Origin of the sequence: Cytobacillus massiliigabonensis, assembly GCF_900199725.1 — a bacterium.
GTDB classification, from domain to species: Bacteria; Bacillota; Bacilli; order Bacillales; family Cytobacillaceae; genus Cytobacillus; species Cytobacillus massiliigabonensis.
The window spans coordinates 1086552-1144222 of the sequence record NZ_LT904904.1 but is presented as its reverse complement, the minus strand read 5'-3'; the positions used below and the strand labels follow the sequence as shown (position 1 = coordinate 1144222).

Genomic DNA, 57671 nt, shown 5'->3' with positions numbered 1-57671 from the left:
AACATGAACACCAATCACTGTATCGCGCTCTACTTCTAGAAAATCACAGTAATTTTTATTTATATAAATGATCTTGCCCTCTTTATCTACAACAACAAGCCAGCCAAAAGCATTTTCCACAATGGTCTCGACAATATCAATTGGTATATCTAATAGTGCACTCCTCATTTAGATCTCCTATCCGAAATAATTTCCTATTATCTTATCACACTTTTCAGAAAATTCATCATTGAGATGTATGTACAATCACATTTTTGCCTATACCGATAGTGAACAATACAGTAGGGAGTGGATGGAAATGAAGGGAATTTATATAATAAACGAGCTATGGCAAGCGGAAAGCCTTACTAAAGAGCAGAGTATGGAGGTACAGAAACACGCTTTGCAAACTTATTTAAATGAACACCAAATTACTGCGATAAAGCTTAACCCTTTGCAATTAAACGACTACTATACCATTCCGCATGCACTATTGTATGATTTAAAACAGCAATCTGAGATTTCTTTAGACTGTCTAGTCCTTTTTTCAGAAAGTGCAATCGCAGATTTTATTTATTCCTATCCAGCAAGATGGATCCTATTAAAAAGTTTTTTCGACAAAGTCGTCTTCGTTGAACAACATTATAAAGATATTGCCATATGACCTTTTGATTATCATAACGGCTCCCTTTTGTATGCTAAACATCTAATAAACACACCATGATGTGGCATGCAATTTTTTATAACTGTGAACTCTGATAATCAAATGAAACTATTTTCCCTTTGATAGCTTGTATTCAGGTATTCATACACTTGATGAAGGACTTACTTCGCATGGTCGAACCGATTTCGGGCTTTCATCCCTTGGATGATGGACCTACTTCGCATGGTCGAACCGATTTTGGGCTTTCATCCCTTGGATGATGGACCTACTTCGCATGGTCGAACCGATTTCGGGCTTTCATCCCTTGGATGAAGGACCTACTTCGCATGGTCGAACCGATTTCGGGCTTTCATCCAAGGGATGAAGGACTTACTTCGCATGGTCGAACCGATTTCGGCTTTCATCCCTTGGATGAAGGACCTTTTTCTCGTTTGCCGACCTAAATGGAGCCTTCATAGACTTATTCTTTGTTATTTTCATGTTGGCATCTCAATAGTAGCCCCTTATAATTATCGCTAATTCAGCTTTTGTTCCTATCCACCTAAAAAGTACAAAAAGCAGTGGTTTTCCCACTGCTTTTCCTGTCGTATTTAAGACACGTGTGCCAATTGCTTCTTTTCTTTAATTTTCCGATCATAAATCAAAGTAGTAAAAATTGAAATGACAAGCAGAATTATGAGAACTGTAAATAGCATGGAAGTTCCGTAAACATCGACTAGAACCCCTCCTAATAATGGTCCGATCATTCTGCCGCCAGTTGCTGTACTGTTGACGATCCCTTGATAAAAGCCTTCCCTTCCCTTAGGTGCTAAATCATTTGCAACTGTCGGGACGGCTGGCCAAATAAACATTTCTCCAATTGTTAAAATAATCATTGCTGTAAGAAAGATTGGGAACTCTTTTGCACCTGCTGTCAAAGCAAATGAACCTATAAAAATAATAATTCCTATATTAATTTGTGTTTTGAGTGATTTAATGCGCTTCACAAAGATATTGACTAGGGGCTGACCAAGTACGATCAATGCACCATTAACTGTCCAAAGGAAGCTATATTGCTTTAATGTAATATTTAACTCCTGTGTAAAGGCTGCAATTGTCGTCTGCCATTGAACATATCCGACCCAGCACAATAAATATCCGAGGCAAAGAATTAATAAAGCATATAGCTTTGTATGGTTTTTTACACCGGTGTTTTCTTTTAAAATTGAACTCTGTGAAACTGAAATAGTATTAATCTTTCTATACCCTGAAACAGCAATGATAAGAAAAATGACATACATTAGTGTATTTGCTAAGAAAATCAATTGAAAGGAATAAGAAGCAACAAACCCACCAAGTGCAGCACCTACTGCAACCCCTAAATTTTGTGCGACATACATCGCATTAAAGGCTTTTCTTCCTCCTTCTTTCCAAACAGAGCCTGCCATCGCAAACATCGATGGAAAAACAATGCCTGCTCCAAAACCAGCAATCGTTAAAAAGATGACATACATTGGCCAGCCATGCCAAAAGGTTAAACCAATTAATGAAAATAACGAGATTCCAATTCCAAGCAAGACTGATTTATAACCGCCAATTTTATCAAAAAGTGCTCCTCCAAATAAATTTCCGATCACCGTTGCCCCAGAGTTCAACATGAGCACGATTCCCGCAACTGACAATGATTTCCCAAGATGGTCATGAATGTAAATCGTGTTTAAAGGCCATAAAAAAGAAGAGCCCGTAACATTCACTGCCATCCCAATAACTAATAGCCATAAGACACGTGGCATGAAAAAGAACGCTCCTTTCATAAAAAGACTAAAAAGCGCCTTAATTAGGTCGCTTTCACCAAGATCATTCTATCTTAAAATTTGTTCATATTCTTCTATATGTGAAATTAAGATTCTCTTTATTTCGTATTCCAAAGTAAATTTTATTGCTTTTTTATTGTCCTTGCAATAAGTATTTCGCCTGCTAATTAAATATAAAAATTCAGAAAAATCAAATTGTGAATTATTTAGAAAATGGAGTGAGTTAATTGACACCTATTCAACATTTTGACACAATAAAGAAAACACCGTACAAACTAAGTTTGTACAGTGTTTTCATAGCTTACTTTATTCTCTATTTTGGAGGAGGCTGCTGTGCTGGAAAGTAGCTGTTGGTCGCATGCTCTTTCTTTTTTGCGTTATCTTTTTCTTCTGAAACAGCCTTCTTCACTTTTTCAATTTCTTCTTTTAATTCATCGATATTGACACCTTTTTTAACAAGCTCTTCTGTGGCAATTTGTATCGCTTTATTGGATTCATCGCTTGAAACTCTTAAAGCCTTCATTCCACCTTGCGGGTTATGGAAACCTGCTCCGCTTTCAGCAGCGACAATATCCCAGAACCATTGACCTTTACGGATATGTTCTTGAGCTTCTTTTATTTTATCTTCACTTACCCCAGAAGTAATCATTTTATTTACATAGTAATGCGCACTAATAGAGATGTCCTCCGCTTTATGCAAACCTTCCATGTGTGTATCTTGTATTTCAGCTACTCGCTTTTCCAGATCTTCAAGTTCACGATCACTATGGCATGTTGCACATGACTGATCCATTGTTTTAAGTGGTGATTGCCACCAATGAGAACTAATTTTCTTCTTGCCGTCTACCCGTTCATATGGCATATGGCAGTCAGAACATGTGACGCCAGCCTGTCCATGAGGCCCTTCCATATGCGTCTCAAAATCTGGATGCTGCGCTTTAACTATTGGCGTACCTGAAACATTATGAATAAAATCTTGTTGAAAGCCATTTTCTTTTGCTGTTGTTTCATAGTATTCATACATTTCTTCTGGTTTGAAACCATTATTCCATGGGAATGTTACTTCACTATTTTCTGCTGCAAAGTGGTATTCCACGTGGCATTGTGCACAGACATAGTTTCTCATATCATTTTTCGTTGCATTAGAAACATCAATGCCTTGCGCCTCCATCCCTTTAATAAAGCTTGGGCGAGTAATACGCAAATCCATTGTTTCAGGATCATGACAGTCAGAACAGCCAATTGGAGAATGACCCATAGATTCTGCCTTTGGCCAAATAACATCGTTAAAGTTGCCTCCCCAATAGTCATCGCCCATTTCTTCAATCATATGCGGAACTGCTGTTGATTTACATGTTAAACAAGATCCGATTGATTTATCAGTTATCCGTGCAGTTGCACGCACATCTTCATTTGCATAAATATGTCCGCGGTCTTCATTATAGTCTGTTGCAAATCCATAACCATTAAAAAGAACTGGCAAATATGGCTCTTTATCCTGGTCGAACTTACTTCGTTTGACTGAACCGCTATATTTAGTATCCTTAGTATCCTCTGCGTTTTTCTGATAACTGTCATATTGAAGCGGGAATAAATCTTTAAACGCCTCATTGCTGATTTCATCTTTTGACAATCCAGTCTTCGCATCTTCTGCAGCAGTGGTAGCATCAGAGCTTGAACAGCCTGTAATAATCAGTATGACAGCAGCCAGGGAGAGTAATAACCATCTATAAGTCCTAGCCATTGTTCATCGTACCTCCTTTGTTTTCTAAAAGCTCACCTGGTTTAGGCGGTTTAAAATAATCCTCTGTTTTAAAGCCATTGCCATGCGGGATTGCCTGATGACAGCTGGAACAGCTATCCTTCGCATCGTGTGAGACATTATCCAATGTACTCTCGTGGCAATCAATACAGTTCTGATTAATTGCATCTGTTGAACCTTCCGTTGCTATTAACACATTAGGAATCTTTTCTGCCCCTAGCGTATTGTAATATACATGACCAAGACCAGATTTCGCTTTAAATACGAGCTTATTTGCTAACGTATCATGCGGCAAATGGCAGTCACTGCAAGCAAGCGTCGCATGAGTAGAGTCCGCAAAGGTATCATGAGCACTTGTCATAATGTGACAGCTTTGACAGAATTCAGGGGAATCTGTATAAGCAAAGGTTTTCACCGTCACAACAGATAGAACAATTCCTGCAAATAATCCAATAAATATTAATAATCTTTTATCAATGGCTAATAGCTTTTTAAGCATTCTTCTCATCTTTTTCACCTCCTCTAAAAATAATGAAAAAGCATATATTAAAATGCTGATTTAGCATTTTAAACCAAGAATTAGTGAATACTTTCAATTATTTCTATCAAGCTTTTCTTCGTTGTCGGCCCAGAAAATCTTTCGAAAATAACGCCATTTTCATCGATTATGATTGTTTCAGGCTGACCAATAACATTGTATTTCTTCGAGATTTCCTCTTTCGTATCGAGTAAATAGAGTAATTTAGAATTCGATTCCTTTTTATATTTCTCTATTCTCTTTTTTGTTTCGCCTTTTGCAATGATATATAGCTCGGCACCTTCATATTCAGCTCCAAAAGCCTCAAGCTCGGGTGCTTCATCTATACAAGGCTGGCACCAAGTGGCAAAAAAGTTCAAAACTACAATCTTCCCTTTGCTGTCAGATAATCGATATTCCTTTCCTTCCGTATCCTTTAATTGAAAATCTATTGCCTCATCACCAGGAATTGCAGATGCCTTGCCGCTCATCCCATTGATGAGGATTCCAAGGACACCTGCAACAATAACTAATACGATGATTGGAATAACTTTTTTTCTCATTTCCTTCACCTGCTTTTATTGTTCTGATTTCCAATCCTCGAGAACTTTAAGCTCTTTTTTCAAATCCGTTTGGCGTTTGCCTAAAATGAATATATACCCTGCAAGTAAAGCCCAAATAACTGTGTATGCCATAAATAAATAACCCATACTATTCTCCTCCTATTTAACTTGCTAATTTTTCAATCACTTTTGCTTTCGCTTTTCTTACAGTTAGACGCATTTTTTCAATCTCAATGCCTTTACGCATCATGAATAAATAAAGCAAGGTAATCGTGCCAATACAGAATAATAAAGTAACAAGCATATCAGGCTCAACGCCTCCGCCACTTTGGTTCTTCCCTTCGCCGAAAACGACCGGGTGAAGTTTTGTATTCCACCAGCGAATGGCCATAAATACAATCGGTACATTGATACACCCTATAATTCCAAAAACAGCAGATAGCTTCGCAATTTTTTCCCAAGTGCCCTCCATTTTTCGAACAAATAAATAGGCAATATAGATGAATAGCAGAATAAGAACCGTTACGAGCCGGGGCTCCCATGTCCACCATGTATTCCAGGCTGACTTCCCCCAAATCATCCCCGTTAATAAAGTAATTGTTGTAAAAACCACACCTATTTCTGCAGAAATTCCAGCCTTGATAAAACGGGATTCAGTCGGTTTTTTTAAAGTAAGGACACAATAATATCCAACAACAAAGAATGCGAGGAATGCAACCCACGCTGTACTGACATGGAAATAAAATATTTTTTGGGAGGCACCCATTTGTTTTTCAATAGGCGACCAAATAAAAATTAAATATAAAGAAACGAACATAGCTGGTACGAGCAATATATACAGCATTCGATCGAAAAACGCAGACGGTTGTTTCATCTATGATCCCTCCATTAAATATTCAAATAAGAAAAAGCAAGCTGCAAAAAACAATAGATTATATCCAGCCATAAGCTGTAGCCATGAAACGGCATCCTTAATGCCTTCCTGTCCTAGCACAATTTTTGTTGCCTGAACGGCGCCAATCATTAATGGACTTAACAGCGGCAATAATAAAACTGGCAGCAGCATCTCGCTATTTTTCGCATTTGCAGCAAGTGCCGCAAGAAATGTTCCGATTACAATGAATCCTATAGTAGCTGTAAGGACTATTAAAAGAAACCAAATCATATCACCATGAAATCGGTAATCAAAAAGCAGAAATAATATGGGAATACTAATCAGCTGAACTATGATAACGAGAACTAGGTTAGCAGCTACCTTGCCAAGAAAGATACTAGATGGGTCAATTGGTGCCACTCTCAATCCTGTTAAGCTATCATTCTCCTGTTCCGATATGAATGAGCGATTCAGCCCAAGCAGACCAGAAAATATCGTAATCACCCAAATCAGGCCAGGAATAATCGCTTTTACGGTATTATTCGTTGGATCAAATGCAAAGCTGAAAATCAAGATGACCAAACTTGAAAAGATAATCATCATTCCTATGGTTTGTTTCGACTTCAATTCATTCCGCAAGTCTTTTGCGGCAACCGTTAAGGCATCTGCAAGAATTATCTTCATTTCCCGCTCACCGCCGCTTCGTACCATTTCTTAAAGGATATCAATTCTAATTGCGAATCAATATTCTTATCACTGACAACTCTTCCTTTATTCAAAATAAGCACCCGATCACAGACATTTATCACCTGTTCGAAATCATGTGAGATTAATAGGATCGAAATTCCTTGTTTCTGTCTCTCTTTAATCAATTGATTTAGCAGCGAGACCGCTTCTTGATCTAATCCAGTATGCGGTTCATCGAGAAGAAGGTATTCAGGTTCTGCAAGAAGAACTCGGGCAATGGCCAATCGCTGGATCATTCCCCTGGAGAAGGAACGGATAGGTATATCTTTAAAATAGTGAAGTCCAACTGATTTAAGGAGCTCCAATCCTTTTTCCTCAACATTTTTTACCTTGTATAACTTACCGTAGAATTGTAAATTCTCTAACGGTGTCAAAGCATTGTATAAAAATGACTCATGTCCGAGGTAACCGATTCTTTTTTTCAAAAGATGAGTTTTCTTCTTTATCTGCTCTCCGTTTAGAAAAATTTCTCCACTTGTAGGCTGCATCAGACCTGCAGCGAGCTTAAAAAAGGTACTCTTCCCGGCCCCATTTGGTCCGATAACAGCAACACTCTCCCCAGGAACTAAGGTCAGAGAGAAATTTCTTAAAATCAGCTTGTCACCAATTACTTTTGTAATATCTTTTAGCTCAAGCATATACTTCAACTCTTTCTGATTATGAGAATAGACTGTATCTCATTAAGTAAATTGAATCAGCTCACTTTTTACATATTTAAGATGAACCTCATATTCTTTCATTCTTGTAATATAAAGTTCATCAGTAATCTTTCCCTGCTGTTTTTGCTGATCAAGCTGGGCCATTTGTTTTTCTATTACCTCCTTCTTCTTTAAGAGCAGCTGAAATTGGCTTTCATCATGATCAAACTCTTGTCTAAAAGCGAGGGTTCTTCTTTGAATAATGACAATCATGACAGTTACGACTACTAGAAATATTAATACAGCATGAGGGTCAAACATATTAAGGAAAGGTGTCCCCAGCCAAAAGTTAACAAGCCAATCTGGATGATATGGAGGCATTTCAATCACCCCTTATCCTTTTTTGTTTTTCGTATTTTATTCAATTCCTTTAGAATTTCTCGATCTACAATATCCAAATCTCGGTTTCCCTTAGGCTGGCTTCTATTTTGTTTTGTTTCTGATTTTAAATAACTAGCCGCAAGTGTGTGATATTGCTTTTTCATCCTTTCAAAATCATCTTGAATCAACTTCTTCATAAGAAAGTCCATTTCCAATTCATTTACTGCTGCATAGATCATTTCTAAGGGCATTTCTGCTTCAGTTTCTCCTGAATTGCTATAGCTTTCTCCACCTCTATTAAAAAAGGGAGAAACGATAAAGTAAAAACAAGTAATAATGATTACTGATCCTAGGAGTAAAAAAATGTAATCCATAATGATTGCTCCTTTTGTTCAAAAGTGCTTTCTCCGCTCTTCTTCAAAGGTAATTTCAACAATTTCCTTTTCCATCTCAGTCATTTCGTCACAGTCCAAGGATATTGTTTCCTTGCCGCCATTTTTATTCGTTAATTTCTTAATGCCAAAGCCTACTATGATTGCTCCTAATAAAAACCCGAGTGCTGGAGTGATCCAGGCGATGATCCCGCTCCCTTCTGCTCCTGGGGTGCGTAATGCTGCCTGGCCATACTCATCAATATAGGATTGAAGGATCTCTTTTTCAGACTGTCCCTGATTTAATGCCTCAATCACTTCCTCATAATAGACTTTTTTAATGGAACAAGTAGAAATATCATGATCAGCGTGTCCTTGCATATCTAATTGATTAATAATCGATTGAAATTCCTTGGAATTGTAATCGAATTTTGTATTTGCTTTTACCCTTTTATCATCAAAACCCAGGTCAATCAGAATGATCGAAGCGATCATAGCGAGTGAGCATTTTATCATTTGCCTTCTTGTTATTTCTTTCATGCCCGAACACCCGCCTGCCGACCATTCACTCTAAAGAATGCAGATGGCTTTCCGCCAATAAGTGCGATGGCTGTTCCGATTATCATCAAAATTCCTCCTGCCCAAATCCAGCTGACAAAGGGATTAATTTTCACGACAAAAGTCACTTTCTCTTTGCTTTCCCAGGAACTGAGCACGACATATAAGTCCTCTTTCCAATTAGTTTTTATTGCTACTTCTGAAGAAGGCTCTGGCCATGTTCCATAAAATATTTTCTCTGGATGGATAGTACCGCTGCTTTTTCCTTTATATTTGACATAAATATCGGCAGCCACAATTCCATTTCCCTTTTCTTCCGTTTCTGTCAGTTCGTTAAAGGTAAGCTCATAATTCCCGACATTAAAGCTTTCACCCTGATTAACTGTTTTCATCATTTCTTCAGAATAAGCATTAGAAGAAATAACTCCAACTGCAATAACCGCAATCCCAATATGAACGATATAGCCTCCGTATCTTCGCTGATTTTTCTTAGTTAATTGGAATGCTGCCTTTATAAATCCTTCTTTCGTTGCTTTTCTCCTTGCTTTTATCCCACGCCAAAACTCAGCAAGATGTACATTAAACATGAACACAGTAACTGTTAACCCAATAATGGCATAGATCCCTCGCACCCCCATCACCACAAGCAATCCTGCGAATAAAAGGGCGGCGACTATTGGAGCAAGAGTATTTTTGATAAACCGCTCGAAAACCGCCTTCTGCCACGAAATAAGCGGACAAATAGCCATTAAGAACAGAAGAGCGAGCATAATTGGTGCCATTACTTTATTAAAGTAAGGGGCACCCACGTTTACTTTCGTCCCCGTCAATGTTTCAGAAATCAGCGGATACATCGTTCCAAAGAAAACAGCAAATGCGGCGGCAACTAAAATGAAATTATTTAGTAAGAAGCTGCTTTCCTTTGAAAAATAAGCCTCAATTGGTCTGCTTTCCTTTTTAATCAGCTGATAACGAGTAATAACGACATAAATAGCAAAGATCATCATAAATGCCATGAAGATTAAGAAATAGGTTCCTAGATTGCTATCACCGAAGGCATGAACACTTGTTAAAATACCGCTTCGGACAAGGAAAGTGCCAAAAAGAGAGAGAATATAAGACAAGATAATCAGACTTACATTCCAAGTTCTGAGCATATTTTTCCGTTCCTGAATCATAACTGAATGAAGAAAGGCAGATACTGTCAACCAAGGTAGGAAGGAGGCATTTTCTACTGGATCCCATGCCCAATAACCGCCCCAGCCAAGTTCAAGATAAGCCCACCATCCGCCGACAATATTGCCGATTGTTAAAAAGAGCCAGGCAGTTAATGTCCATCTTCTCGTTAATTTAATCCACCCTGCATCCATATTCTTCATTAGCAATGCTGCAATCGCATAAGCAAATGGCACCGCAAGTCCGACATACCCCATATATAAAGTGACAGGATGAATGACCATTCCAGGATTTTGGAGCATTGGATTCAGTCCTTTTCCATCCGCTGGAATTGTCTCTGTCATCTCGAAAGGATTTGCGTTAAAAACCATCACAATGTAGAAAAATAGCAGATTTAACAATAAAATGTTTGAAACATACGGAATCATATTGTTTTGTTTTTTCTTGCTTAGCACAATTACAGCAGCATAAATACTTAATAAGAATGCCCATAGCAGCAAGGATCCTGCATTTCCTGCCCAAAAAGCAGCAAGCTTATAAACGAGCGGAAGCTGATTATTTGTGTAGGCTGCCACATATTTGAATTGAAATTGACTCGTGCCAAGAATATAAAAAAGCAGGAAAGCAGATATGCTCGTCACAAAAGCAAGTGATAAGATTCCTCCTCTAGCACTTTCCAACCATTTTCTATCATTTTTTTTGATGCCGATGATGTTGGCTGCTAAAGAGTAAACTGAAATGACGATGCCTAGTATAAGTGCGATATTGCCGATTAGATACATGTTGTCACCCGCCTGTCTTATTCATCCTGCTTATTTTCGTTCATGTTTTTATGCATTTTCGCGTCATAGTTTTCCGTATCTTCTCCTTCATACTTTGAAGGGCATTTTGTCTGTACCTTCTCTGCTTCAAACACTCCATCATCCTTTATAAACCCTTCAACAATTACAATGACATCCTCAGAAAAATTATCAGGCTTTACGCCATTATAAATAATAGGAAGGGACGAACTGCTTTCTTCATCAGCAATTTCGAATGTCAATTCAATCTTATCTGCATCCCATTTCACTGAATCTTCTTTTAGAAGTCCTTGTGTCAGAACGTACTCGTCCTTATAGTTCCCGGTAAGCAATTCATCGATTGAAATCTCCTTGCTCCCTGCACTCGGCATAGTAGAAAAAAACATGATCATAATCGCAACTGCAACAAGTGACAAACCAAAGATAATTTTTTTGTTTTTAGACATTTTTTATCCCCCTAGTTTTTTTAGCAATTCATCATATTCTTGCTGAGAAATACTCCCTTCTAAAAGCATTGCTCGTAAACGAGACTTTTTCACTTTTTCATCTTTCATAATTTCTCCTGATTGTTTATTGTGAATCTGCTGTGATTTTTTCTTTCTCTTCATGAAGTAAATAAGCAGGATGGCCGAAACTGCACTTACTCCCCCAACTACTGTAAGAAAGAGCCAAATTGGCAAAGTTTCATTTTTCTGCATTGCCTTTTCAGCATGCTCCGGATTTCCGGTCATTTCTTCCATTATTTCCATTGTTGTTTTTGTTTCTGAACGCTTGTACTCAAGCTGAATTTCTTTGGTCCCATCTGGCTTCATTCCTTGAATCTGATATAAGAACATATTCATCCCGTATCCATTTTCCTGGTGAGAATCTGCGGAGGGAGTTAATTGAAAGCTTTCGGACTTCAATGGCTCTAAAAAAACAACACTCACGAGACCGATATCTGCAAAACTTTTGAATTTGTAGGATAATTTCTTTGTTTCTTTATTAACAATCAATTGATTCGTATAATATTCAACAACAAATTTGTATGGCTCATTTGGCTGTATGTCTTCACTTGTTTTCCACGAGATCGTACGATTTTTTTTATCCATTTCATATTCGATTTCATTCAGCTCAGATAAATCACGATTATAATCAGCGACAAACCCAATTCGGAAATCCTCCTCATCCATTGGAAGCGGGATCTCGATTTGTCCTTTTACTGGTTGATCTGTAGGATTAATTAATGTGCCATGATACCCAATTAATAAAGAAGGATGACTTTTTTCTTTATCTTTTGGATGATTGGCATACTCTGGCATGACTTGAACCTTTAACTCTTCCATTTTAAGGATAGCTGCTTGATTATCAGCTCTTGTATAGCCTGGTAAACTGAGGAGCAGAATCATCATCCCTATCCACGTTAAGATTCTTTTTTTCATCATTTGACACCCTTCCCTCTTAGAAACTCTATATTATGAACGTTTTGTGAATGTTTTCACATGTATACTTTAAAAAAATAAGCAACCAAACTGATAAGAATTGAAAAAGCTATATTCTAAAACATTTGAAATCCTCTTTAATTGCTTACCTTATTTAAACCATTTTACAAGGCTGTACATCTGTGACTTTAAGCACGTTATTTCTGTAAGTTCTTTACCACTTTGTGAACGAGGGAAAATTTTCAAGTGGAAATGAGGTCGACAAAAGTTCGACTTCCTGTCGCATTGCCGGCACTAGTACGTCCTGTCAGTCGGGGGTTAGCCGCTGAAGCTAGACACAAAAAAATTAGCCTTGATGCGTAAGATGCATCAAGGCACTTATTATTCTTATTCAGGATGGAATTTGGATTTAACCGGTTGTCCCTTTTTTGCATACATTTTCTTGGCTTGCTTAACTAAATCAAAGTCACTGCCTAACTCTAAATCATTGCTATTCACGCCATTTTTTGTTTTTTGTTCAGGGTTATTTTGCTTTGAACGTTTTTTTACCATGCCATTCCCTCCTAATTATGCGGAAGAATAATCATCTGGTTCTGAAGCTGCTGCAATTGGAGCCTCATTCGATGAAGCTGCTCACGCTGCTGTGCATTTGCGCTAAGTGCCATCTTAGCTAAATCATTGTATGCATTCTCAAGAGATTGGAGCGCATTTGTATATCCTTCATCATTATAATGCGCCTGCATTCTCCCCTCTTCATACTGGTCTTGAGCAAAACGAATTGCATCCTCACATTGCTGAATAAGATTATCCATCGATTCACGAGTTGCCATCATTTCCCCTCCTACATCAGAATGGGTTTTTAAAAGGATGTTCAAAAAGTCCGGGAAAAATAGCTGTCGAATTTCTGCGTCAGCTTGCTCCTCCGCTCCTCACATATAAAGGCATACGTTCCGGTGCTCGGTGGCTGCGCTTCCTTGAACTTCTCGGCTCTTTTTGTCCTCCTTTTTAAACACTCACTATAAGAAGCATAGGCTTCATCCATTAGTTTGTTCATATTTTTATCTTCCTACTATATAAATTGCTGGCAATTTAACTTGAAACAATTTACTTTGGCTATCAGGATTACTTCGTGTTATGATTATTTTTATGCAGTATTTTCGAAATGACATATTTATAGGAGGTTTTACGAATGTCTCAGACAAATCCTTTTCCGTTTGCCGCTGATGACAAACGTTACCATACATGGAATTACCATTTACGGAATGAATTTGGCCATAAAGTATTTAAAGTTGCACTTGACGGCGGCTTTGACTGTCCGAATCGGGACGGTACAGTTGCACATGGCGGCTGTACATTCTGCAGTGCTGCTGGATCAGGGGACTATGCTGGCAACCGTGCGGATGATCTAGAAACACAATTTAATGAGATTAAAGAAAAAATGCATCATAAATGGAAAGATGGCAAGTACATGGCTTATTTCCAGGCATTCACAAATACACATGCTCCTGTTGAAGTGCTGAGAGATATGTATGAAAGAGTATTGCAGCAGGAAGGCGTAGTCGGTTTGTCCATTGCAACAAGACCTGATTGTCTTCCAGATGATGTTGTTGAATATTTAGCAGAGCTCAATAAGCGAACGTATTTATGGGTTGAGCTTGGGCTGCAAACTGTTCATGAAAGGACCGCTCTTCTAATTAATCGGGCACATGATTACAAATGCTATGTTGAAGGAGTAGAAAAGCTTCGCAAGCACGGCATTCGGGTTTGTACACATATCATTAATGGACTCCCGCTAGAAGCGCCAGAAATGATGATGGAAACAGCCAAAGAAGTAGCAAAGCTTGATGTACAAGGAATTAAAATTCATCTTCTTCATCTTTTAAAAGGAACACCAATGGTGAAACAATACGAAAAAGGAATGCTAGAGTTCTTATCATTTGAAAACTATGTAAGCTTAGTTTGTGACCAATTAGAAATTTTACCACCGGAAATGATTATTCACCGTATCACAGGCGACGGTCCGATTGAATTAATGGTCGGTCCAATGTGGAGTGTTAATAAATGGGAAGTTCTTAACGCGATTGATGCGGAGTTAAAACACAGAAACAGCTGGCAGGGTAAATTTTATAAGCCAAGTCAAGTAGGGATTCAAGCATGAAGCTTGATGGAATTCTCCCTTTTGCACGCAAATTAATTGAAAAAGCAGTGTCTAACGGCGACTATGTTGTTGATGCCACGCTTGGCAATGGACACGATACTTTATTTTTGGCCCATTTGATCGGTGAATCAGGAATGGTTTATGGATTTGATATTCAGGAAGAAGCTGTTATCAACACACGGAAACGAGTGTTGGCTGAACAGCTCTCAGATAGAGTTACTTTGTTCCATAAAGGACATGAACATATTTTTACCAGTATTCCAGAATCGCACCATGGAAAAATAAAAGCAGCTATATTTAATTTAGGCTACCTGCCTGGCGGCGACAAAACGATTGTAACTACACCCGCAACAACGATTTCCGCTATAAAACAGCTGCTTGAAATTATGGCTCCTGAGGGCATCATTGTGCTTGTCGTCTATCATGGACATCAAGAAGGGACCGTTGAAAGAGATGCGCTCCTTCCGTTTGTGAAGCAATTGGATCAAAAGGATGCTCATGTCTTGCAATACCAATTTATCAATCAGCAGAACAATCCGCCGTTCATCATTGCAATTGAAAAAAGATAAAAAACCTGCAAAATTTTATTTTGCAGGTTTTTTATCTTAATAATGCTTTCTTAAAATAAGCAGGAATCCAATTTTGCATCGCACGATAAGCCCTTCCGTTCCAATAGAAGAAGTAGCTGATTCCTCCACCCGTTTTTATCATACTCCTAGCTAGCTTTTTGATATTCTTTTGCTTTCTTACCTTTTTATCAGATAAATAAATACCGAGCAGACCACGATTGATTAACTGATGAAACCGTTTATGCGGAAGCTGCTCTGTATGCTTGTCCGCTTCAATCACAAAATGTTTTAAACGTTCAAATAGCTTTTCTTCGTTCTCATAATAAAAACAAAAGTTTAAATCCCCGCCTTCAAGATCTTCTTCTTGGTCAATGAAGTAATCCAAAAGAATATGCAGACCCTGTATGTAAGGAAAATAGCCACTGCGGATATTTTCAGCATAGCCTATTTCAAAGTCATCTCTCATTGCATATGAAATAAGGCAGAAGATACCTAAAGTAGATCCTGAACATGCAGAAAACTCATACCATTCCATTTCAGGTATTCTCTCTTTATATTGTTGAAACCAATCCTGCAAGCGTGGGACCCGCTCCTCGACTTTCACATGCTTGTGGATTTGCAAATCACAATAATAGCTACATAGTTCAAGCAGATAACTCTTTATTTTTTCATAGTCCTGAACTTCTGAAAGAACCTCTCTGCAAGTGGCAGCAAGGTCAGCTAAGTAGTTGCCATCATCCTTTTCCCTGCGAAAGCGATAGTAATTCTTCGGTTCTGCATCTAAAGATAACGCATCCATCATTGCTTCGTGAAGGGCTGAAAAATCTTCCGGATTGAGAGAAGTGCTGCGGTCGCATAAATTATCTAAATAGTCGCTAATTGTTTGATATGCAACAATAAACTTAATGGCTTTTGGAAAATCTTCTTTTGCCATTAACGCCATAATCGAACCGCCTTCACAATGAAAGGTTTTATGTTTTATACTCGCCAGTGCCTGCTTCCTTAACTCCTGATCCGGAATCCTCTCAGCTCTTTCTTTCCAAAAATTTAATTCCTTATGAACTAATGGCAAAACCCTTCGATATACTTTAGACATTAAACTAATTGGCATGGAAGGAACGCTCATAAATTCACTCCTTAAAGAAATGCCCAAGCGTCTTCGGAACAATTATTGCCAAATGTTCCTGCGATGCGATAAACCATTTCTTCTTACTTCTCAATATAGCCAATTGCCTTTAATTGACTGGAAACAAAATCTTTCGCATATTCAAATACATCTTCCCGGTCAGGCTCATTGAATATTTCATGATAATATTTTGGCCATTCTTTAAACCGTTTTTCGGAAAAAGGGGCAAGATTGAACCATTCGTTTACAGTTTTCTTATTGACAATCAAATCATCTCCCCCCTGCATAACAAGCAGCGGGACATCTTGTATTTTATCAAGCTTTTCAAATGCAAGCTTAATCGCAGTCATTAGTTCTCGATACCATCTAACAGATACTTTCTTAACGTACAAAGTATCATTGGCATCGGCGTCTCGAACATCCTGATTACTCGTTGCCATTTCTACAGTAAGTCCTGAATCCATTCTTAAGCTTGGAATAATCAGATTGAGTCCGATAGAAAGAATGTCAATCAGCTTAGATGGCTTTTTAATTAATCCTAAACATGGAGAAGACAGGATCACTCCTGCTAGATCCATTTTTTCCTCTTGAAGCAGGCGAATAGAAATTAATCCGCCCATACTATGTCCAAAAAGGAAAACAGGTAAATCAAATTGATAGGCAGCCTGAATCCAATCCTTTACTTCTGAGAGATACTCTTCAAAAGATTCGATATGGCCCCTGCTTGATCTTGTTGTCATCCCTTGGCCTGGAAGATCTCCCATAATGACATGAAAACCTGATAATCGCCATTTTTCTATAAGCCACCCATAGCGGCGATGATGCTCCATCGCACCATGAACCATTACAATGACCGCTTTAGCCTCTCCTTCAGCTTCCCATTTCCACATCATATTTCCTCCTAAACCTTATGTTGAAGCGAAAAACCATTCTTTATAAATTATAGCTTAGAAACAAGAATTCATCACATTTTATCCCGTTATTTTTGATTTATATCATTATTTTTTTCAACAAATTAAATCTACAACCTCACTCTTGTCCCATCGTCCTATGTTAGAATAGATTGAAAATACGAACATAAGGGGCGTTATTTATGATATATCCTTATAAAGATAAAATGCCGAAAATTGCCGAATCTGCATTTATTGCTGATTTTGCCACTATTACTGGTGATGTAGAAATTGGTGAAGAGTCAAGTGTCTGGTTTAATACAGTTATTAGAGGCGATGTGGCTCCTACATTTATTGGAAAAAAGGTGAATATTCAAGACAATTCAGTCCTCCATCAAAGCCCAAACAACCCATTAATTCTTGAAGATGAAGTAACGATTGGTCACCAAGTCATTCTTCATAGCTGCATAATTCGAAAGAAAGCTCTCATTGGTATGGGGTCCATTGTACTTGATCAAGCGGAGATTGGCGAAGGCGCATTTATTGGGGCGGGAAGCCTTGTTCCACAAGGAAAGAAAATCCCGCCGAACACGTTAGCTTTTGGCAGACCAGCTAAGGTGATTCGGGAATTAACAGCTGATGATATAAAGGATATGGAACGTATTAGCAGAGAGTACGCTGAAAAAGGACAGTACTATAAGTCTTTGCAAAATCAGTAGGAGATTATTCCAACCGTTTGAAAATAAATTCGGGTGTATGGTCAATATAATCATTTTATGTCCAAGCATTACAGCAATATTTTATAAAAAAGGAACTGCAATTTGCAGCTCCTTTTTTTCTATATTATTTTGTTGCGTCTGCACGTAAAGCTTCTGCTTTATCCGTACGTTCCCAAGGAAGGTCCACATCTGTACGGCCAAAATGGCCATATGCAGCTGTTTGCTTGTAAATTGGGCGTCTTAGATTAAGCATATTGATAATTCCAGCTGGACGAAGGTCAAAATGTTTGCGCACTAGATCAACTAATACATCCTCACTTACTTTTCCAGTGCCAAATGTATCGACAGAAATAGAAACTGGCTGTGCAACACCAATTGCATAAGCAAGCTGAACCTCTACTTTATCTGCTAATTCTGCAGCTACAAGATTCTTTGCCACATAACGTGCAGCATAAGCAGCAGAACGGTCAACTTTTGTAGGATCCTTACCAGAGAATGCACCGCCGCCATGGCGAGCATATCCGCCGTAAGTATCAACAATAATTTTACGGCCTGTTAGACCTGCATCCCCTTGAGGTCCGCCAATAACGAAACGGCCAGTTGGGTTAATGAAGTACTTTGTATTTTCATCAATTAGCTCTTTCGGAACAACAGGGTTAATCACGTGTTCTTTCAGATTGCGTTGAATTTGCTCAAGGCTAATTTCAGGGTGGTGTTGAGTTGAAATAACAATCGTATCAATACGAACAGGTTTGTTATTTTCATCATATTCTACTGTTACTTGCGTTTTGCCATCTGGGCGAAGGTAAGGAAGAATATCTTCTTTACGAACTTCTGTTAAACGGCGGGAAAGTTTATGTGCTAATGAAATAGGCAGCGGCATAAGCTCTTTTGTTTCGTTACAAGCATAACCAAACATTAAGCCTTGGTCTCCTGCACCGATCGCTTCGATTTCTTCATCACTCATTGATCCCTCACGCGCTTCAAGGGCTTGGTCAACACCCATTGCTATATCAGCAGATTGCTCATCAATGGATGTTAATACTGCACAAGTTTCTGCATCGAAACCGTATTTTGCACGTGTATAGCCAATCTCTTTCACCGTTTCACGTACAATCTTTGGAATATCTACATATGTAGAAGTAGTAATTTCACCAGCAACTAGAACGAGACCTGTTGTTACAGACGTTTCAGCTGCAACACGTGCATTGGCATCCTTTGCTAAAATAGCATCCAAAATCGCATCAGAAATTTGGTCACAAATTTTATCCGGATGGCCTTCAGTAACTGATTCAGAAGTAAACAAACGACGTTTTGTTGACATCTGGATTCCTCCTTATTTATATTATAGGCAAGATCGCTTAGCAGGAAGCAACCTTAGGTTGATACGGAACTCATTCCCTAAGTAGTATGAAATAAACAGGGAGTTTTTATTAATATGCCCCTTTAACACTTAAACACAGTCATATTAAAAACTCAAAAAACCAAAAGCCGTCCATCAAATTTGCATTAAAAAACATTTCTTATAGCCAAGTATCTATGGCGAAAGACTTAGTTTTTTATTATACTCTAATCCATAATTAAAGGTTCCATAAAGTACAAAAAAACCTTTTCATATGTGAAAAGGTTGAAAACAAATCGATTCGCGCCTTTCACTCTTATCGTTCAAGGCTCTAAGTCCTTGCGTCAGGTTAGCACCTTTGCTAAAAAAATCTTTAACAGGTTGCTGGGCTTCATTGGGCCTGTCCCTCCGCCAGCTCGGGATAAGAGAGTATCCGTTCAAGGTAAAATCATAACGTATAGAATGAATTTATGTCAATAACTATCTGAATAAAATTCTTGTTTTTTGATTAATAACCTATGCTATAATGAACAACTTCCGTCCTCACATTTTCTTTTTAGAAATTTATGGCGATTTTTAGCAATCCATTGATAAATTGGATTTCCAATTATATAGGAAAATGGAAGGTATAAAAAAGCCCCTAATAGGAAGAACAAGGGGAAACGCAGGAACAAATATCTTATTGCATAAAAGCCCTTTAGCACATGACCATTGGATGTAATAATATGAAGTTCTTTTCGCAAACTAGCTTTATCAAACGCAAATGCCTGCTCATTTTTTTCATATTCCTGTAATGAAACCCAATCGATTTGACGAAACCAGTCAAGCTTGGTAAACATTCGCTTTGATTCCTTGCATAACGTACATGTTCTATCATACAATGCAGTCGTTCTCAAAAAGATCATCCCGTTTACATTTTGATAATTCCATTTTAACATACATGGGGAGTTCTTATTGATTTTTCAATTCAAAAATTACAATTAGCTGAAAAGCCAATTGTGACATTTTTATTATTTTTTGAAAAAAAATTTTAATAGTATAGATTAATCATCCAAATGTGTTATACTAATTACGAGATGTAATCACTTTCAAAAATAATACTGGATAAAGGAAGGTATTCATCAGATGAATTCTGTTAGCATTCCAAATAAATTGATTGATTTACTAAAAGGGAATAATATTCAAATTCAATTGTCTGTTCCTCAGCTTGTTGAAAAAGTATTGAATCGTAATGAAGGCTCCCTGACATCAACTGGAGCTGTTGCTGCAACAACTGGCAAATATACAGGGCGTTCGCCTAAAGATAAGTATATAGTGAAAGAAGCGTCAACTTTAGATACAGTTGATTGGGGAAGTGTGAACCAGCCAATCTCTGAAGAAGTATTCTCTAATTTATATAATAAAGTGTTAAGCTACTTACAAGAGAAAGACGAAGTGTTTGTTTTTAAAGGATTTGCAGGCGCTGATAAAAAACATAGACTGCCAATCCAAGTCATTAATGAGTATGCTTGGCATAACTTATTTGCACATCAGCTATTTATTCGCCCTACAGATGAGGAATTGTTGGATCACCAGGCAGAATTCACGGTTATTTCCGCACCAAACTTTAAAGCGGACCCTGCTATTGATGGAACTGCATCTGAAACCTTTATTATCGTTTCTTTTGAAAAACGTACGGTATTAATTGGCGGAACTGAATATGCTGGTGAAATTAAGAAATCCATTTTCTCAGTTATGAACTATTTACTCCCAGAAAAGGAAATCCTCCCTATGCATTGTTCGGCTAACGTTGGGCTAGAAGGGGACGTTGCTCTGTTCTTCGGTCTGTCTGGAACTGGGAAAACAACACTATCTGCAGATCCAAATCGTCGCTTAATCGGTGATGATGAACACGGCTGGTCTCCAAACGGAGTATTCAATATTGAAGGTGGATGCTATGCGAAATGCATCAACCTTACTCGTGAAAAAGAGCCTCAAATTTTTGATGCCATCCGATTCGGAGCAGTGCTGGAAAACGTTGTTATTAATAACGAAAGCAGAGTGGCTGATTATGATGACAACACATTAACAGAAAATACTCGTGCTGCATACCCAATTCAAGCGATTGATAATATTGTGGATCCAAGCATTGCTGGACACCCTAATACGATCGTATTTTTAACAGCAGATGCATTTGGCGTCCTGCCTCCTATCTCTAAATTAACGAAAGAGCAAGCCATGTACCATTTCCTTAGCGGTTATACATCTAAGCTTGCTGGTACAGAGCGTGGAGTGACTTCACCAGAAGCAACCTTCTCCACATGCTTTGGTTCACCATTCTTGCCTCGTGCAGCGACTGAATATGCTGAAATGCTTGGTAAGAAAATCGATGAGCATAATGCAAAGGTATACCTTGTGAATACAGGCTGGACTGGCGGCGAATATGGGGTTGGCAATCGTATGAAGCTTCCATATACTCGTGCAATGGTTCAATCTGCCCTAGAAGGCGAATTAAATAATGTAGAGACCATTAAGGATGAAATCTTTGGTCTTGAAATTCCACTGCATGTACCTGGTGTACCAGATGAAGTGCTTCAGCCAAACAAAACTTGGGATGATCAAGCTGCCTATGAAGTAAAAGCGAAGGAACTTGCAGCTAAGTTCCGCGAAAACTTCAAGAAGTTCTCAAACGTCCCTGCTGAAATTGAAGAAAAAGGCGGTCCAACCGCTTAATATACTCTATATATCGATATAAATTTAGCTTCATTCCCCGAAAAAAGGAATTGCCTTTACTGGCAATTCCTTTTTTACTGTTTTTTCATCCAATTGGTTAAATCTTGGACTACCTTCCGATTGATTGCAGGGGGAAAATAATGGGTAAACTCCCGAAAATACCAGCTTTCTACTTTTTTATTTAGCGCTTTCAATCTTTTCTCCAGACGATAGGCGTGCTCGGCTGAAACATTTTTATCTTTTTCTCCATGAATAATTAGAACAGGGGGCTGAAGCCTCTCTATTTGAAAAAGGGGCGTTCGGTACTCATATCGATCTGGGAACTTTGTTGGGGTTCCACCAATCACTCTCTTCATCATTCGCCGAAGATCCTCTCTCTCCACATATGTTAGAAACATATCGCTAACACCCCCCCAGGTAACAATTGATTTTGCCTCAGGAAATTGAATAGCCGTTAATAGCGCCATGACTCCCCCTCTTGAAAAACCAAAAATATGTGTTCCTTTTACCCTGGGATGGGATTGAAGGAGTCTGAAAGCTGAAAAGGCATCCTCCCGATCTGCTCCAGCAAAATCTTCATCCCCCTCCCCCTCTTGATTTCCCCGATAAAATGGGGCAAAGACAATAAATCCTTCTGACGCAAACTGAACAATACGCCCTGGTCTAACTTTCCCAACATTTTTTATTCCTCCGCGCAAGTAGAGAAAACCATCATAGCTTTCATTTCCTTTTGGCTCTGCTAAAAGCCCCTTCACTTTTAATCCGTCTGATCGATAGGTAACGATAGATAATTCAATGCTTGGGTTTGGTGATGGAAATCTTTCCTTATGTATTATCGGATCCAACCTGTGTTCATCTCCTTCTTGTGGCAAACTGACCGAAATATTTCTTAATCTAACCGAATTATCGTATTTTGAACGGATTATTCCGAAATTTAACCGGAATATCTCAGGCTTTAATCGGATTCCACTTTACGATAAAAATTTTTTACTAGGCATTCACACATTTTTTGCACCCTCATACGATAATGTAGGCTTTGAAGCTGATATATCTTGTGATTAATGGAGGTTTGAGTGATGAAAAAATGGCTAAAAGTTAGTTTTTCCCTTGTTTTAATTGCCATTCTTATTATACCCCTTGCAGCCTGTGGAAAAGATAAGGTTCAAAATATTCGTATCGGTGAAGTAACAAGATCCATTTTCTATGCGCCGCAATATGTTGCACTTGAAAAAGGTTTTTTTGAAGAAGAGGGACTGAATGTTGAACTGACAACTACTGCTGGCGGAGATAAGACGATGACTGCCTTATTGTCAGACAGTATCGACATTGCCCTTGTAGGCTCTGAAACATCCATTTATGTTTATGCTCAAGGCTCAAATGATCCAGTTATCAACTTTGCCGCACTTACTCAAACAGATGGAACCTTTCTAGTTTCCCGTGAAAAAATAGACAATTTTTCTTGGGATCAATTAAAAGGGGCAACCTTCCTTGGACAGCGCAAAGGCGGCATGCCGCAAATGGTTGGTGAATTCGTTCTGAAGAAACATGGCATTGATCCACATCAAGATTTAGATCTAATCCAAAATGTTGATTTTGCTAATATCGCTCCAGCTTTTGCCTCCGGGACTGGGGAATATGTCCAGCTTTTTGAACCTACTGCCAGTGTATTTGAACAAGAAGGCAAAGGCCATATTGTTGCCTCTTTTGGCGAAGAGTCAGGGAACCTTCCATACACAACCTTTATGACAAAAGAAAGCACCATTAAAGAAAAGAAAGAAACGATTGAAAAGTTTACAAGAGCTATTTATAAGGCTCAGCAATGGGTGGACTCACATAATGCAAAAGAAATCGCAGATGCAATTAAAGGCTATTTTGACAACACAAATATCGAAACAATTGAAATGGTTGTTGAACGGTATAAAAATCAAGGCTCTTTTGCAACAAATCCGATCTTAAATGAAGATGGATGGAATAATCTGCAAGATGTCATGGAAGAAGCTGGCGAACTGCCTGAACGAATTGACTATGAAACACTTGTCAATACAGAAATTGCTGAAGGTGTAATGAAGTAACTTCTATTCATTCCAGTGTAACTACTTTTAACCCACTAACGGGCTCGATTACACACTTTTCGTTCCCGTGCATCTGCTTTTTACTCAATAACGGGCTCGATTACTCGCTTTTCGTTCCCGTGCATCTGCTTTTTACTCAATAACGGGCTCGATTACTCGCTTTTCGTTCCCGTGCATCTGCTTTTTACTCATTAACGGGGACGATTGCTCGCTTTTTATTCCCATGTATCTGCTTTTTACTCATTAACGGGGACGATTGCTCGCTTTTCGTTCCCGTGCATCTGCTTTTTACTCATTAACGGGGACGATTGCTCGCTTTTTGTTCCCGTGCATCTGCTTTTTACTCATTAACGGGGACGATTACTCACTTTTCGTTCCCATGCATCTGCTTTTTACTCATTAACGGGGACGATTACACGCTTTTCGTTCCCGTGCATCTGCTTTTTACTCAATAACGGGCTCGATTACTCGCTTTTCGTTCCCATGCATTTGCTTTTTTACTCAATAACGGGGACGATTGCTCGCTATTCGTTCCCGTGCATCTGCTTTTTACTCATTAACGGGGACGATTACACGCTTTTCGTTCCCGTGCATCTGCTTTTTACTCATTAACGGGGACGATTGCTCGCTTTTCGTTCCCATGCATCTGCTTTTTACTCAATACCGGGCTCGATTACTTGCTTTTCGTCCCTAAACCAAAGTTTTTAAAAATGAAGGATAGTAAGGAGGGCTCCCATGGATTTCTTAAGCTTACAAGGAATTCACCATACGTACTTTACAAAAACCTCTGCCACAACAGCCCTCTCCGATATTTCACTTGAGATCGGGGAGGGAGAATTTGTTTCCTTCCTTGGCCCAAGCGGATGCGGAAAAACAACCCTGCTGTCGATCATTGCCGGCTTGCTTGAGCCGACAGCAGGAACTGTTACATTAGAGGGAAAAGACGTTCAAGAAGCAAGCAAAAATATTGGCTACATGCTCCAGCAGGATTATCTCTTTCCATGGAAAACAATTGAGGAAAATATCTTATTAGGGTTCAAAATTGGCGGAAGCATAAATGATGCCAACAGAGATTACGCACTCACCTTACTCGACAAAATGGGGCTTAAAGGAGTGGAGAAACAATATCCAAAACAACTATCTGGCGGAATGAGGCAGCGGGTTGCCTTAGTTAGAACATTAGCAACCGAGCCAAAGCTGCTTATGCTTGATGAACCTTTCTCGGCACTCGATTATCAAACAAAGCTAAAGCTAGAAGATCTCGTTTCAAATACATTAAAATCATTTGGCAAAACAGCCATATTAGTTACCCATGATATCGGAGAAGCCATCGCGATGAGCGACCGTATTTTCCTGTTCTCCTCCAGTCCAGGACAGATTCACAAAACGTTTATTATGCCTGATGAATTAAGAGAAGCAACGCCATTTAGTGCACGGAGCCATGAAGCTTATTCAAGTATCTTTCAAACTGTCTGGAAGGAGCTGGAATCTCTTGAACCCGCAAACAAACATTGAACAAGGACACCGTAGATATCTTCAATCATTAAAACGTGAAAAGAAATGGGTCCGTTTTTACCAGCTTATTATTTTTCTAGTCTTTTTTTCAGGATGGGAGATTGCTAGCAGAATGCAGTGGATTGATCCATTAATCTTTAGTTCACCATCCAAAGTATGGGAGCTCTTCCTTGCAAAAGTTCAAGACGGAACTTTATTTGTAGATTTAAGCTATACTCTTTTTGAAACGATATTTGGGTTTATTTTAGGGACCGTACTTGGTACCTTACTAGCTGCCATCCTTTGGTGGTCACCGCTGCTTTCAAAAATAGCGGATCCTTATTTAGTCGTATTAAACTCGATGCCGAAAGTAGCACTCGGTCCGATATTGATCGTAGCACTTGGCCCGAGCTTTACATCCATCGTAGCAATGGGTGCAATCATCTCCATCATCATCACAACCATTGTTGTCTATACTTCATTTAAAGAAGTCGATCCAAACTATATTAAGGTACTGCAAACTTTTGGCGCCACCCGATTTCAAATTTTTAAGGAGGCCATTTTACCTGCCTCTTTCCCCGTTATCATATCCACTCTTAAAGTCAATGTCGGCTTATCTTGGGTTGGTGTCATTGTTGGGGAATTTCTTGTTGCCTCAAAAGGTCTTGGGTACATGATCATCTATGGATTCCAAGTATTTAATTTCACACTTGTCATGCTTTCCCTGCTTGTGATAGCTGTATTTGCAACAATTATGTATCAGCTGGTTGAACTGTTAGAAAGAAAAATAATCAAAAATGGGTCGTAAGAAAAGCGGCAGCTGCTTTTCTTACAACCCTATTTTTAGTTATCAATAATATTAATTTCATACTCTTGAAGCCACATATTTATTTGTGCTAGATGAGCGATGAGCTGGGGTCCTGTCATAAGCTGACCATACCATGGGACTTTGAATGAGGATCCGTCTGAATCAATGATTTCTTGAACTTTTTGCTTTGAGATGATTTCTAGGATTGGGGATGTTTTGTTGTTGAGGATATTTGTTAGTTTATTTTTTACAAGTTTCATATATTGCGGGTGATAGGTTTTGGGATATGGGCTCTTTTTCCGATAAAGTACCTCATTAGGAAGCACCCCCTCAAGAGCCTTTCGTAATATACCTTTTTCACGGCCATTCAGCATTTTCATCTCCCATGGAATGTTCCATGCATATTCCACGATACGATGATCAGCAAAGGGCACACGCACCTCTAAGCTTGCACCCATGCTCATCCGATCTTTGCGATCAAGCAATGTTTGCATGAACCAGACCATGTTTAAATAAAACATTTCCCTGCGGCGAGCTTCAACTGATGATTCTCCATCTAGCAGCGGGGTTTCTGCAATTGTTTCATTGTAGCGTTCTTTCACATAGCCTTGTAAATCAAGCTTCTCCTGCCATTTTGGAAGAAGCAGCTGTTCTCTTTCAGCATGTGATCTCATCCACGGAAACCCATTTGTATGAAGCAATTCTTCTCTATAAAACCACGGGTATCCCCCAAAAATTTCATCTGCACATTCCCCTGACAAAGCAACAGTAAAATCCTGTTTCATTTGCTCACAAAACCATAGAAGAGAAGAGTCGACATCTGCCATGCCTGGCAAATCTCTCATCCGGACGGCATCCTCCAAACGGTCGGCTAGCTGTTCATTATTAATAATCGCTGAGTGTTGGATTGAGCCCAGATACTGCTGCATCCTTTGAATCCATGGACCATCCTGATCAGGCTGAAACGTGCTTGCTTCAAAATACTCACTGTTGCGATCATAATCAATCGAATACGTATGGAGTGGCCCTCTTCCTTCCTTTTTAAAATAAGCAGAAGCAAAGGCACTGAGGGCGCTTGAATCAATACCGCCTGATAAAAAAGTGCAAACAGGCACATCTGCAACCAACTGGCGTTCAACAGCATCCTTTACTAAAAATCTTACATGATCTACGGTATCATCTAATGAATGCTCATGCCTCCTGCTTTCCACATTCCAATAGCGCCATTTTTTCATGCCATTTCTTGTAAATGTAAGAGCATGAGCAGGGCGAAGTTCCTTGATTCCCCTAAAAACTCCATGACCAGGTGTCTTAGAAGGACCTAATCCGAACACTTCCTGAAGTCCTTCCTTATCAATCTCTGCTTTCACATTCGGATGAGCCAAAATGGCTTTCAGCTCTGAACCAAATAATAAGGATCCAAATTCCTCCTTATAAAAAAGTGGTTTTACACCAAGCCGGTCCCTCGCCATGAAAAGCTTCTCCTGCCCATGATCCCATACAGCAAAGGCAAAGATTCCATTTAAATGGGCTGTACAGCTTTCTGCCCATTCTATATAAGAAGTTAAAAGAACTTCCGTATCTGAGTGACTTTTAAATAAGTGGCCACGCTGGATTAATTCTTTCCGAATGTCCTCTGTATTATAAAGCTCCCCATTATATACGATCGTATAAGTATTTCCGTTTTTTATTTTAGTCATCGGCTGTGCGCCACCCTCTGGATCAACAACGATTAGCCGTTTATGTCCAAATGAGGCATGGTGTGCGCTCCAGATACTCGAAGCATCTGGACCGCGCTTTGCTAGAGTTTGCGCCATTTTTCCCACGATGAATTCTTCTTTTGTCAAATCTCGATGCCAATTAATCCATCCTGTTATTCCACACACGAATTATCACACTCTTTCGTTATTTTTTAACTATTAATATTGTAAAATATACTGCTCTCGCTCCCATGGATGAACCTGCGTGCGGAACATATCCCACTCGATTTCTTTCGCTTCTATAAAATGTTCAAAAAGATGCACACCTAGCGCACTTGTAATTACTTCATCTGATTTTAGATTATCAAGTGCATGTGCTAATGTAGACGGCAAATCTGCGATGCCATTTTCAATCCGTTCTTCTTTAGACATAACGTAGATGTTCCTATCTACTGGTTCAGGCGGAGTTAAACGGCTTTTTATTCCATCTAATCCTGCAGCTAATAAAACAGCCATTGCCAAGTATGGATTTGCAGCTGGGTCTACACTTCTTACCTCTACACGAGTGCTTAACCCACGAGATGCAGGAATGCGGATAAGCGGACTTCGATTTCTCGCAGACCACGCGACATAACACGGAGCCTCATAACCAGGAACTAGCCTTTTATACGAATTAACTGTTGGATTTGTAATGGCTGTAAAATTAGGGGCATGCTTTAAAATGCCTGCAATAAATTGCCTCGCTGTCTCACTTAACTCTAACGAACCACTCTTCTCATAGAAAGCATTCTCACCTTCCTTAAATAAAGAAAGATTACTATGCATACCAGATCCGTTCACACCAAACAATGGCTTAGGCATAAATGTTGCATGAAGTCCATGCTTGCGGGCAATTGTTTTCACAACAAGCTTAAATGTTTGAATATCATCACATGCCTTTAATGCATTCTGATATTTAAAATCAATTTCATGCTGCCCGGGTGCCACTTCATGATGGGAAGCCTCAATTTCAAAGCCCATTTCTTCTAACTCTATAACAATATCACGGCGGCAGTTTTCTCCAAGATCGGTTGGGGCCAAATCAAAATATCCGCCTTGATCGTTCAGTTCAAGCGTAGGCTGACCATTTTCATCTAGCTTAAATAAGAAAAATTCCGGCTCTGGTCCTACATTAAAATCCGTAAATCCTAATTCTCTCATTTCATTTAAAATTCGCTTTAAATTACTGCGAGGGTCTCCTTCAAATGGCGTGCCATCTGGATGATAAATATCGCAGATCAATCGGGCAACCTTCCCTTTTTCAGCTGTCCATGGAAAAATCACAAATGTGTCCAGATCAGGATATAAATACATATCTGACTCTTCAATGCGGACAAATCCTTCGATTGATGAGCCATCAAACATCATTTTATTATCCAATGCCTTTGGCAGCTGGCTAATTGGAATTTCCACATTTTTTATTGTTCCGAATAAATCAGTAAATTGTAAACGGATGTATCGGACATTTTCCTCTTTGGCGACTTGCATAATTTCATCTTTGCTATAAGACTTTGTCATTTTATTTCCACCCTTTACTGAAATATATTATTGGTGATTTTTTTGGTATTTTTATAGGAAAAACTAGAATCAATCAAAGCTATTGATGACTTGTTCACTTTTTTAATTATCCTTCCAACACTAATTCACCATGGCAAATATATGCCGCTTCCCCCCTTTTCCAAACATGATCATTTTCGTCCCAGCTTATTGTCAGCTGCCCTCCTGGGAGATGAACGGTTATTGGAATATATGGATCAACTAAGTGATTTAATGTAGCTGCAATAACAGCTGCACACGCACCCGTGCCACAGGCCATCGTTAGCCCAGAGCCCCTCTCCCATACACGGTAATAGATCTCTTGGCGGCTTTTCACATGAACAATGCCTACATTTACCCGTTCAGGAAATAAATCGGAGTATTCAATTTCAGGACCTACTTCTTCTAATGGAAATGTGTCTACATTATCAACAAATAGAATCGCATGTGGATTGCCCATCGAAACACATGTCAAATGAAAACTTCGCTTGCCAAAAGTAAAAAGTTCATTTATTGTCCGTGCTTCTGGGTCTCCTCTCATCGGTATCATCCCTTTTGTCAGTTTTGGATTTCCCATATCAATCGTCACTGATCGGACAATCCGTTTTTTATCTGGTTCCACCTTGACATGAACGATTCCGCCTAACGTTTCAATTGAAAAATCTGTCCTTGTTGCATACATGTGGTCGAAGAGATACTTTGCTACACATCGCAAGCCATTTCCACAATTCTTCCCTTCTGACCCATCTTCATTAAAAATCCTCATTTTAAAATCAGCGATTTCTGAAGGGCAGATTAAAATCATGCCATCCGATCCGATTCCTGTGTTTACATTGGAGACTGTTCTAGCAAGCTGTTCAAAGTCTTGTTCTTCCATAGGCATTTCCAATAAGTTAAAAAAGATATAATTATTCCCCAATCCATGCATTTTCGTAAATTGCATAATAGCCCTCCTTTCAAAAGATAAATACATCCCGGCTTAATCTACCTTTTATTTCTTCGATTACTCGAAGCTCTTCATCGATCCCATTTGCTTGGAAGGTAACTGAAAAACGTACATATTGACCTGCATCATCCCATGGAACAGTGGAGATTAAATGCTCACGGATTAAATATTGGCTAAACTCTTCAGCCGATTGAAATGATGGACCATCTGCAACTGCTTTCGGTGCCTTTGTATATAAGAAAAATGATCCCTTTGGCTTCTCCGCATTGAAGCCACATGCAACCAATGCATTTGCCAATAATTCATGCCTCCGTGAATATTTTTCACCAGTTTGAATGGTCATTTCCGGATGTGACAGTGCAAAGGCAGCCGCTTTCTGAATGGCGATGAATTGACCAGAATCATTGTTATCCTTAACAGTTGCAAACGCCTTAACAAGCTTTTCATTCCCTGCAATAAAACCAATTCGCCAGCCAGTCATATTGAATGATTTTGATAAGGAATGGAGCTCAATGCCAACATCCTTTGCTCCTGGTACGGAAAGAAAGCTTAGCGGCTGTATTCCATCAAAAACAAGGGCTGAATACGCGGCATCATGCACGACAATTAGATTATGTCGCTTCGCAAATTGAACAGCTTCTTCAAAGAATGCAGCAGTTGCAGTCGCGCCAGTCGGGTTGTTGGGATAATTTAAATACAGGATCTTCGCCTTTTCTAGGACACTATCACTCAATATATCTAGCTTTGGCAGAAACGAATTTTCTTCCCTTAGGGGCAGCAGAACGACATCCCCGCCACAGTACTTTGTATGGGTAGCTAAAATTGGATAACTAGGTGAGGACATTAACGTGAGGTCCCCTGGATTAATGAAAGCTGTAGGCAGCATGGCTAATGCTGACTTTGAACCGATCACATGGTTAATTTCTGTTTCCGGATTAAGATTCGAAACGCCAAATACCTTTTCCATATAAAAGGCAGCCGCTTGCTTAAACTCAGGTATTCCGTTATCTGCATAAAAGCGGTTTTCGGGTTTTCCAGCTTCTTCTGTTAATTTTTGCACGACCCTATCATCGGCCATGGAATCAGGTTCACCAACTCCTAAATCAATTAGCTCCATATGCGGATTCGCTTGAATAGCTTCTCGTTTTGCCCGTTTAATCATTTCAAATTTGTATATTTCCTCATTCAATCCAAATTGCCGTCCGCCTATACGGTCCGCAAACAGCTGCTGAATATAATTCGTTGTCATAGGAATCCCCCATTGTCGGTCTGCTAATCTTAAATGTTATGATACATCTTATCATCCGAAAGACCTTTTGGATTTACACCTATTTATCAAATATTTGCACTTTTTTACATATTTAAAAAGAAGACAAAAACACGTAGTTCATATGACTACGTGTTGGGAGGAGATTTATAGATCGCACTATATTTTCTTTCCAAAAAATACTTTCATAGGATTTAGGATGATTAGTATACAGGCCACCGCAAAATATAGACTTGCATAATATTTTATAAGTTAAAGGCAAAACTTAGAGTAATAACGAAACATAAAACAAGTTTCCCTGTAAGTTAACGAGAAGGCTTCTAACGTATATCCGAAGGATTCTTCCCTGTATACTTTTTGAATTGCCTGCTGAAAAAATGAAGATCATTATAGCCGAGAGCATCTGCAGCTTCTGTTACTGTCATTCCCATATTATGGAGCAAGTGCTCTGCTCGATTAATTCGAGAATGAATAATATAATTCCTAACGGTATGTCCAATAATCTCTTTGAATTTTTTGGAAAAATAACGTGGAGAAAGATTCGCTCTTATTGCTAAACTTTCGATCGAATGCGGATCACCCGGATGCTGCTGGATAAAATTAGCGATTTCCCGAATTGTTTCTAAAAGATCGTTGCTTGAATGCTCCAGCTGCTTATCTATTTCCCGTTCTTCCCTTAACAGGTGAATCATTAATTGCTTGAGGATCAGCTTTGCCTCAATTTCAGCTCCAAAGGTTTTTACCAAGAATAAGCGAACATAACGTGTTAGCAGGGATTCAAAGGGAATAGGATCTTGAACAATCCGATAAGCTTTTGGCACTAATTCTGGGGGTTCCTTCAAGTCAAAATGGATATAGCTTATCACTAACGGATATTGCGGATCATGGGCAGCCGTCGTCCAATCCCCGGGCTTAAATAGAAAACAGCTGCCTTTATGTACATCGTATGCTTTTCCATTAAGAACCACTGTCCCTTTTCCGCTCCATACATAAAACAAATCGTAGTTTGGGAGTGGTTTATTGCGTTTTCTCCATTTCCAGTTGGGTTCACAATGGATTGTCGCAAATGCTGGAATAAGAATTAAAGAATCCGGATTGATACGCAGCATATAACTCCTCCTTTCTACTCCTATTCCCCTATTCTTAAAATACTCCTTTCAACCACTTCGTCTTTCATAATAAAGCTGTACTCATCTCCCCACCTTAAATCTAATATGTTTCCATCGATAAGTACGGGTCCGTTTGTTTCATAATAATGGAGGTTTTCTCTAACCATCTCTACCTCCCCGTAGAATATAGCCTTTACAAAAGTCTTTTCATTCAAAGACACTTCATATTCACCGATGAGTTCCACACGCTTTAGAGTGGCTCCTGTTTCTTCCATTACCTCTCGACGCGCTGCCTCTTCCAGTGTTTCCCCCTTTTCAAGCTTTCCACCAGGAAACTCCAGCCCTCTTTTCTTATGATTCGTAAGCAGCCATTCCTTGCCTCTCTTACAAATTACAAGAACATGCTCCGGCTGTTTGTCAAACGCATGCGGGCTAAATGATAATTTGACCAAACCACCATTCGCATCAATAAATGTTTCCATCACAATACCTCTTTTCATTCTGCATTCATACAGTTATTATACAGCGAAAAAAAAATCGTGACTAATGACATCTTCCATATTTTTCTTACATGACAAAAGGAGTAAATTACATTTTTTTGAAACTTTACCTATTTTTTTATCGTAGAATTAGAGGGTAAGAGAAACGGATATAAATATGTAAAGTTTTTCTTATTTCATTAATATTAAAGGAGTGCTTATTTTGAAAAAAACACTTTCCATTCTTACAGGCTTCTTATTAGTATTTATGTTAGCTGCATGTAATCAAACAGCCAAGCCTGTGGATGAGCCCGCAAAAGATAATGAAAAGGCTTCAGCAACTGAAAAAACGGAGGAAAAGGCTTCAGAATTGACGCTTGAAGAAGTAATGAATAAATCCACCGAAGCTTCAGAAGGCTTAAAAAGCTTTTCTGTAAAGATGGATTTAGCGCAAAATATGAGTTCTGATCAAGACCAGCTGAACGTCCAAACAAACTCAGTCATTGATATGAATATCGTTACAGAACCGATGGCATTCTATCAAAAAATGAAAATGTCGATGGGGGAAGAAGCAGAAAGCTTTGAAACAGAAAGCTACTTCTCAGAGGCTGGAATGTTCTTTTATGAACCTTCAGCTAGCCAGTGGATGAAATTCCCGAAAGAAATGACAGACACATTCTTGCAAATGTCTGGCAAGCAATCTAATCCTGGAGATGAGCTGAAGAAATTACAGCAATTCGTAGAGGACTTTACTTTTGAACAGGATACAAATAATTATATACTTAAATTAAAGGCTTCAGGCGATAAGTTTAATGATTTCATTAAAGAAACAGCTGTTCAGCAATTGCCGCCTGAAATATCCGCAGAAGACGCGCTAAGCGGGATGAAAATTAATGCTGTTGAATATGAAATCCTTGTCGACAAAAAGACATTTTATCCAGTTGCATTAAATATGGACATGGATTTAGAAATGACAATTGAAGGTCAAACCATTTCCATGAAGCAAAAAATGAAAGGGCAATATTCCAACTATAACAGTGTAGAAGCAATAACTGTTCCACAAGAGGTAATTGACTCGGCTGTTGAAATGGGCATGTAAATTCTTGAAGGTTAGATGAATCTAAGGAAATCGGCAATTGGCCGATTTCCTTTTTTAGCTCAATTATTGGTTTTCTCCATTTAAAATGCCCATTTCTTCAATATGCTTTTTGGCTTCTTCATCCCCAAGCTGATAAATCATTCCGTACACTTTTTTAATCGTACTGTCATAATCATCATTTGACTTATCATTGTGGTATTCTATAAATGGAACATGGGCTCGCCAAAATCCTGCCCATTCCGTTCCATAATTTTGATTAAAATACTCCCGTAAAGCATTAATTTCATTATCTGTCGCTTCGATTTTGAAATCCCAAGGAGAATCTGTTGCACTTTGTGAGATTTCTCCGTGCGCAACAGTTATATAATAAGTTTTTTTATTTTGTTCCATCCTGTTCAGCCCCTTTTCTTCATTACTTATCGTTTCCCACATTTTGAAATAAAATATGCGAATTTACGATCATTCTTATGAAAATTACATATACTACTTTTAATCTTTAGAAAAAAACTAGGCGCAGGTGATTAATTTTTATCATCAAGGGTATTAAAAAAGTATACAATAAAAGAAATAAAAACGAAGGCAGGGGGTGAAGTCATGAAAATTATTGATGAGTTATATGAACTTTATCGAAATAAGCTTACTGGGGATGAAGAAGATATTGACATGCTTGCTTTTGCCTTTTTAGAAGAAATGAACCGAGAAGATTTATTAAGCATGATTAACGAGTTAAATAACCAAGAGCTATACAATTTAATGGGGATCTATTTAATTGAAAGCTTAAAGGGGAAGTTTGCAAGCGAGGATTACAGACAGCCTCGTAATCCAAATCTTCAGCAGCGGAATATACATTAATAAAATCGTATTTTATACATAAAAAAAGATGGTTCATATAGGCTTATTGCCATAATATGAACCATCTTTTTTGTATGCACTATCCTAAATATGCCTTCAACATCCAAATATGCTTCTTAAGGCTTTGCTTAATGGCAATAAGCATATCACCTGTGCCTTCATCATTCGCTTCCTCTGCTAACTGAATGCCTTCTTGAAGCTCGTCCGCCATTTTAACAAAATCTGCACAAACGGATTTGACCATGTCTTCCTCTTTTTCTTTTCCTGTCGCCTCTTCGATAGTAGCCATTTCTAAACATTCTTTCATCGTTGCGACTGGGCTTCCCTCAAGAGAAAGAATTCTCTCTGCCAATTCATCAATATGCTGATTGGCTTCATTGTAGAGCTCCTCAAATTTCTCGTGCAAAGTAAAGAAATGTCTCCCCTTGATATACCAATGGTAGTTATGAAGCTTTACGTACAAGATCGTCCAGTTTGCTACTTGCTTATTCACTGATTGGATTAATTTTTCACTCATATGATCATCCTCCCACTTTTATAGTACCCTGAGATTGGACGAGCTAAACACATGAGAATTTTAATCAGCATAAGAAAACAATCATCAAATCAAACTGCTTTCATGTTACACTATATACAGTAAAGGAGGTTTGATCATGGTTGCCATTCTAGCTATTTCGGTAATAATAATTGCCATTGTCATTTTTCTTTCTGTTATTACAACCTCTAAAGCATATACGTACAAGCATACGGTTGATACAATAGATGAAAATCCTTATACGAATGAAAATACCCTCGAGCAAGAAGATGGTAAAAAGACATCATAAAGAAAACCGGACTGCATTCAGTCCGGTTTTCTTTATGCAAATACTTGCTTCAATTCTTCCTTTGATTGCTCAAGCCAGAACCGCATTAAACGTTTTGCCCCATCTAAATCATGCAGCTTTGCTTGACCGCATTGCTTTTCATTAGCAGCTGGGATTTCTGTAATTTCAACAGCAGCTTTCATCGTTTCATCGAGCAAATCAATGATTTCCTCTACTGTCGGCTCTCCGCTTACAACTAAGTAGAAGCCTGTCTGACAGCCCATTGGAGAGATGTCAATGATATCAAAGTGATCATATTTTTCCGAATACGTACGGATATTGAAAGCAAGAAGATGTTCTAATGTATGAATGGCATCAGGCTTCATTGCTTGTTTATTTGGCTGGCAAAAGCGAATATCAAACTTATTTACAACCCCATCTGTTCCTACTTTATGAACTCCGCAATGTCTAACATATGGTGCTTTCACGGCATTATGATCTAATTCAAAGCTTTCAACTGAAGGCATGTATGTCCACTCCTTTTTCGATTCTCCTTCTATTGTAACTTAAATTCCGAGTAATTTCATCAACAAAATAAGGAATTTGTTTTTTTCGACTAATACATAAATATATGCTATCTTTTATTTGAGTATTCTTTCGAAAAAAGATTGGACTGACTAACATGCTGAAAAAAATAATGATTGGTTTCATTCGTTTTTATCAAATAGTCATATCTCCGCTAAAGCCTCCAACATGTCGATTCTATCCAACTTGCTCTCATTATGGACTGGAATCAGTTAAACGCTTTGGAGCATTTAAAGGAGGATGGCTTACGATCAAAAGAATCGTAAAATGCCATCCATTTCATCCCGGTGGATTTGATCCAGTACCAGAGAAATTGCCAAGGAAAAAAGAAGATTAATCCTCGTATCCGTTAACTATTAAATCTAATTTCCCAGTTTCAGGGTGAATGACCAATCCATGAACAGGGACATCGTTTGGCATTAGCGGATGCTTTTTCACCAAAGAAACACTATGAGCAACACTCTCTTCTACATTATCAAAGCCCTTGAGCCATTCTCTAACATCTACACCTGAATAAGTAATTGTATCCAATGCTGCTTCAGATTTACCTCTTTTTCTCATACGCTCCATAATTCCATCCGGCTTCATCCCGCTCATCCCGCAATCATGATGGCCGATAATTAATACCTCGGCTGCCTGAAGCTCATAAACGGCTACAAGCAAGCTTCTCATAATACTTCCAAACGGATGTGTTACAATTGCTCCTGCATTTTTAACAAGCTTTATATCCCCATTTTTTACATTCAAGGCTCTTGGCAGGAGTTCCACTAAACGTGTATCCATACATGTTAGTACAACCATTCGTTTATTCGGCAGCTTTGTTGTTGTAAATTCTTCGTATTTTTTCTCTGCCACGAATTCATCGTTAAATTCTAATATTTCATCAAGTAGTTTCATATGCTTTACTCCTTACCCATTTTTATTTCTATATTTATAAGGATACAAAATACTTTTCATACAAACAAATTTAACACTTGATTTTCATGATATTTTTTTGTAAAATTACTTTTGGGAATCGTAATGATTACGGATTAACTCGATACTTAAGCGTAATAAGTTATTTTTTTCTTAATTAAATCGTAATTAATACGATTTAATTAGTTAGAAAGGGGAAATTATGAAAAAGATTATATTTGTTTTTATACTTATGATTAGTTTGCTTTTAACTGCATGTACAAACGAATCAAAGGATGAGCATAAAGATAGCAGCAAACTTTCGATTTATACAACCGTTTATCCATTGCAATATTTTACTGACCGAATCGGCGGGGAATTTGTTGAAACAAAGACTATTTATCCGCCTGGAGCAGATGAGCATTCATTCGAGCCTACACAAAAAGATATGACTAAGCTTGCAGATGCAGACCTGTTTATATTTGTCGGTCTTGGATTAGAAGGATTCGTGGAAAAGGCTCAAAAAACATTACAAAACGAAGAAGTAACCATGGTTGGTGCAGGGGAAAATATTCATTTTGACGAAGTTCAAGCTCATGAAGAAGATAAACATGATGATGAACATAGTCATGAAGATGATGATGAACATAGTCATGAAGATGATGCTCATCATCATGGAGATATCGACCCGCATGTATGGATTGATCCATTGTATGCAAAGGATTTAGCAGCAGCTATCAAAACTGCTTTAACAGATAAAATGCCTGAACATAAAGAAGAATTCGATGCAAATTATCGTCTGTTAGCAGATGAGCTTGACCAATTAAATAAAGACTTTGAACAAACCATCCAGGATGCAAAGCATAAAGAAATCATCGTATCTCATTCGGCATTCGGCTATTGGGAACAGCGCTATGGCATAGATCAAATAAGTGTTTCGGGCTTAAACTCTTCGAATGAACCAACCCAAAAAGATCTTGAAAAGATCATTGCTGAAGGAAAAAAGCATAAGTTAAAATACGTATTCTTTGAACAAAATGTTAGCTCTAAGCTCACAGAAATTATCAAAAATGAACTTGGTGCGGAGCCGCTCGTACTTCATAATTTGTCTGTTTTAACTGACGAGGATATAAGCAATGAGAACACCTATTTTTCAATTATGAAAGAAAACTTAGAAGCGTTAAAAACTGCTCTTAATAACTAATTGCCAGTCCATCCTTCAATTGGAATGAATCTTTAACATCAATCAGCCACAAGCTAAAATAGGTGGGAAAGCACCACCTGCGTTTTTAACGAATCAGTGCGGAAATAGGTTCTGCACAAAGAGGAGTGAAGCGAAGTGGCAAAAGATGTATTATGTGAAGTAAATAATTGTACATTCTGGGAAAAAGGGAATAAATGTGGAGCTGAACAAATTTACGTAGTCAGCCACAAAGGGGATACAGCAGAGAACAGCCGTGAAACTGACTGTAAAACCTTTGAACCCGAATATTCCTAACCTCCCATCTTTTTTAACATAGACAGGATTTGCATTTTAATTGCAATCCTGTCTTTTTAATTCCTCCAAATACTGCCGCAGCTCTCTCCGTAAAATTTTCTTAGCCGCATTTCTTGGAATTTGCTCGATGATGAAAAATTGTTTTGGCACTTTATATTTTGCTAATTTCTGAATGCAAAACGCTGCAATAGCATCTTTATTCAACTCTGTTTTTGCTGATATAAAGGCTATAGGGACTTCCCCCCATTCTTCATCTTTCAAGCCTATAACTCCTGCATCAATTATGTCTGGATGGGAAGTAAGAACACCCTCAATTTCAGCAGGATAAACATTTTCTCCGCCTGAAATAATTAAATCAGAACGGCGATCCAGAACATATAAGAATCCTTCTTCGTCTATATATCCAATATCTCCAGTTGAAAACCAGCCGTCAACCATTTTTTTCGATGACTCTTCCTCCCGATTCAAATACCCAATCGTTACATTTGGTCCTTTAACAATAATTTCACCTGCAGTTTTAACGCTTTCTTCTTCCCCATTTGGATCTATAATTTTTAATTGAGAAGGAAAGAGCGGTTTTCCTGCAGACCCTAATTTACTTAAGCTATATTCTGGAGAAAGCGTCACGATTTGAGAAGCCGTCTCTGTCATTCCATATGTTTGGAATACTGGAATTTCCTTAACCATACAGTTTTCAAGTAATGTTTTTGATGCCGGTCCGCCACCTAAGAGCATGCAGCGAAATTCTTTAGGCAATCTGCAATCTCCTAGCTCTGCATCAATCCGAATAAGCATTGTGCTCACAACAGACATAATCGTTACTTTTTCACTCTGAATCGCTTCAATGACTTCTTGTTCATTAAAATTATCGTGAATCACCATTCTCATGCCATAGACAATGCTCCGAATAAGAATCGAATACCCGCTAATATGAAACATGGGAACAACGCATAGCCAGCAATCCTTTTCAGATAGCCCAAGGTTAAGGGCAGAACCAACCGCGCTCCACCAATGATTTCCGTATGTTTGCAGCACGCCCTTTGGATGTCCAGTCGTTCCAGAAGTATACATAACTGTACAAACATCATTAAGGTTGATTTCCTCTGTAATCATTGGTTGAATAAAATCTGCTGAAAATAGCTCTTCTTTTGGAATAATTGTCAACTTAGGCAGCAAATTATTTATTTCTTCATTCTTGGGTGTAAAGGCTTTCTCCGTAATTAAATGGACTGTCTTCGAATCATTTAATTGCCAGACAATTTCTTCAGCTGTTAAGCGATTATTTAAAATAACTGCTTTTACATCAAGCAACTGAAATGCTAAGTAAATTAATGCTGTATCTGCATGATTACTTAGTAAAACACCAGCATACTCACCCTTTATTAAACCAAGCTGAACTAATTGACCGGCAATCCGATAAGATTTCTCATATACTTCTTTGAAAGAGTATGTTTTGTTCTTAAATTGAATGGCTGGTCTATCAGGTGTGAGAAATGCTCTCTTTAATAGAAGGTTTGGCATCACTTGATTCGCCATTTGTACACCTCATTTTATAAAATAAAATATACTTGCAAAAAACTTATTAATTTTGCACAAAACCAGTTTTATTTGCAAATTCACTCTTATTTTGCAAATATGCAATTTTATTTGCAAATCAAACAGTATTTTTGCAAATCCATTTTTAGATAAAAACAGCCTGATGGCATGACCATCAAGCTGCAATAAAGTAACATTGACTATTAAGGGAAACGAGGGAATTGACCAAAATCAGGCTTGCGCTTTTCTTTGAATGCATCTCGGCCTTCTTTTGCCTCATCTGTAGTATAGTACAGCAAAGTAGCATCTCCAGCAAATTGCTGAATGCCTGCAAGTCCATCTGTATCCGCGTTAAATGCAGCTTTTAAGAAGCGAAGAGCAGTTGGGCTCTTTTCAAGCATTTCTTCACACCATTTAATCGTTTCTTCCTCTACTTGCTCAAGAGGAACAACAGTGTTCACAAGACCCATGTCTAATGCTTCCTGTGCATTGTACTGACGGCATAAGTACCAAATTTCACGTGCTTTTTTATGTCCGACAATTCTAGCTAAATATCCGGAACCATATCCTGCATCAAAGCTGCCAACCTTCGGACCTGTTTGGCCAAATACAGCATTATCTGCAGCAATTGTTAAATCACAAACAATATGTAGTACATGGCCGCCGCCAATCGCATATCCTTTAACCATTGCAACAACCGGTTTTGGAATGACACGGATTAGACGCTGTAAATCAAGGACATTCAAGCGAGGAATTTGGTCATCACCCACATATCCCCCATGTCCACGAACTGACTGGTCTCCACCTGAACAAAACGCTCGGTCTCCTGCACCTGTTAAGATGATGACACCAACATTTGCATCATCACGTGCATAAGCAAATGCATCAATTAATTCCATAACAGTCCTTGGTGTGAACGCATTATGTTTTTCTGGACGATTGATTGTTATCTTTGCAATCCCATTGTATGTTTCATAAATAATTTCTTCATATTGTTTTCCCGCAATCCATTCTACTGCTGACATAACGGAATCCTCCTTTGTACGTATATTTCGTTCTTCCCTCATTCAAAAGGAGCTTATAGCCTATCCTTTTTCATTCGACAAGAATTCACTTACTATTGTACCAAATATTTTTGGTTTCTCCACATGTATTGCATGGCCACAGTCTGAAATCGTTATTCTGCGTGCATGTTTCATTTTCCCTTGCATTCTATCAGCAATCTGACAAAATTTATCATCTTGCTTTCCAGTAAGCAACAGAACAGGCATGGAAAGCTTATCTAGCTGATTCCACCATGAAGGCTGGGAACCCGTTCCCATTCCTTTAAGACTGTTAACTAGCCCAATCTTAGAATTTGTCAGGCGTTGTTTACGGATTTCTTCTTTGATATTCTCTTCTAGTCTTTTTTGACTGGCAAACAAAGGAATGTTCTCCCAATATTCAATAAAGGAAGGGATGCCCTCCTCCAAAATTCGCATCCCAAGCTTCTCATCTTGGATTCTTCTTGCTGCCCGGTGTTTTTCTTCTTCAAGACCGGGGGAAGCGCTCTCTAGAATTAACTTATCTACTCTATTTGGATAATTAAGCGCAAACGTTAACGCAAGCCTGCCTCCCATTGAATAGCCTAAAATATTGGCTTGTCCAATCCCCATTTGCTGAAAGATCAAATCAATATCTCTTGCCGCAGATTCAATCGTATATCTAGAAATATCTGCAGGAGTATCCGTATTCCCGTGCCCTACAATATCAATGGCAAATATCGCTGTGATATCCTTCAAATATGGCTTAAGTGTTCTCCAGGAACATGCATTTCCTGTAAAACCATGCAGCAGGACTAAGGGGTTATTCCCAACTGATGCTGAATCACTATGATTATGGATGATCTCCCATACATCTACATGATAGGTAAGTCCATCAATGTCAAAATTCATCAGCATTTTCCATCCAGTAATCGACCTATTTCCCGGGAAACCGCATCCCATAATTCGCGATGCTCCGCGATATTCCGGTCTCTATTTGTGGTTATCTCCGTCACTCTCAAACCGGATATTTCTGAATCCATAACTGTTGAAAAATGTTCCCAATCAGAAATTAATTCATAGTGTCCTCCGTACATTTTTACTGCATGCTCAAATTGCAAATCTAATGGAGTGCCAAACAATTTTTCAAAGTTTTTTGGATGGCTAGCTTGTGGAAGAAATGAAAAAATTCCTCCTCCATTATTATTAATTAAGAGAATATGAATATTGATTCCAAACTGCTTAGCAGCTATTAACCCATTTAAATCATGGAAAAAGGTTAAATCCCCTAGAACTAAATAAAGTGGCTGAGAACATGCTCCCGCCCCTAAAGCTGTAGAAATTACCCCATCAATGCCATTTGCTCCTCGATTCGCCATAACTCGAATCGATTTGTTATTAAAATGGAAAAAGGTATCTAAATCACGAATAGGCATGCTATTGCCAACAAATAATGTTGCACCATCTGGAAGCTTTTCAGCTAGCTGATAGAATAGCTTGCCTTCACTTAATACATCCAGCTTGCTAATGGCTGCTAATTGACTGCGCGTTAATTGATTGATCTCTTCCCAATGTGCAAAATAGCTGGCATCTTCCCCCTGCCTAACATAAGGAATGACTGATGTACAAAACAATGACTCTTCACTATAAATCATTTCAGAAGATACCATGCCCGGATCACGCCATCCGCCTCCACTATCAACAACAAATTGCAGAACATCATGATTTTCTTTTAGGAAAATCGTTAACGGTTTAGATACTGGCATTGCCCCAAATCGGATAATAAGATCCGGCTTTAAAAAATTCTTCGCTTTCTCATTTTTTAAAAAGGTGTCGTATGTATCAATAATATAAGTTCCATCATGTTTTCCACTTCTCAATTGGGAGAGCGGATCCGCAAGAATGGGAAACTGAAGCTTCTTAGCCAGATTTATTACCGCTTCTGCAAAACGATCAGAATCAATTGATCCACAAACGATGATTCCTTTTTTATAAGCGCTGATGCTTTCTGCTATCTCTTTGTATTGCTCGTCACCTAATGCTAAATCACCAGACTGAATCTTCACATAACCATTAGACCGCTCAGACGTCTCAAATAAATCTTCTCGGTCAAGCTGCGGGATTAGAGGCTCTCTAAATGGAAAATTCAAATGCACAGGCCCTGCTGGGGAACGAAGTGCAGTACTTGCAGCTCTCGCACAAACTGTACGTGCATACCGGATCATTTCCGCAGAATTTTCCGGCGGTGCCATTTCGACAAACCATTTTACATGGCTGCCATACAAATGAATTTGATTGATCGCTTGTGGAGCCCCTACATCTCTTAATTCATGTGGACGGTCCGCAGTCATAACGATTAAAGGCACCCTCGCAATATTAGCCTCTACAATAGCTGGAAAATAATTTGCTGCCGCTGTTCCAGATGTACATAAAATAGCTACTGGTTTTTTTGAAGCCTTTGCAATACCTAATGCAAAAAAGGCAGCCGAACGTTCGTCTACATGAATATGTACACGAAGTTCAGGGTGTTCTGCCATAACCATTGCCATCGGGGTAGATCTAGAACCAGGACTTACAACTACATCCTCTACCCCATTCTTATATAATTCAGATACAAATGCTGCAATATAAGAGGTTAACGATTCCTGATGATTCATTTATTACTCCCCCCAAGTGCTGTTAGCATCGGTCGAAATTTAATTTTCGTTTCCACGTATTCACTTTCTGGGTTGGAATCCTCAACAACACCACAGCCAGCAAAGAGCGAAGCCTCGTCTCCCTGTATCAAGCCCGATCTGATCGATACTGCGAATTCCCCATTACCTTTATAGTCCACCCAGCCTAATGGGGCACCATAAAACCCACGATCCAGTTCCTCCACTTCCCTTATCTTCTCGACAGCCTTTTCTTTTGGCAGTCCTCCCAATGCAGGTGTTGGATGCAACCGATCAACTAATAAAAGCAAGGATGTGTCTTTCTTTGCCTTTCCCGTTACCGGTGTATAAAGATGCTGAATATCTCTCGTTTTCAGCAGCTGCGTCTTATTTGGCATGGTGACTTCTTCACATACCTCTTCCATTGCCGCTTTAATCATCCGTACAACATATTGGTGCTCGATAATATTTTTCGGATCAGCTAACAATGTTTCGCCCAATATTCGGTCATCCTCTTCTGTCTTCCCTCTTGCAATGGAGCCGGCAAGACAGGTAGTAAAAAAGCTTGACCCACTTTTTTTCACAAGACGTTCAGGTGAAGCACCGATAAAGCAATCCCCGTTCGATTCAAATGCAAAAATAAAGCTCTCACGCTGAAGTGTAAGTAAATTCATTAATACTTGTTCTAACTGGATCGTTTGGCTGAATTGCAATCTTGTTTCTCTTGCAAGTACAACTTTATTTAACGCGCCTTGTTTCAGCTCGTCTACAACCGCAGCAACGGTATCTTTCCATTTCTCTGGATTGATTTCATTTTCATTTACAAGTTCATATTTCTCTTGATATTTGTCAGGTGCAAGTGCCGCAAATAGGTTTCTTCGTTCCATTTGTACAGTCTCTGCAAGAGAACAATCATCATGCTGAGTGCATACAATATTCGTTGTAAAAAAGGTGCGGCCATTTATTTCACTGTACATAAATTTTGGAATATGAAAAAGAGAGTCTGAGTATTTAGACCACAGCTTTGTTTTCTCTTTATACGGATCAAATGAAAAGCCTCCAAACATTAAAGGGCCGATTCCATTCAGCTGAAATGGATTTTCTATAATCGCATCCTCAATAAAGTTATTCCATTCTTCTTCCACAAGAAAAAAGCGGTCAGCCGCCTGATCCGATTGAATTTGCTTGCATATTCCAAGTCCGATAATAAAAGTTTCATCGGCTGGGTCTTTCCAGAAAAAACGCTCCCCTAAAAAAGGCTCGTGTCCTGCTGCGAAAAAAGTAAGAGGTTCTATATGATTTATTTCCTGCACTTCACTTACTAAAACTGGTTTAGATAAGGCCTTTGCCCTCTCAATCGCTTTCAGGATTCCTTCTTTTAGTTCCGTTTCTTGTATCGTAACCAAAAAAATCCCTCCAACAACAGCCTATAGCTGTTATCCATCGTCTAAGCTAATTTTAACATACACTTCTTATCATTCAAATGTCAATGATCGTACTCACTCAGGACTGTTTTTCTCTTACTATAGAAGACCAAAGATTCGGAACTAAAAAACTCAAATATTTCCAATAACGCCAACTTTATATATATAAATGAATACCATGCATTTTGACAGAAGTATAAGTTGTTCGATATAATAAATAGGTTTGATAGATAAAATAATTACTTAAATATAGATAATAAGGGGAGAGTTAGATGCAACCACAGACGCATACGAATGTTCAGCCTTCTAATTCGAAGAAAACCTGGAAGGTTTGGTGGCAGCAAACAAGACCACACACACTTACCGCATCTTTCGTACCTGTCTTGCTTGGAACAGCATTAGCTATGTACGAAACAGATCTTCATTTTGGATTGTTTTTGGCGATGTTAATTGCTAGCTTACTTATTCAAGCTGCAACAAATATGTTTAATGAATACTATGATTATGTTAGAGGACTGGATACTGAAGATTCACACGGAATTGGTGGAGCAATTGTCCGTGAAGGCATTAAGCCAAAAACCATTCTGAAAGTAGCCCTTTCACTTTACGGTATTGCTTTATTATTAGGAATTTATATTTGCGCAAGCAGCAGCTGGTGGCTAGCGCTTGTAGGTCTCTTCTGTATGCTGATTGGCTATTTATATACAGGTGGTCCTATGCCAATCGCCCATACACCATTCGGTGAAATCGTATCTGGATTCTTTATGGGAATGATCATTATCTTGATTTCATTCTTTATTCAAACTGATACCGTGACTTCTACAAGCGTTTTAGTATCCATTCCGATTTTTATTCTTGTTGGGGCTATTATGCTTTCAAATAATATCCGTGATTTAGATGGTGACAAGGAATTTGGCAGAAAAACACTAGCTATTTTAATCGGCAGAAAAGCGGCTATTAAATTACTTGCTGGAATGTTTATTGTTTCCTATGCATGGGTTTTCATCCTGATTGCATTAAATATTTTCTCTCCATGGCTAGCTATCGTTGTGCTAAGTGCACCGAAAGCGATTAAAGCAACAAAGGGATTTATCGGAAAAACAATACCGATCCAAATGATGCCTGCCATGAAAGCAACTGCACAAACAAATACGATCTTCGGATTTTTATTATCCATTGGTCTTTTTATTGGTTATTTCATCTGAAAAACACGAAAGCCTTTGCGTCCAGCAAAGGCTTTTTTCTTTTCATCATGTTTTTTCCATTAACGTCCATACTAAAACACATACGTCACACTCATCCTGCAGGTGAGTAAATCTATAAAATCCTATCAGGAGGATCAATAAATGACTGCGGAGAGCAAGAATATTTTCTGTAAAACTGAATACAGCACTCTTCATAAAGTTATTTTATGTGAACCAAATTATATGTCCATAAACGATCCAAACCACAAGGAATATAAAAATGTATCAATAAATATTGATCTCGCAGTAAAGCAGCATAAACATTTTATCCGTGCACTAAAAAGCCATGGAGTTGAAGTAGTTTTTCTTCCCCCTGACAAAACTTTTCCTGATCAAGTATTCACTCGTGATATCGGTTTTACTATCGGCAATAGGATCTATGTTGCAGATATGCAGACATATCTTCGGCAGGGGGAAGAAGTCCACCTTATCAAATGGCTTGAGAAAGAGCAATTACCCTTTCATCAATTACAAGGTTATAACATTGAGGGCGGTGATATTATGATTGATGGTGAAACGGTCTATATCGGATTAAGTAAACGGACTAATTTGCAGGCCGTCAGTCATTTGCAAGCCCTTCTTCCTAAATATGAAGTTATTCCTGTTCCATTTAACGATGCATTCCTTCACCTTGATTGTGTTTTTAACATTTTATCATCGAAAGAAGCTTTAATATGTTCGAGTGAAGTAAATAGTGAACAAGTCAAGCTATTGAAATCCCGTTACTTTTTAATTGAAATGACAAAAGAAGAACTATTCACTCATTCCGCAAACGTCCTTTCTATTGGCAATAAAAAGGTTTTTAGTATGCCAATAAATATAAATGTGAACAAACAGCTCCAATCTAGAGGCTACGAAGTTATAGAAGTAGATGTCTCCGAAATCACTAAATCTGGTGGAGCATTTCGCTGCTGTACTTTGCCCATTTCTAGAAGTTAATAGTAAACCTGCTTAATATTCCAAATATCATTTGCATATTCTTTTATAGTCCGATCACTTGAAAAATAGCCAGAACCCGCAATATTCATTAAGCTCATTTTTTGCCATTGATTTTGATTGCCATATACCTTGCCTGCCTGTGCTTGGATAGCTGAATATGAATCGAAATCTCTTAGGACAAAATATTGATCATTTTCCATCAGCAAAGAATCAAAGATGGGTTCAAACTCATTATCTGAATCCGGGAAGAATCCGTTTGTCAGCTGATCCAACACTTGACGGATACGCTTATCATGATAATAATATTCCATTGAATGATAGCCGCCATTTTGATCATAATTTAATACTTGCTCTGCTGTAAGCCCAAAAATAAAAATATTGTCTGCTCCTGCCCTTTCCATCATTTCAATATTGGCACCATCTAGTGTTCCAACAGTAATTGCCCCATTCATCATAAACTTCATATTCCCTGTTCCAGATGCTTCTTTACTAGCTGTTGATATTTGCTCACTAATATCAGCAGCTGGGAATATTTCTTCTGCAAGCGAAACACGGTAATTTTCTAGGAAAACTACCTTTAACAGTTCATTTGTGCGAACATCCTTATTTACCTTATCAGCTACAGTATGAATTAGTTTAATAATTTTCTTTGCATAATAATAGCCGGGAGATGCCTTCGCGCCAAAAATAAACGTTCGCGGATGCATTTGAAAGGTTGAATCTTCCTTTAGCCTATTATATAAATGCATCACATGAAGAATATTCAAAAGCTGTCTTTTGTATGCATGCAGACGTTTCACTTGAATATCAAATATTGATTCAGTATTTACAGACATTCCTGTTTGGAATGCAATCCTATCTGCTAGCCGTCGTTTATTATGCTGTTTAACTTTTGATAGCTGTTCAAGAAATAAGGAATCCTCTTTAAATTGCGCAAGCTTACATAAATGCTCAGGTTCACGAATCCAATTTTCCCCTATTCCTTCTGTAATTAATTCAGAAAGGAGAGGATTCGCCTTTAACAGCCATCTTCTATGGGTAATTCCATTTGTTTTATTATTAAATTTTTCAGGGAAAACTTGATAGAATTGATTCATTTCTCTCTTTTTTAGAATCTCGGTATGAAGTGCAGCCACCCCATTCACACTATAGCTTCCTGCAATCGCAAGATGGGCCATTTTAATCTCATGATGAGCAATAATAGCCATATCCTCAATATGCTGCCAGTCACCAGGATACTGATTCCAGAGCATTCGGCAAAAGCGCTCATTGATTTCATCCACAATCATAAATATACGAGGCAACAATGGCTGGAAAATTCGAACTGGCCATTTCTCAAGTGCTTCGGATAAGGTCGTATGATTTGTATAAGAGATCGTATTTACTGTAATATCCCACGCATCGTCCCATCCTAAGCCTTCTTCATCAAGCAAAATCCTCATCAGCTCGGGAATAGCCAGAACTGGATGTGTATCATTTATATGAATCGCTACATGTTCCGGCAGCAAATATAAATCGCCAACTTGCTTTCGAAAAGACCGAATGATTGACTGGATACTTGCTGAAACAAGAAAATATTGCTGCTTTAATCGTAAAATTTTCCCTTTATCATGTGTATCATCTGGATATAGAAATTCAGAAACTGACTCAGTTTCCCGCTTATACGTTAATATATCCTGATGGATTGGATATGGAGAAGGCTCTGCATTCCATAGCCTGAGCGTGTTTACCGTTTCCGTTTGATAGCCTGCAATTGGCAAATCATATGGAACGGCTGTAATCCTTTCTGTATGTTCATGGCGAAAAACTAATTTTCCATCTTCCATTTTCGTCTCAACATTCCCCCAAAACGGAACCTCGATTGCTAAATCTGCTCGCCTTACCTCCCATACATGCCCATGCCGAAGCCACTGTTCAGGAAGCTCTACCTGATAGCCATCTACAATTATCTGCTCAAACAAACCATGCTTATAGCGAATACCACAGCCATGGCCTGGAAAATTTAATGAAGCTAATGAATCCATAAAACAAGCTGCGAGCCTCCCAAGTCCTCCATTTCCAAGGCCAGCATCCGGTTCAATTTCTTCAAGCTCATACAGGTCGATTCCTAAATCCTCAAGCCCTTTCTTAACCACATCCACAAGACCCAAATTTAATAAATTATGATGGAGCAGACGTCCAAGCAGAAATTCAATGGATAAATAATAAACTTGCTTCCCCCTTGCCGTACGATAACGCTCATTCGTATTGATCCAGTTCGTGCTAATATACTCTCTTACCATATTCCCTAATGTAAAGTAATGGTCCCGTTTCGTACTCTCACCAAAACTCTTTCCATACATCATCTCAAGCTTTTTTAGGAAGTTCTCTTTAAACTCCTCTTTATTAGTAAACATAAATCTCACTCCTTGAGATGAGCTCTGAATATAGCTGTTTATACTTAATTGCCGATTGTGCCCAGCTATAATTCATAGCCATCGCATTTTCCACAATCTTTCTCCAGCATTCTTCATCACGATAGAAACTAAGTGCCCTCTCGATTGTGAAAAGCATATCATGAGCATGATATGGACTGAATGAAAAGCCATTTCCTTCCCCGCTTTGTTCATTAAAAGATAAGACCGTATCATTTAATCCGCCTGTTTCCCTTACGATGGGAACTGCCCCATACCTCATCGCAATCATCTGACCAAGCCCGCAAGGCTCAAACTGTGATGGCATAAGAAATAAATCTGCACCTGCATATATCTTATGTGCCAGTCCTTCATCAAACCCGATATATGCTTTACATTTATGTGGATAGGCTGCTTCCATTTGCTGAAAAAAATGCTCATATTCATCGTCACCAGAACCAAGTATGACGAGCTGAATGTCTTCTGCTATCAATTCACGAAACACATGGCGGACAAGATCGATTCCTTTCTGTTTCGTAAGCCTTGTGATCATCGCAATAAGTGGCGTTTTCTCTTTAATAGGCAAGCCCATTTGTTCCTGCAGATGTAATTTATTTTCCTGTTTGTTTATTAGCCCTTTTCCATTAAAACACTTAAATAGAAAGGGATCTCTTTCTGGATTATATAATTCCAAGTCAATTCCATTTAAAATTCCTTCTAAATCACTTGACCTGCTATGCAATAGCTCATGAAGCATTTCTCCATATGCACTGGTTTGAATTTCATTTTTATATGTAGGGCTAACCGTTGTGATTTTATCTGCTGCAACGATTGCTCCCTTCATAAAACTGATGCATCCATAAAACTCTAAATAGTCAATATGGAAGTATTCCTCTTGTAACCCAAATAATTCATTAAGTGACTCTCTTGGCATGATTCCCTGAAATAGCAAATTATGAATCGTAAATACTGTTTGAATAGATTGATAGCCTGTTTTCTCCTTGTACTCCATTTTTAAAAGAAAAGGGATCATTCCTGTATGCCAATCATGGCAATGAATGATATCCGGCTGAAAACCAATATGTACAGGTAATTCTAATACTGCCTTATTAAAGAAAGCGAATCGTTCGCCATCATCAAAATAACCGTACAATTCTTCACGCATAAAATAATATTCATTGTCCACAAAATAATAGATAACCCCTTGAAATTCTATTTCTTCTATTCCGCAATACTGTTTTCTCCACCCTACTTCTACAGTAAAATCATCTATTTTTCTCATTTGTGCCTTTAGGTTATTTTCTATTGATCCGTATTTGGGCATAATCACTCTGATATCTATCCCTTGTCTTACTAATTCCTTTGGCAATGCACCTGCTACGTCTGCAAGCCCTCCAGACTTCGCAAAAGGAACACATTCGGAAACAGCAAATAATACTTTCATATGTTCATCAGCACCCCTCGACCAGTACCTTTGCGAATCACATATGGTGATGTGCTTGAACCTGTCAAAGCCGTTCCTGCTTCAATTTTGATGTCTTTATCTATAATTACTGAATCTAATACACAATGGTCGCCAATCTGGCTCTTCTGCATGATTATGCTGTTTTTCACTACAGCCCCTCTGCCTATTTTGACTGCACGGGAAATTATGCTATTTTCGACAGCACCCTCTATCTGGCACCCATTAGCTATTATCGAATGATGAACAGATGAACCCCTTAAATAGCGTGTCGGCGGCTCATCCTTAACTTTTGTAAAAATTGGCTGATCTTTTTGAAAGAGCTTATTCCATATTTCAGGGCTAAGGAGCTCCATACTTGCCGCAAAATAGGATTCTATGGAATCAATCATGGCAGCATAGCCATGATAATCATAACGGCAAATCCGATAGGTGTGATAAATGTCTGTAACTACATCACTCATGCAAGTATAACCTGTCTTTTCCCTTCCATGAATAAGGTCAATAAGGAATGAAGTTTTAACCAAATACATTTGCATGGACTTTCCTAAATGATAAATTTCCGTAATATCACAGCCTGTTTGAATATGTTTATCTAATACTGGCTTGAAATCCATATTAGAAACAGTAAAACAATTAGCAATTAATGCATACTCCTGTTTACTTCGCTGGAAGTAATCCAAATTCGCTGCAAAATGACTGAAAGATCCGATCCCCCTGCGTATTCCTTCTATAATGGATGATGGGAAAAAGAATAGCCCATCTCTCTTTCTATTTAAATCCCAATCCTTCCCCGAACCTAGATGATCCATTAAGGAGCGGTATTGAAATTTAGGAAAGATCGCTACACTTTCAATATTGGCATTCACCATGTTTGATAAAACAAAATCGATGAGACGATATCTGCCTGCAAAAGGAACGGCTGCAAGAGACCTGTGGATCATTAGCTCCTTTAGCCCCTCATGGTAGGTAGTCGCATCAATCACACCAAGAACTCGTTTATTCAAATTCGTTTCCTCCTTATTAGACTTGATTATCCTCGACAAATAAACTAGACAATTCTCTTAATCTGCATGATCTCCTCGAGCATTTCGTCTGATAGGAGTATAATTTCATCCGATTTTCTAACTACAGTTCCATCTGGTATAACCATATTTGTTGGAACAATGGCATTTTCAATAAAAACATTTTGACCTATTCTTGCATTAGGCATGACAACTGTTTCACGTATGAATGATCCCCTCCCCACAGATACGCCCTGAAAAAGGACAGACCTCTCAATATCCCCCTCAATGATGCATCCTTCATTAATTAAAGACTCTTCTATTTTTGCCTTAGGTGAAATATATTGAGGCGGGTGATTCGGGTTAACCGAATAAATACGCCAGTCATAATCAAATAAATTCAATTCACATTTTTCATCCAATAGATCCATATTTGCTTCCCATAGACTTTGTACTGTGCCTACATCCTTCCAATATCCCTTAAACGGGTAAGCAAATAGCCTTTTATTTTCTGTTAACAGCATGGGAATCACATCTTTTCCGAAATCATGGCTTGAATTTGAATCTTCATTATCCTTCTCTAAATATTCCTTTAATACGGCCCAATTAAATATATAAATTCCCATGGAAGCAAGATTGTTTATTGGGGCATCTGGCTTTTCTACAAAATCAATAATTCTCATCTCGATATTTGTGTTCATAATACCGAACCTGCTTGCCTCCTCCCATGGGACTTCAATAACAGAAATCGAGACATCTGCATTTTTTTCGATATGGTATTCAAGCATTCTTTCATAATCCATTTTATAAATATGGTCACCTGACAATACCAATACATATTCAGGATCATACTGCATGATAAAATTTAAATTCTGATAAATGGCACTTGCTGTTCCGTTATACCATTTCACTTCAGAAGATTCACTGTACGGCGGAAGAACCGTCACTCCGCCATTTCTTCTGTCTAAATCCCATGCACTGCCAATGCCAATATAGGAATTCAAAACGAGAGGCTGATATTGAGTAAGAACACCGACTGTATCAATACCTGAATTTGTACAATTGCTTAGGGTAAAATCGATAATTCGATATTTTCCTCCAAAAGGTACTGCAGGCTTAGCTAAGTTCTTTGTCAACGAGTGAAGCCGGCTTCCTTTTCCTCCAGCTAATAGCATGGCCACGCATTTTTTCTTGCCCATTTACTTTCCTCTCCCTTCGATGCTTTATTGGACGTAATATTGAAATTCCAAATGGCGGAATGGTCATTTTCAAAGAAGATGGTTTTCCATGGAATTCAATATTTGCTGTTTGTAGCTGCCCCATATTAATCAAATGAGACCCGCCAAACTTATCGTGATCACTATTGAATATTTCTTGATAGGAGCCTCCTAGCGGAACGCCAATCCGATAGTCATAGTAAACATGTTCCGTGAAATTACAAACAACAACTAGATGCTCCTCACCCTCTTTTCCTTTCCGGATAAAAGAAAAGATCGATTGCTGATGATTATGTACATCAATCCATTCAAATCCCTTACTTAAGGAGTCTAATTCATGCAGCGGTTTGAAACGTTTATAGAGTGAGAGCAGCTCTTTTACATATCCATTCAACTTTTGATGCATTTCAATTTCAAGCAAGTTCCAATCTAATTGTGATTGTTCCTTCCATTCATCGAACTGTCCAAGCTCAAATCCCATAAAGAGTAATTTTTTCCCCGGATGTGCCATCATTAAGCCTAGAAGCAGGCGATATTGAGCAAACTTTTGCCAGTAATCACCTGGCATTTTATTCAAAAGTGATTTTTTCCCATGAACCACTTCATCATGGGAAAGCGGAAGAACAAAGTTCTCTTTAAATGCATAAAGCAGTGAAAACGTGATTTTTCCATGAAGATATTTGCGCTGATCTGGAGATGCTTCCATATACATAAGAATGTCATTCATCCATCCCATATTCCATTTATAATGGAATCCAAGCCCTTCATATTGCACTGGATAAGTAACTCCTGGCCATGATGTTGAATCTTCCGCCATCACTATAAAAGAGGAATCATAATTCAATATCGATTGATTCAGCGTTCTTAAAAATTGGGCTCCCTGAAAATTGTTCTCTCCAAAGCGATTGGGCCAGTAAAGAATATTAGAAACAGCATCTATCCGAAGACCATCAATATGGTAATACTCCATCCAAAATCGTGCATTCGAGATAAGGAAACTTTGAACCTCTTTTTTTCCTAAATCAAAATTTGCTGTCCCCCATACTGCATTTTCCCGGTCAGCAGTTGTTTCATATTCATATAAAAATGAACCATCAAATTGATATAATCCATGCTCATCCTTACAAAAATGACCAGGAACCCAATCAAGAATGACCCCTATGCCATGCTGATGACATTGATCAATGAAATGCATAAATTCTCTCGGCGTACCATACCTGCTTGTTATTGAATAGTACCCTGTTCCCTGATAGCCCCATGATTCGTCGAGCGGATGCTCAGTTATTGGCAATAACTCAATATGAGTGAATCCAAGCTCCTTTACATATGGGATTAATTGCACAGCTAATTCCTTATAAGATAAATAATTCCCATCCTTATGTTTCCTCCACGAGCCAATATGTACTTCGTAAATTGCCATCGGTTCTGCAAGATGATTCCTTTCCCTCCTTTTCCTTATCCACTCACAGTCATTCCATTTATAGCCTTCTAACGAGTAAACAATAGATGCAGTTCTCGGTCTTACCTCAGAAAAAAAACTGTAAGGATCAGCTTTTAATATCCTTCTGCCATCTCGGGAAATGATTTCATATTTATATATGCATCCTTGCATATCTTCTTTTATTAGAATGCTCCATATCCCTTCATTATTTACTCTATGTAACTGAAAGCGTTCTCCATTCCAGTCATTAAAATTTCCAACTAATCTGACAGATTGAGCGTTTGGTGCCCAAACACAAAAACGTGTATTTGTTCTTTCATTTTCCTTAATCAGGTGAGCACCAAAGAGACGATAACTCTCATATAATGTTCCTTCATGAAATAAGTGCATTTCATAATCAGATACAGTATTCATTACACCCCTTCTCCCATACAGCTATTTGTTGATCTCCATGAATATATTCGTTTGATAATGGCAATAACCTTGTAAAAACTTTCTAAATTTATTGACAATAAGTGAAGGAAAATGATATATAGCGGTAGGATTCTGAACCATTCATTTGATTTCGACATAAAATCAACTAACTGTAGACAAACTAAGACAAGAAATTTTTGAAAGGTGGAATACTGTATTGAGTAATAAAGAGGAAGAGTACTTAATTAATGAAGCAACTAAAAATGAAGTAAAAACACCTTTATTCGAAGCGCCTGACGGAAAAATACTTGCAGTCGGAGATTTATTTAGGGGACCATCTACTGGAATTACTTCTGATATTGACTTGAACAATCCAGGAAGAAAGCTAGTGGAAAGAGAAGTTAAGTTTGATTAGCGATTTGCGGCCAGAAATATAGATCCTTTGTTTTATCTAACATATTTTCGAATTTATTCGGCATTCGCCGAATTTTATCGGGCTTTTGGTCTTTAGAAAATATATGAGAAATACCAAAAAAAAGCTGCCAACTTATAGTTGACAGCTTTTTTTTATGACCCCTACGGGATTCGAACCCGTGTTACCGCCGTGAAAGGGCGGTGTCTTAACCGCTTGACCAAGGGGCCAGCATATGGCGGAGAAGGAGGGATTTGAACCCTCGCGCCGGTTACCCGACCTACACCCTTAGCAGGGGCGCCTCTTCAGCCTCTTGAGTACTTCCCCATATGATGGCTCCGCAGGTAGGACTCGAACCTACGACCGATCGGTTAACAGCCGATAGCTCTACCACTGAGCTACTGCGGAATAGTATATAATTTATTCATGGTGGGCCTAAATGGACTCGAACCATCGACCTCACGCTTATCAGGCGTGCGCTCTAACCAGCTGAGCTATAGGCCCATTATATTACAAATAATGGAGCGGGTGAAGGGAATCGAACCCTCGACAACAGCTTGGAAGGCTGTGGTTTTACCACTAAACTACACCCGCAATATAACAAATGGTGGCTCAGGACGGAATCGAACCGCCGACACAAGGATTTTCAGTCCTTTGCTCTACCGACTGAGCTACTGAGCCATATAAAATTTTGCTTCCTAAATTTTAATTACAGAGTGACCTTTGTTCCAAAGCCCTATGGTCTTTGTCACAGATTGCTAATCGAAGATGCAATGCTTCGTACTGCAATCTGCTCTACCGACTGAGCTACTGAGCCACATATGTATTTAAAAAAATGGCGGTCCGGACGGGACTCGAACCCGCGACCTCCTGCGTGACAGGCAGGCATTCTAACCAACTGAACTACCGGACCAGATTGCGGGGACAGGATTTGAACCTGCGACCTTCGGGTTATGAGCCCGACGAGCTACCGAACTGCTCCACCCCGCGATAGTAATATTAAAATAAATGGAGGAGGAAAGGGGATTCGAACCCCTGCGCGGTTTGACCCGCCTGTCGGTTTTCAAGACCGATCCCTTCAGCCGGACTTGGGTATTCCTCCAAACAATACATATGGTGGACCTTGTAGGACTCGAACCTACGACCGGACGGTTATGAGCCGTCTGCTCTAACCAGCTGAGCTAAAGGTCCTAAATATAATCCTGAATATTTTGGTAGCGGCGGAGGGGATCGAACCCCCGACCTCACGGGTATGAACCGTACGCTCTAGCCAGCTGAGCTACACCGCCAAAATATGATTATAAGATTATGGTGGAGCCTAGCGGGATCGAACCGCTGACCTCCTGCGTGCAAGGCAGGCGCTCTCCCAGCTGAGCTAAGGCCCCATTAGATATGAATGGTCGGGAAGACAGGATTCGAACCTGCGACCCCTTGGTCCCAAACCAAGTGCTCTACCAAGCTGAGCTACTTCCCGTTATTAAATGGCGCGCCCGAAAGGAGTCGAACCCATAACCTTCTGATCCGTAGTCAGACGCTCTATCCAATTGAGCTACGGGCGCTAATTAAAA

The 57671-nt window shown here is 38.8% G+C and carries 59 protein-coding genes, 14 tRNA genes and 1 riboswitch (1 of these 74 only partly in view); of the genes, 17 read left to right on the top strand and 56 right to left on the bottom strand.

What is annotated here, in order from left to right; genetic code table 11:
* Positions 1-168, bottom strand: the start of a protein-coding gene (locus C1726_RS16795) for a sigma-54 interaction domain-containing protein (protein WP_102274201.1). 1197 nt of this gene lie to the left of the window's left edge; the window shows 168 of its 1365 coding nt (coding positions 1-168); the start codon lies at positions 166-168; its stop codon lies off the left edge, out of view.
* A gap of 130 nt (positions 169-298) precedes the next feature.
* Between C1726_RS16795 and C1726_RS16790 the strand changes: the two genes are divergently transcribed.
* On the top strand, positions 299-643 hold the full coding sequence (locus C1726_RS16790; RefSeq protein WP_102274200.1) for a hypothetical protein: 345 nt from the start codon (positions 299-301) through the stop codon (positions 641-643).
* Positions 644-1233: 590 nt separating this feature from the next.
* On the opposite strand, the gene C1726_RS16785 is transcribed toward C1726_RS16790, so the two are convergent.
* The 16 genes from C1726_RS16785 to C1726_RS16710 form a co-directional block, all read right to left on the bottom strand.
* Entirely contained in the window at positions 1234-2415 is a 1182-nt protein-coding gene (locus C1726_RS16785; RefSeq protein ID WP_102274199.1) for an MDR family MFS transporter, read from the bottom strand.
* A 334-nt stretch (positions 2416-2749) separates the two neighbouring features.
* Entirely contained in the window at positions 2750-4180 is a 1431-nt protein-coding gene (locus C1726_RS16780) for an ammonia-forming cytochrome c nitrite reductase subunit c552 (RefSeq protein ID WP_102274198.1), read from the bottom strand.
* Complete coding sequence (locus tag C1726_RS16775) at positions 4173-4706, bottom strand: cytochrome c3 family protein (protein WP_235822794.1); 534 nt, start codon at positions 4704-4706, stop codon at positions 4173-4175. Before C1726_RS16775 ends, C1726_RS16780 begins: the two co-directional genes overlap by 8 nt.
* Before the next feature lie 71 nt (positions 4707-4777).
* The gene (locus C1726_RS16770) at positions 4778-5278 is read right to left on the bottom strand and encodes a TlpA family protein disulfide reductase (protein WP_102274197.1); all 501 of its coding nucleotides are present in this window, start codon (positions 5276-5278) and stop codon (positions 4778-4780) included.
* Between the two features lie 15 nt (positions 5279-5293).
* A complete protein-coding gene (locus C1726_RS16765; protein WP_102274196.1) occupies positions 5294-5425 on the bottom strand; it encodes a CcmD family protein in 132 nt (43 codons plus the stop codon).
* A 16-nt stretch (positions 5426-5441) separates the two neighbouring features.
* Positions 5442-6152, bottom strand: a complete 711-nt coding sequence (locus C1726_RS16760) for a cytochrome c biogenesis protein (RefSeq protein WP_180968231.1) — start codon at positions 6150-6152, stop codon at positions 5442-5444.
* Entirely contained in the window at positions 6153-6836 is a 684-nt protein-coding gene (locus C1726_RS16755) for a heme exporter protein CcmB (RefSeq protein ID WP_102274195.1), read from the bottom strand.
* A complete protein-coding gene (ccmA, locus tag C1726_RS16750; protein WP_102274194.1) occupies positions 6833-7537 on the bottom strand; it encodes a heme ABC exporter ATP-binding protein CcmA in 705 nt (234 codons plus the stop codon). The genes C1726_RS16755 and ccmA overlap by 4 nt, the downstream gene beginning before the upstream one ends.
* Positions 7538-7579: 42 nt before the next feature.
* The gene (locus C1726_RS16745) at positions 7580-7918 is read right to left on the bottom strand and encodes a hypothetical protein (RefSeq protein ID WP_102274193.1); all 339 of its coding nucleotides are present in this window, start codon (positions 7916-7918) and stop codon (positions 7580-7582) included.
* A gap of 5 nt (positions 7919-7923) precedes the next feature.
* Entirely contained in the window at positions 7924-8292 is a 369-nt protein-coding gene (locus tag C1726_RS16740; RefSeq protein ID WP_102274192.1) for a hypothetical protein, read from the bottom strand.
* 18 nt (positions 8293-8310) lie between these two features.
* On the bottom strand, positions 8311-8829 hold the full coding sequence (locus C1726_RS16735; protein WP_102274191.1) for a cytochrome c-type biogenesis protein CcmH: 519 nt from the start codon (positions 8827-8829) through the stop codon (positions 8311-8313).
* On the bottom strand, positions 8826-10805 hold the full coding sequence (locus tag C1726_RS16730) for a heme lyase CcmF/NrfE family subunit (RefSeq protein ID WP_102274190.1): 1980 nt from the start codon (positions 10803-10805) through the stop codon (positions 8826-8828). The genes C1726_RS16735 and C1726_RS16730 overlap by 4 nt, the downstream gene beginning before the upstream one ends.
* 17 nt (positions 10806-10822) lie before the next feature.
* Complete coding sequence (locus C1726_RS16725) at positions 10823-11269, bottom strand: cytochrome c maturation protein CcmE (RefSeq protein WP_102274189.1); 447 nt, start codon at positions 11267-11269, stop codon at positions 10823-10825.
* 3 nt (positions 11270-11272) lie between these two features.
* Positions 11273-12244: a hypothetical protein gene (locus C1726_RS16720; RefSeq protein ID WP_102274188.1), complete on the bottom strand. Its 972-nt coding sequence runs from the start codon at positions 12242-12244 to the stop codon at positions 11273-11275.
* A gap of 387 nt (positions 12245-12631) precedes the next feature.
* The gene (locus C1726_RS16715; protein WP_102274187.1) at positions 12632-12796 is read right to left on the bottom strand and encodes a glycogen biosynthesis protein GlgD; all 165 of its coding nucleotides are present in this window, start codon (positions 12794-12796) and stop codon (positions 12632-12634) included.
* Positions 12797-12807: 11 nt separating this feature from the next.
* Entirely contained in the window at positions 12808-13074 is a 267-nt protein-coding gene (locus C1726_RS16710) for a YtzC family protein (RefSeq protein WP_102274186.1), read from the bottom strand.
* 359 nt (positions 13075-13433) lie between these two features.
* Between C1726_RS16710 and C1726_RS16700 the strand changes: the two genes are divergently transcribed.
* Positions 13434-14402 carry a TIGR01212 family radical SAM protein gene (locus tag C1726_RS16700; RefSeq protein ID WP_102274184.1) on the top strand — a complete coding sequence of 323 codons (969 nt, stop codon included), beginning with the start codon at positions 13434-13436 and terminating at the stop codon, positions 14400-14402.
* Positions 14399-14971 carry a class I SAM-dependent methyltransferase gene (locus C1726_RS16695; RefSeq protein WP_102274183.1) on the top strand — a complete coding sequence of 191 codons (573 nt, stop codon included), beginning with the start codon at positions 14399-14401 and terminating at the stop codon, positions 14969-14971. Before C1726_RS16700 ends, C1726_RS16695 begins: the two co-directional genes overlap by 4 nt.
* 31 nt (positions 14972-15002) lie before the next feature.
* Here the strand turns inward: C1726_RS16695 and C1726_RS16690 are convergent, their stop codons facing one another.
* Together C1726_RS16690 and C1726_RS16685 are read right to left on the bottom strand one after the other, a co-directional pair.
* Positions 15003-16097 (bottom strand): tetraprenyl-beta-curcumene synthase family protein, encoded by a 1095-nt coding sequence (locus tag C1726_RS16690; protein WP_102274182.1) that lies wholly within the window; start codon positions 16095-16097, stop codon positions 15003-15005.
* An 83-nt stretch (positions 16098-16180) separates the two neighbouring features.
* Complete coding sequence (locus tag C1726_RS16685; RefSeq protein ID WP_102274181.1) at positions 16181-16987, bottom strand: alpha/beta hydrolase; 807 nt, start codon at positions 16985-16987, stop codon at positions 16181-16183.
* Between the two features lie 203 nt (positions 16988-17190).
* Here C1726_RS16685 and C1726_RS16680 point away from each other — a divergent pair, with 203 nt between their 5' ends.
* The gene (locus C1726_RS16680) at positions 17191-17706 is read left to right on the top strand and encodes a gamma carbonic anhydrase (RefSeq protein WP_102274180.1); all 516 of its coding nucleotides are present in this window, start codon (positions 17191-17193) and stop codon (positions 17704-17706) included.
* 124 nt (positions 17707-17830) lie between these two features.
* On the opposite strand, the gene metK is transcribed toward C1726_RS16680, so the two are convergent.
* Both metK and C1726_RS16670 read right to left on the bottom strand, forming a co-directional pair.
* Positions 17831-19030: a methionine adenosyltransferase gene (gene metK, locus C1726_RS16675; RefSeq protein WP_102274179.1), complete on the bottom strand. Its 1200-nt coding sequence runs from the start codon at positions 19028-19030 to the stop codon at positions 17831-17833.
* Positions 19031-19361: 331 nt separating this feature from the next.
* Positions 19362-19476, bottom strand: a riboswitch (SAM riboswitch).
* A 93-nt stretch (positions 19477-19569) separates the two neighbouring features.
* Positions 19570-19953, bottom strand: a complete 384-nt coding sequence (locus C1726_RS16670) for a thiol-disulfide oxidoreductase DCC family protein (protein WP_235822868.1) — start codon at positions 19951-19953, stop codon at positions 19570-19572.
* Between the two features lie 220 nt (positions 19954-20173).
* Between C1726_RS16670 and pckA the strand changes: the two genes are divergently transcribed.
* Positions 20174-21760, top strand: coding sequence for a phosphoenolpyruvate carboxykinase (ATP) (gene pckA, locus C1726_RS16665; protein ID WP_102274178.1), 1587 nt, complete (start codon positions 20174-20176; stop codon positions 21758-21760).
* A gap of 74 nt (positions 21761-21834) precedes the next feature.
* Here pckA and C1726_RS16660 read toward each other — a convergent pair whose 3' ends face one another.
* On the bottom strand, positions 21835-22605 hold the full coding sequence (locus tag C1726_RS16660) for an alpha/beta hydrolase family protein (protein WP_102274177.1): 771 nt from the start codon (positions 22603-22605) through the stop codon (positions 21835-21837).
* Between the two features lie 231 nt (positions 22606-22836).
* Between C1726_RS16660 and C1726_RS16655 the strand changes: the two genes are divergently transcribed.
* From C1726_RS16655 to C1726_RS16645, 3 genes are all read left to right on the top strand, one after another.
* Positions 22837-23832: an ABC transporter substrate-binding protein gene (locus tag C1726_RS16655; protein ID WP_102274176.1), complete on the top strand. Its 996-nt coding sequence runs from the start codon at positions 22837-22839 to the stop codon at positions 23830-23832.
* A 735-nt stretch (positions 23833-24567) separates the two neighbouring features.
* Positions 24568-25347: an ABC transporter ATP-binding protein gene (locus C1726_RS16650; RefSeq protein ID WP_102274175.1), complete on the top strand. Its 780-nt coding sequence runs from the start codon at positions 24568-24570 to the stop codon at positions 25345-25347.
* Complete coding sequence (locus tag C1726_RS16645) at positions 25325-26134, top strand: ABC transporter permease (protein WP_102274174.1); 810 nt, start codon at positions 25325-25327, stop codon at positions 26132-26134. The genes C1726_RS16650 and C1726_RS16645 overlap by 23 nt, the downstream gene beginning before the upstream one ends.
* 35 nt (positions 26135-26169) lie before the next feature.
* On the opposite strand, the gene asnB is transcribed toward C1726_RS16645, so the two are convergent.
* The 6 genes from asnB to ytkD form a co-directional block, all read right to left on the bottom strand.
* The gene (asnB, locus tag C1726_RS16640) at positions 26170-28020 is read right to left on the bottom strand and encodes an asparagine synthase (glutamine-hydrolyzing) (RefSeq protein WP_102274173.1); all 1851 of its coding nucleotides are present in this window, start codon (positions 28018-28020) and stop codon (positions 26170-26172) included.
* 33 nt (positions 28021-28053) lie between these two features.
* Positions 28054-29391, bottom strand: a complete 1338-nt coding sequence (gene glnA / locus C1726_RS16635; RefSeq protein WP_102274172.1) for a type I glutamate--ammonia ligase — start codon at positions 29389-29391, stop codon at positions 28054-28056.
* A gap of 106 nt (positions 29392-29497) precedes the next feature.
* A complete protein-coding gene (dapF, locus tag C1726_RS16630) occupies positions 29498-30352 on the bottom strand; it encodes a diaminopimelate epimerase (protein ID WP_102274171.1) in 855 nt (284 codons plus the stop codon).
* A gap of 13 nt (positions 30353-30365) precedes the next feature.
* Entirely contained in the window at positions 30366-31604 is a 1239-nt protein-coding gene (locus C1726_RS16625) for an LL-diaminopimelate aminotransferase (protein WP_102274170.1), read from the bottom strand.
* A gap of 338 nt (positions 31605-31942) precedes the next feature.
* Complete coding sequence (locus C1726_RS16620; RefSeq protein WP_102274169.1) at positions 31943-32731, bottom strand: helix-turn-helix domain-containing protein; 789 nt, start codon at positions 32729-32731, stop codon at positions 31943-31945.
* A 20-nt stretch (positions 32732-32751) separates the two neighbouring features.
* The gene (gene ytkD / locus C1726_RS16615; RefSeq protein WP_102274168.1) at positions 32752-33213 is read right to left on the bottom strand and encodes an RNA deprotection pyrophosphohydrolase; all 462 of its coding nucleotides are present in this window, start codon (positions 33211-33213) and stop codon (positions 32752-32754) included.
* 220 nt (positions 33214-33433) lie between these two features.
* Between ytkD and C1726_RS16610 the strand changes: the two genes are divergently transcribed.
* Entirely contained in the window at positions 33434-34309 is an 876-nt protein-coding gene (locus C1726_RS16610; RefSeq protein WP_102274167.1) for a DUF6612 family protein, read from the top strand.
* A gap of 63 nt (positions 34310-34372) precedes the next feature.
* Here C1726_RS16610 and C1726_RS16605 read toward each other — a convergent pair whose 3' ends face one another.
* Entirely contained in the window at positions 34373-34699 is a 327-nt protein-coding gene (locus C1726_RS16605; RefSeq protein WP_102274166.1) for a hydrolase, read from the bottom strand.
* A 204-nt stretch (positions 34700-34903) separates the two neighbouring features.
* Between C1726_RS16605 and C1726_RS16600 the strand changes: the two genes are divergently transcribed.
* Positions 34904-35161, top strand: coding sequence for a DUF6154 family protein (locus tag C1726_RS16600; RefSeq protein ID WP_102274165.1), 258 nt, complete (start codon positions 34904-34906; stop codon positions 35159-35161).
* A 79-nt stretch (positions 35162-35240) separates the two neighbouring features.
* On the opposite strand, the gene C1726_RS16595 is transcribed toward C1726_RS16600, so the two are convergent.
* Positions 35241-35678, bottom strand: a complete 438-nt coding sequence (locus tag C1726_RS16595) for a Dps family protein (protein WP_102274164.1) — start codon at positions 35676-35678, stop codon at positions 35241-35243.
* Positions 35679-35814: 136 nt separating this feature from the next.
* On the opposite strand from C1726_RS16595, the gene ytzI reads away from it, so the two are divergent.
* Positions 35815-35985, top strand: a complete 171-nt coding sequence (ytzI, locus tag C1726_RS16590; protein WP_102274163.1) for a YtzI protein — start codon at positions 35815-35817, stop codon at positions 35983-35985.
* 32 nt (positions 35986-36017) lie between these two features.
* On the opposite strand, the gene C1726_RS16585 is transcribed toward ytzI, so the two are convergent.
* Complete coding sequence (locus tag C1726_RS16585) at positions 36018-36491, bottom strand: S-ribosylhomocysteine lyase (RefSeq protein WP_102274162.1); 474 nt, start codon at positions 36489-36491, stop codon at positions 36018-36020.
* A gap of 155 nt (positions 36492-36646) precedes the next feature.
* Here C1726_RS16585 and yidD point away from each other — a divergent pair, with 155 nt between their 5' ends.
* Positions 36647-36886 carry a membrane protein insertion efficiency factor YidD gene (gene yidD / locus C1726_RS16580; RefSeq protein ID WP_102274161.1) on the top strand — a complete coding sequence of 80 codons (240 nt, stop codon included), beginning with the start codon at positions 36647-36649 and terminating at the stop codon, positions 36884-36886.
* Here the strand turns inward: yidD and C1726_RS16575 are convergent.
* Positions 36883-37446 carry a beta-class carbonic anhydrase gene (locus C1726_RS16575; protein WP_102274160.1) on the bottom strand — a complete coding sequence of 188 codons (564 nt, stop codon included), beginning with the start codon at positions 37444-37446 and terminating at the stop codon, positions 36883-36885. The two genes, yidD and C1726_RS16575, sit on opposite strands and share 4 nt — an antisense overlap.
* A gap of 220 nt (positions 37447-37666) precedes the next feature.
* Here C1726_RS16575 and C1726_RS16570 point away from each other — a divergent pair, with 220 nt between their 5' ends.
* Positions 37667-38647: a metal ABC transporter solute-binding protein, Zn/Mn family gene (locus C1726_RS16570; protein WP_102274159.1), complete on the top strand. Its 981-nt coding sequence runs from the start codon at positions 37667-37669 to the stop codon at positions 38645-38647.
* Positions 38648-38782: 135 nt separating this feature from the next.
* Positions 38783-38941 carry a DUF1540 domain-containing protein gene (locus tag C1726_RS16565; RefSeq protein WP_075209209.1) on the top strand — a complete coding sequence of 53 codons (159 nt, stop codon included), beginning with the start codon at positions 38783-38785 and terminating at the stop codon, positions 38939-38941.
* Positions 38942-38977: 36 nt separating this feature from the next.
* On the opposite strand, the gene C1726_RS16560 is transcribed toward C1726_RS16565, so the two are convergent.
* The 5 genes from C1726_RS16560 to C1726_RS16540 all read right to left on the bottom strand — a co-directional run bounded on the left by C1726_RS16560 (position 38978) and on the right by C1726_RS16540 (position 45559).
* Positions 38978-40477: an o-succinylbenzoate--CoA ligase gene (locus C1726_RS16560; RefSeq protein WP_102274158.1), complete on the bottom strand. Its 1500-nt coding sequence runs from the start codon at positions 40475-40477 to the stop codon at positions 38978-38980.
* Between the two features lie 203 nt (positions 40478-40680).
* Positions 40681-41502, bottom strand: a complete 822-nt coding sequence (menB, locus tag C1726_RS16555) for a 1,4-dihydroxy-2-naphthoyl-CoA synthase (RefSeq protein WP_102274157.1) — start codon at positions 41500-41502, stop codon at positions 40681-40683.
* A 60-nt stretch (positions 41503-41562) separates the two neighbouring features.
* On the bottom strand, positions 41563-42411 hold the full coding sequence (gene menH, locus C1726_RS16550; RefSeq protein WP_102274156.1) for a 2-succinyl-6-hydroxy-2,4-cyclohexadiene-1-carboxylate synthase: 849 nt from the start codon (positions 42409-42411) through the stop codon (positions 41563-41565).
* Entirely contained in the window at positions 42411-44156 is a 1746-nt protein-coding gene (gene menD / locus C1726_RS16545) for a 2-succinyl-5-enolpyruvyl-6-hydroxy-3-cyclohexene-1-carboxylic-acid synthase (protein ID WP_102274155.1), read from the bottom strand. Before menD ends, menH begins: the two co-directional genes overlap by 1 nt.
* A complete protein-coding gene (locus tag C1726_RS16540; RefSeq protein WP_102274154.1) occupies positions 44153-45559 on the bottom strand; it encodes an isochorismate synthase in 1407 nt (468 codons plus the stop codon). Before C1726_RS16540 ends, menD begins: the two co-directional genes overlap by 4 nt.
* Positions 45560-45849: 290 nt before the next feature.
* Here C1726_RS16540 and C1726_RS16535 point away from each other — a divergent pair, with 290 nt between their 5' ends.
* Complete coding sequence (locus C1726_RS16535) at positions 45850-46782, top strand: 1,4-dihydroxy-2-naphthoate polyprenyltransferase (RefSeq protein WP_102274153.1); 933 nt, start codon at positions 45850-45852, stop codon at positions 46780-46782.
* A 141-nt stretch (positions 46783-46923) separates the two neighbouring features.
* A complete protein-coding gene (locus tag C1726_RS16530) occupies positions 46924-47760 on the top strand; it encodes a dimethylarginine dimethylaminohydrolase family protein (RefSeq protein WP_102274152.1) in 837 nt (278 codons plus the stop codon).
* Here the strand turns inward: C1726_RS16530 and C1726_RS16525 are convergent.
* The 5 genes from C1726_RS16525 to glgB are packed head-to-tail and all read right to left on the bottom strand — an operon-like array spanning position 47757 to position 55691.
* Positions 47757-50156: a glycogen/starch/alpha-glucan phosphorylase gene (locus tag C1726_RS16525; protein WP_102274151.1), complete on the bottom strand. Its 2400-nt coding sequence runs from the start codon at positions 50154-50156 to the stop codon at positions 47757-47759. The genes C1726_RS16530 and C1726_RS16525 overlap by 4 nt on opposite strands.
* Positions 50146-51597 (bottom strand): glycogen synthase GlgA, encoded by a 1452-nt coding sequence (gene glgA, locus C1726_RS16520; protein ID WP_102274150.1) that lies wholly within the window; start codon positions 51595-51597, stop codon positions 50146-50148. The genes C1726_RS16525 and glgA overlap by 11 nt, the downstream gene beginning before the upstream one ends.
* The gene (locus C1726_RS16515; RefSeq protein WP_102274149.1) at positions 51594-52622 is read right to left on the bottom strand and encodes a GlgC family sugar phosphate nucleotidyltransferase; all 1029 of its coding nucleotides are present in this window, start codon (positions 52620-52622) and stop codon (positions 51594-51596) included. The genes glgA and C1726_RS16515 overlap by 4 nt, the downstream gene beginning before the upstream one ends.
* A gap of 44 nt (positions 52623-52666) precedes the next feature.
* The gene (locus tag C1726_RS16510; RefSeq protein ID WP_102274148.1) at positions 52667-53818 is read right to left on the bottom strand and encodes a glucose-1-phosphate adenylyltransferase; all 1152 of its coding nucleotides are present in this window, start codon (positions 53816-53818) and stop codon (positions 52667-52669) included.
* Positions 53736-55691, bottom strand: coding sequence for a 1,4-alpha-glucan branching protein GlgB (gene glgB / locus C1726_RS16505; RefSeq protein ID WP_102274147.1), 1956 nt, complete (start codon positions 55689-55691; stop codon positions 53736-53738). Before glgB ends, C1726_RS16510 begins: the two co-directional genes overlap by 83 nt.
* A gap of 217 nt (positions 55692-55908) precedes the next feature.
* On the opposite strand from glgB, the gene C1726_RS16500 reads away from it, so the two are divergent.
* Entirely contained in the window at positions 55909-56106 is a 198-nt protein-coding gene (locus tag C1726_RS16500) for a hypothetical protein (RefSeq protein ID WP_102274146.1), read from the top strand.
* Between the two features lie 155 nt (positions 56107-56261).
* Here C1726_RS16500 and C1726_RS16495 read toward each other — a convergent pair.
* The 14 genes from C1726_RS16495 to C1726_RS16430 form a co-directional block, all read right to left on the bottom strand.
* Positions 56262-56333 (bottom strand) — tRNA-Glu (locus C1726_RS16495).
* Between the two features lie 6 nt (positions 56334-56339).
* Positions 56340-56430 (bottom strand) — tRNA-Ser (locus C1726_RS16490).
* A 6-nt stretch (positions 56431-56436) separates the two neighbouring features.
* Positions 56437-56511 (bottom strand) — tRNA-Asn (locus C1726_RS16485).
* A 19-nt stretch (positions 56512-56530) separates the two neighbouring features.
* A tRNA-Ile gene (locus C1726_RS16480) sits at positions 56531-56607 on the bottom strand.
* Positions 56608-56623: 16 nt separating this feature from the next.
* Positions 56624-56697, bottom strand: a tRNA-Gly gene (locus tag C1726_RS16475).
* Positions 56698-56708: 11 nt separating this feature from the next.
* A tRNA-Phe gene (locus C1726_RS16470) sits at positions 56709-56784 on the bottom strand.
* Positions 56785-56939: 155 nt separating this feature from the next.
* Positions 56940-57016, bottom strand: a tRNA-Asp gene (locus C1726_RS16465).
* 3 nt (positions 57017-57019) lie between these two features.
* Positions 57020-57093: transfer RNA gene (locus C1726_RS16460), tRNA-Met, on the bottom strand.
* A gap of 19 nt (positions 57094-57112) precedes the next feature.
* Positions 57113-57205, bottom strand: a tRNA-Ser gene (locus C1726_RS16455).
* A gap of 12 nt (positions 57206-57217) precedes the next feature.
* A tRNA-Ile gene (locus C1726_RS16450) sits at positions 57218-57294 on the bottom strand.
* A 21-nt stretch (positions 57295-57315) separates the two neighbouring features.
* Positions 57316-57392 (bottom strand) — tRNA-Met (locus C1726_RS16445).
* Between the two features lie 20 nt (positions 57393-57412).
* A tRNA-Ala gene (locus tag C1726_RS16440) sits at positions 57413-57488 on the bottom strand.
* Between the two features lie 12 nt (positions 57489-57500).
* A tRNA-Pro gene (locus C1726_RS16435) sits at positions 57501-57577 on the bottom strand.
* An 8-nt stretch (positions 57578-57585) separates the two neighbouring features.
* A tRNA-Arg gene (locus C1726_RS16430) sits at positions 57586-57662 on the bottom strand.
* Positions 57663-57671 lie beyond the last annotated feature (9 nt).

What these genes read in the sequence shown, in the direction of transcription:
- C1726_RS16790 (WP_102274200.1), top strand. Translation starts at nt 299, where the DNA reads ATGAAGGGAATTTATATAATAAACGAGCTATGGCAAGCGGAAAGCCTT.
- C1726_RS16785 (WP_102274199.1), bottom strand. Translation starts at nt 2,415, where the DNA reads ATGCCACGTGTCTTATGGCTATTAGTTATTGGGATGGCAGTGAATGTT.
- C1726_RS16780 (WP_102274198.1), bottom strand. Translation starts at nt 4,180, where the DNA reads ATGGCTAGGACTTATAGATGGTTATTACTCTCCCTGGCTGCTGTCATA.
- C1726_RS16775 (WP_235822794.1), bottom strand. Translation starts at nt 4,706, where the DNA reads ATGAGAAGAATGCTTAAAAAGCTATTAGCCATTGATAAAAGATTATTA.
- C1726_RS16770 (WP_102274197.1), bottom strand. Translation starts at nt 5,278, where the DNA reads ATGAGAAAAAAAGTTATTCCAATCATCGTATTAGTTATTGTTGCAGGT.
- C1726_RS16765 (WP_102274196.1), bottom strand. Translation starts at nt 5,425, where the DNA reads ATGGGTTATTTATTTATGGCATACACAGTTATTTGGGCTTTACTTGCA.
- C1726_RS16760 (WP_180968231.1), bottom strand. Translation starts at nt 6,152, where the DNA reads ATGAAACAACCGTCTGCGTTTTTCGATCGAATGCTGTATATATTGCTC.
- C1726_RS16755 (WP_102274195.1), bottom strand. Translation starts at nt 6,836, where the DNA reads ATGAAGATAATTCTTGCAGATGCCTTAACGGTTGCCGCAAAAGACTTG.
- ccmA (WP_102274194.1), bottom strand. Translation starts at nt 7,537, where the DNA reads ATGCTTGAGCTAAAAGATATTACAAAAGTAATTGGTGACAAGCTGATT.
- C1726_RS16745 (WP_102274193.1), bottom strand. Translation starts at nt 7,918, where the DNA reads ATGCCTCCATATCATCCAGATTGGCTTGTTAACTTTTGGCTGGGGACA.
- C1726_RS16740 (WP_102274192.1), bottom strand. Translation starts at nt 8,292, where the DNA reads ATGGATTACATTTTTTTACTCCTAGGATCAGTAATCATTATTACTTGT.
- C1726_RS16735 (WP_102274191.1), bottom strand. Translation starts at nt 8,829, where the DNA reads ATGAAAGAAATAACAAGAAGGCAAATGATAAAATGCTCACTCGCTATG.
- C1726_RS16730 (WP_102274190.1), bottom strand. Translation starts at nt 10,805, where the DNA reads ATGTATCTAATCGGCAATATCGCACTTATACTAGGCATCGTCATTTCA.
- C1726_RS16725 (WP_102274189.1), bottom strand. Translation starts at nt 11,269, where the DNA reads ATGTCTAAAAACAAAAAAATTATCTTTGGTTTGTCACTTGTTGCAGTT.
- C1726_RS16720 (WP_102274188.1), bottom strand. Translation starts at nt 12,244, where the DNA reads ATGAAAAAAAGAATCTTAACGTGGATAGGGATGATGATTCTGCTCCTC.
- C1726_RS16715 (WP_102274187.1), bottom strand. Translation starts at nt 12,796, where the DNA reads ATGGTAAAAAAACGTTCAAAGCAAAATAACCCTGAACAAAAAACAAAA.
- C1726_RS16710 (WP_102274186.1), bottom strand. Translation starts at nt 13,074, where the DNA reads ATGGCAACTCGTGAATCGATGGATAATCTTATTCAGCAATGTGAGGAT.
- C1726_RS16700 (WP_102274184.1), top strand. Translation starts at nt 13,434, where the DNA reads ATGTCTCAGACAAATCCTTTTCCGTTTGCCGCTGATGACAAACGTTAC.
- C1726_RS16695 (WP_102274183.1), top strand. Translation starts at nt 14,399, where the DNA reads ATGAAGCTTGATGGAATTCTCCCTTTTGCACGCAAATTAATTGAAAAA.
- C1726_RS16690 (WP_102274182.1), bottom strand. Translation starts at nt 16,097, where the DNA reads ATGAGCGTTCCTTCCATGCCAATTAGTTTAATGTCTAAAGTATATCGA.
- C1726_RS16685 (WP_102274181.1), bottom strand. Translation starts at nt 16,987, where the DNA reads ATGTGGAAATGGGAAGCTGAAGGAGAGGCTAAAGCGGTCATTGTAATG.
- C1726_RS16680 (WP_102274180.1), top strand. Translation starts at nt 17,191, where the DNA reads ATGATATATCCTTATAAAGATAAAATGCCGAAAATTGCCGAATCTGCA.
- metK (WP_102274179.1), bottom strand. Translation starts at nt 19,030, where the DNA reads ATGTCAACAAAACGTCGTTTGTTTACTTCTGAATCAGTTACTGAAGGC.
- C1726_RS16670 (WP_235822868.1), bottom strand. Translation starts at nt 19,953, where the DNA reads ATGATCTTTTTGAGAACGACTGCATTGTATGATAGAACATGTACGTTA.
- pckA (WP_102274178.1), top strand. Translation starts at nt 20,174, where the DNA reads ATGAATTCTGTTAGCATTCCAAATAAATTGATTGATTTACTAAAAGGG.
- C1726_RS16655 (WP_102274176.1), top strand. Translation starts at nt 22,837, where the DNA reads ATGAAAAAATGGCTAAAAGTTAGTTTTTCCCTTGTTTTAATTGCCATT.
- C1726_RS16650 (WP_102274175.1), top strand. Translation starts at nt 24,568, where the DNA reads ATGGATTTCTTAAGCTTACAAGGAATTCACCATACGTACTTTACAAAA.
- glnA (WP_102274172.1), bottom strand. Translation starts at nt 29,391, where the DNA reads ATGACAAAGTCTTATAGCAAAGATGAAATTATGCAAGTCGCCAAAGAG.
- dapF (WP_102274171.1), bottom strand. Translation starts at nt 30,352, where the DNA reads ATGCAATTTACGAAAATGCATGGATTGGGGAATAATTATATCTTTTTT.
- C1726_RS16625 (WP_102274170.1), bottom strand. Translation starts at nt 31,604, where the DNA reads ATGACAACGAATTATATTCAGCAGCTGTTTGCGGACCGTATAGGCGGA.
- C1726_RS16620 (WP_102274169.1), bottom strand. Translation starts at nt 32,731, where the DNA reads ATGCTGCGTATCAATCCGGATTCTTTAATTCTTATTCCAGCATTTGCG.
- ytkD (WP_102274168.1), bottom strand. Translation starts at nt 33,213, where the DNA reads ATGGAAACATTTATTGATGCGAATGGTGGTTTGGTCAAATTATCATTT.
- C1726_RS16605 (WP_102274166.1), bottom strand. Translation starts at nt 34,699, where the DNA reads ATGGAACAAAATAAAAAAACTTATTATATAACTGTTGCGCACGGAGAA.
- C1726_RS16600 (WP_102274165.1), top strand. Translation starts at nt 34,904, where the DNA reads ATGAAAATTATTGATGAGTTATATGAACTTTATCGAAATAAGCTTACT.
- C1726_RS16595 (WP_102274164.1), bottom strand. Translation starts at nt 35,678, where the DNA reads ATGAGTGAAAAATTAATCCAATCAGTGAATAAGCAAGTAGCAAACTGG.
- ytzI (WP_102274163.1), top strand. Translation starts at nt 35,815, where the DNA reads ATGGTTGCCATTCTAGCTATTTCGGTAATAATAATTGCCATTGTCATT.
- C1726_RS16585 (WP_102274162.1), bottom strand. Translation starts at nt 36,491, where the DNA reads ATGCCTTCAGTTGAAAGCTTTGAATTAGATCATAATGCCGTGAAAGCA.
- yidD (WP_102274161.1), top strand. Translation starts at nt 36,647, where the DNA reads ATGCTGAAAAAAATAATGATTGGTTTCATTCGTTTTTATCAAATAGTC.
- C1726_RS16575 (WP_102274160.1), bottom strand. Translation starts at nt 37,446, where the DNA reads ATGAAACTACTTGATGAAATATTAGAATTTAACGATGAATTCGTGGCA.
- C1726_RS16570 (WP_102274159.1), top strand. Translation starts at nt 37,667, where the DNA reads ATGAAAAAGATTATATTTGTTTTTATACTTATGATTAGTTTGCTTTTA.
- C1726_RS16560 (WP_102274158.1), bottom strand. Translation starts at nt 40,477, where the DNA reads ATGGCGAATCAAGTGATGCCAAACCTTCTATTAAAGAGAGCATTTCTC.
- menB (WP_102274157.1), bottom strand. Translation starts at nt 41,502, where the DNA reads ATGTCAGCAGTAGAATGGATTGCGGGAAAACAATATGAAGAAATTATT.
- menH (WP_102274156.1), bottom strand. Translation starts at nt 42,411, where the DNA reads ATGAATTTTGACATTGATGGACTTACCTATCATGTAGATGTATGGGAG.
- menD (WP_102274155.1), bottom strand. Translation starts at nt 44,156, where the DNA reads ATGAATCATCAGGAATCGTTAACCTCTTATATTGCAGCATTTGTATCT.
- C1726_RS16535 (WP_102274153.1), top strand. Translation starts at nt 45,850, where the DNA reads ATGCAACCACAGACGCATACGAATGTTCAGCCTTCTAATTCGAAGAAA.
- C1726_RS16530 (WP_102274152.1), top strand. Translation starts at nt 46,924, where the DNA reads ATGACTGCGGAGAGCAAGAATATTTTCTGTAAAACTGAATACAGCACT.
- C1726_RS16525 (WP_102274151.1), bottom strand. Translation starts at nt 50,156, where the DNA reads ATGTTTACTAATAAAGAGGAGTTTAAAGAGAACTTCCTAAAAAAGCTT.
- glgA (WP_102274150.1), bottom strand. Translation starts at nt 51,597, where the DNA reads ATGAAAGTATTATTTGCTGTTTCCGAATGTGTTCCTTTTGCGAAGTCT.
- C1726_RS16510 (WP_102274148.1), bottom strand. Translation starts at nt 53,818, where the DNA reads ATGGGCAAGAAAAAATGCGTGGCCATGCTATTAGCTGGAGGAAAAGGA.
- glgB (WP_102274147.1), bottom strand. Translation starts at nt 55,691, where the DNA reads ATGAATACTGTATCTGATTATGAAATGCACTTATTTCATGAAGGAACA.